54 protein-coding genes and 2 tRNA genes (2 of these 56 only partly in view) are annotated in these 55,707 nt (G+C 59.2%); 36 read left to right on the top strand and 20 right to left on the bottom strand.

Features of this window, described 5'->3' with window-relative positions; all coding sequences use genetic code 11:
• Positions 1–494, top strand: partial view of a hypothetical protein gene (locus ROI90_RS06275; RefSeq protein WP_315997477.1) — the 3' portion only. 313 nt of this gene lie to the left of the window's left edge; only the last 494 of its 807 coding nucleotides appear in the window; its start codon lies off the left edge, out of view; its stop codon occupies positions 492–494.
• A gap of 103 nt (positions 495–597) precedes the next feature.
• Here ROI90_RS06275 and ROI90_RS06270 read toward each other — a convergent pair whose 3' ends face one another.
• The 3 genes from ROI90_RS06270 to ROI90_RS06260 all read right to left on the bottom strand — a co-directional run bounded on the left by ROI90_RS06270 (position 598) and on the right by ROI90_RS06260 (position 2,141).
• Positions 598–1,296 carry a metallophosphoesterase family protein gene (locus ROI90_RS06270; RefSeq protein ID WP_315997476.1) on the bottom strand — a complete coding sequence of 233 codons (699 nt, stop codon included), beginning with the start codon at positions 1,294–1,296 and terminating at the stop codon, positions 598–600.
• A 76-nt stretch (positions 1,297–1,372) separates the two neighbouring features.
• A complete protein-coding gene (locus ROI90_RS06265) occupies positions 1,373–1,582 on the bottom strand; it encodes a hypothetical protein (RefSeq protein WP_315997475.1) in 210 nt (69 codons plus the stop codon).
• A gap of 58 nt (positions 1,583–1,640) precedes the next feature.
• On the bottom strand, positions 1,641–2,141 hold the full coding sequence (locus ROI90_RS06260) for a hypothetical protein (protein WP_315997474.1): 501 nt from the start codon (positions 2,139–2,141) through the stop codon (positions 1,641–1,643).
• Positions 2,142–2,250: 109 nt separating this feature from the next.
• On the opposite strand from ROI90_RS06260, the gene ROI90_RS06255 reads away from it, so the two are divergent.
• From ROI90_RS06255 to ROI90_RS06220, 8 genes are all read left to right on the top strand, one after another.
• Positions 2,251–2,808, top strand: a complete 558-nt coding sequence (locus ROI90_RS06255; RefSeq protein ID WP_315997473.1) for an NADAR family protein — start codon at positions 2,251–2,253, stop codon at positions 2,806–2,808.
• Between the two features lie 12 nt (positions 2,809–2,820).
• On the top strand, positions 2,821–3,078 hold the full coding sequence (locus ROI90_RS06250) for a 4a-hydroxytetrahydrobiopterin dehydratase (RefSeq protein ID WP_315997472.1): 258 nt from the start codon (positions 2,821–2,823) through the stop codon (positions 3,076–3,078).
• A 182-nt stretch (positions 3,079–3,260) separates the two neighbouring features.
• The gene (rsmI, locus tag ROI90_RS06245; protein ID WP_315997471.1) at positions 3,261–4,004 is read left to right on the top strand and encodes a 16S rRNA (cytidine(1402)-2'-O)-methyltransferase; all 744 of its coding nucleotides are present in this window, start codon (positions 3,261–3,263) and stop codon (positions 4,002–4,004) included.
• Positions 3,988–5,661 (top strand): apolipoprotein N-acyltransferase, encoded by a 1,674-nt coding sequence (gene lnt / locus ROI90_RS06240; RefSeq protein ID WP_315997470.1) that lies wholly within the window; start codon positions 3,988–3,990, stop codon positions 5,659–5,661. Before rsmI ends, lnt begins: the two co-directional genes overlap by 17 nt.
• Entirely contained in the window at positions 5,654–5,998 is a 345-nt protein-coding gene (locus tag ROI90_RS06235; RefSeq protein WP_315997469.1) for a hypothetical protein, read from the top strand. Before lnt ends, ROI90_RS06235 begins: the two co-directional genes overlap by 8 nt.
• Before the next feature lie 37 nt (positions 5,999–6,035).
• Positions 6,036–6,839, top strand: coding sequence for an inositol monophosphatase family protein (locus ROI90_RS06230; protein WP_315997468.1), 804 nt, complete (start codon positions 6,036–6,038; stop codon positions 6,837–6,839).
• A 157-nt stretch (positions 6,840–6,996) separates the two neighbouring features.
• Positions 6,997–7,197 carry a hypothetical protein gene (locus ROI90_RS06225; protein ID WP_315997467.1) on the top strand — a complete coding sequence of 67 codons (201 nt, stop codon included), beginning with the start codon at positions 6,997–6,999 and terminating at the stop codon, positions 7,195–7,197.
• A 133-nt stretch (positions 7,198–7,330) separates the two neighbouring features.
• Entirely contained in the window at positions 7,331–7,672 is a 342-nt protein-coding gene (locus ROI90_RS06220; protein ID WP_315997466.1) for a hypothetical protein, read from the top strand.
• Positions 7,673–7,805: 133 nt separating this feature from the next.
• Here ROI90_RS06220 and ROI90_RS06215 read toward each other — a convergent pair whose 3' ends face one another.
• The 5 genes from ROI90_RS06215 to radA all read right to left on the bottom strand — a co-directional run bounded on the left by ROI90_RS06215 (position 7,806) and on the right by radA (position 14,262).
• On the bottom strand, positions 7,806–8,783 hold the full coding sequence (locus tag ROI90_RS06215) for a hypothetical protein (protein ID WP_315997465.1): 978 nt from the start codon (positions 8,781–8,783) through the stop codon (positions 7,806–7,808).
• A 132-nt stretch (positions 8,784–8,915) separates the two neighbouring features.
• Positions 8,916–9,527 (bottom strand): helix-turn-helix domain-containing protein, encoded by a 612-nt coding sequence (locus ROI90_RS06210; protein WP_315997464.1) that lies wholly within the window; start codon positions 9,525–9,527, stop codon positions 8,916–8,918.
• A gap of 381 nt (positions 9,528–9,908) precedes the next feature.
• Positions 9,909–10,931 (bottom strand): SPASM domain-containing protein, encoded by a 1,023-nt coding sequence (locus tag ROI90_RS06205; RefSeq protein WP_315997463.1) that lies wholly within the window; start codon positions 10,929–10,931, stop codon positions 9,909–9,911.
• Positions 10,932–11,121: 190 nt separating this feature from the next.
• Positions 11,122–12,576 (bottom strand): TlpA family protein disulfide reductase, encoded by a 1,455-nt coding sequence (locus ROI90_RS06200; protein WP_315997462.1) that lies wholly within the window; start codon positions 12,574–12,576, stop codon positions 11,122–11,124.
• 294 nt (positions 12,577–12,870) lie between these two features.
• Positions 12,871–14,262 (bottom strand): DNA repair protein RadA, encoded by a 1,392-nt coding sequence (radA, locus tag ROI90_RS06195; protein WP_315997461.1) that lies wholly within the window; start codon positions 14,260–14,262, stop codon positions 12,871–12,873.
• A 509-nt stretch (positions 14,263–14,771) separates the two neighbouring features.
• Between radA and ROI90_RS06190 the strand changes: the two genes are divergently transcribed.
• The 5 genes from ROI90_RS06190 (at position 14,772) to ROI90_RS06170 (ending at position 22,004) form a co-directional block, all read left to right on the top strand.
• Positions 14,772–16,922: a lectin-like domain-containing protein gene (locus ROI90_RS06190; protein WP_315997460.1), complete on the top strand. Its 2,151-nt coding sequence runs from the start codon at positions 14,772–14,774 to the stop codon at positions 16,920–16,922.
• Between the two features lie 163 nt (positions 16,923–17,085).
• A complete protein-coding gene (locus tag ROI90_RS06185; protein ID WP_315997459.1) occupies positions 17,086–18,459 on the top strand; it encodes a sensor histidine kinase in 1,374 nt (457 codons plus the stop codon).
• 121 nt (positions 18,460–18,580) lie between these two features.
• A complete protein-coding gene (locus ROI90_RS06180) occupies positions 18,581–20,236 on the top strand; it encodes an FAD-dependent oxidoreductase (protein ID WP_315997458.1) in 1,656 nt (551 codons plus the stop codon).
• Between the two features lie 303 nt (positions 20,237–20,539).
• The gene (locus ROI90_RS06175; RefSeq protein ID WP_315997457.1) at positions 20,540–21,364 is read left to right on the top strand and encodes a metallophosphoesterase family protein; all 825 of its coding nucleotides are present in this window, start codon (positions 20,540–20,542) and stop codon (positions 21,362–21,364) included.
• Positions 21,365–21,368: 4 nt separating this feature from the next.
• On the top strand, positions 21,369–22,004 hold the full coding sequence (locus ROI90_RS06170) for a hypothetical protein (RefSeq protein ID WP_315997456.1): 636 nt from the start codon (positions 21,369–21,371) through the stop codon (positions 22,002–22,004).
• Positions 22,005–22,054: 50 nt separating this feature from the next.
• Here ROI90_RS06170 and ROI90_RS06165 read toward each other — a convergent pair whose 3' ends face one another.
• Positions 22,055–23,422, bottom strand: coding sequence for a lysophospholipid acyltransferase family protein (locus ROI90_RS06165; protein WP_315997455.1), 1,368 nt, complete (start codon positions 23,420–23,422; stop codon positions 22,055–22,057).
• A 180-nt stretch (positions 23,423–23,602) separates the two neighbouring features.
• On the opposite strand from ROI90_RS06165, the gene ROI90_RS06160 reads away from it, so the two are divergent.
• Complete coding sequence (locus ROI90_RS06160; protein ID WP_315997454.1) at positions 23,603–24,391, top strand: tetratricopeptide repeat protein; 789 nt, start codon at positions 23,603–23,605, stop codon at positions 24,389–24,391.
• Between the two features lie 156 nt (positions 24,392–24,547).
• Here ROI90_RS06160 and ROI90_RS06155 read toward each other — a convergent pair whose 3' ends face one another.
• From ROI90_RS06155 to ROI90_RS06140, 4 genes are all read right to left on the bottom strand, one after another.
• Positions 24,548–25,639: a chorismate mutase gene (locus ROI90_RS06155; RefSeq protein WP_315997453.1), complete on the bottom strand. Its 1,092-nt coding sequence runs from the start codon at positions 25,637–25,639 to the stop codon at positions 24,548–24,550.
• Between the two features lie 48 nt (positions 25,640–25,687).
• On the bottom strand, positions 25,688–26,533 hold the full coding sequence (locus ROI90_RS06150; RefSeq protein WP_315997452.1) for a prephenate dehydrogenase: 846 nt from the start codon (positions 26,531–26,533) through the stop codon (positions 25,688–25,690).
• 144 nt (positions 26,534–26,677) lie between these two features.
• Positions 26,678–27,850: a pyridoxal phosphate-dependent aminotransferase gene (locus tag ROI90_RS06145; RefSeq protein WP_315997451.1), complete on the bottom strand. Its 1,173-nt coding sequence runs from the start codon at positions 27,848–27,850 to the stop codon at positions 26,678–26,680.
• Positions 27,851–27,940: 90 nt separating this feature from the next.
• The gene (locus tag ROI90_RS06140; protein ID WP_315997450.1) at positions 27,941–28,810 is read right to left on the bottom strand and encodes a prephenate dehydratase; all 870 of its coding nucleotides are present in this window, start codon (positions 28,808–28,810) and stop codon (positions 27,941–27,943) included.
• Positions 28,811–29,328: 518 nt separating this feature from the next.
• Here ROI90_RS06140 and ROI90_RS06135 point away from each other — a divergent pair.
• Both ROI90_RS06135 and ROI90_RS06130 read left to right on the top strand, forming a co-directional pair.
• Positions 29,329–30,525 (top strand): tetratricopeptide repeat protein, encoded by a 1,197-nt coding sequence (locus ROI90_RS06135; protein WP_315997449.1) that lies wholly within the window; start codon positions 29,329–29,331, stop codon positions 30,523–30,525.
• A 150-nt stretch (positions 30,526–30,675) separates the two neighbouring features.
• Positions 30,676–31,455, top strand: a complete 780-nt coding sequence (locus tag ROI90_RS06130) for a porin family protein (RefSeq protein WP_315997448.1) — start codon at positions 30,676–30,678, stop codon at positions 31,453–31,455.
• A 334-nt stretch (positions 31,456–31,789) separates the two neighbouring features.
• Here ROI90_RS06130 and ROI90_RS06125 read toward each other — a convergent pair whose 3' ends face one another.
• Positions 31,790–33,709 (bottom strand): vWA domain-containing protein, encoded by a 1,920-nt coding sequence (locus ROI90_RS06125; protein WP_315997447.1) that lies wholly within the window; start codon positions 33,707–33,709, stop codon positions 31,790–31,792.
• 211 nt (positions 33,710–33,920) lie between these two features.
• On the opposite strand from ROI90_RS06125, the gene ROI90_RS06120 reads away from it, so the two are divergent.
• On the top strand, positions 33,921–34,538 hold the full coding sequence (locus tag ROI90_RS06120; protein ID WP_315997446.1) for an RNA polymerase sigma factor: 618 nt from the start codon (positions 33,921–33,923) through the stop codon (positions 34,536–34,538).
• On the top strand, positions 34,525–35,928 hold the full coding sequence (locus ROI90_RS06115) for a TonB family protein (RefSeq protein ID WP_315997445.1): 1,404 nt from the start codon (positions 34,525–34,527) through the stop codon (positions 35,926–35,928). The genes ROI90_RS06120 and ROI90_RS06115 overlap by 14 nt, the downstream gene beginning before the upstream one ends.
• A 198-nt stretch (positions 35,929–36,126) precedes the next feature.
• Here ROI90_RS06115 and ROI90_RS06110 read toward each other — a convergent pair whose 3' ends face one another.
• The gene (locus tag ROI90_RS06110) at positions 36,127–36,417 is read right to left on the bottom strand and encodes a hypothetical protein (protein WP_315997444.1); all 291 of its coding nucleotides are present in this window, start codon (positions 36,415–36,417) and stop codon (positions 36,127–36,129) included.
• Between the two features lie 193 nt (positions 36,418–36,610).
• Between ROI90_RS06110 and fumC the strand changes: the two genes are divergently transcribed.
• The 8 genes from fumC to ROI90_RS06070 all read left to right on the top strand — a co-directional run bounded on the left by fumC (position 36,611) and on the right by ROI90_RS06070 (position 42,580).
• A complete protein-coding gene (fumC, locus tag ROI90_RS06105; RefSeq protein ID WP_315997443.1) occupies positions 36,611–38,017 on the top strand; it encodes a class II fumarate hydratase in 1,407 nt (468 codons plus the stop codon).
• A 579-nt stretch (positions 38,018–38,596) separates the two neighbouring features.
• Entirely contained in the window at positions 38,597–38,743 is a 147-nt protein-coding gene (locus tag ROI90_RS06100) for a hypothetical protein (protein WP_315997442.1), read from the top strand.
• Positions 38,744–38,848: 105 nt separating this feature from the next.
• Complete coding sequence (locus tag ROI90_RS06095; protein WP_315997441.1) at positions 38,849–39,448, top strand: GNAT family N-acetyltransferase; 600 nt, start codon at positions 38,849–38,851, stop codon at positions 39,446–39,448.
• Positions 39,435–39,845 carry a diacylglycerol kinase family protein gene (locus ROI90_RS06090; RefSeq protein ID WP_315997440.1) on the top strand — a complete coding sequence of 137 codons (411 nt, stop codon included), beginning with the start codon at positions 39,435–39,437 and terminating at the stop codon, positions 39,843–39,845. Before ROI90_RS06095 ends, ROI90_RS06090 begins: the two co-directional genes overlap by 14 nt.
• 114 nt (positions 39,846–39,959) lie before the next feature.
• Positions 39,960–40,421, top strand: coding sequence for a DUF6970 domain-containing protein (locus ROI90_RS06085; protein WP_315997439.1), 462 nt, complete (start codon positions 39,960–39,962; stop codon positions 40,419–40,421).
• 129 nt (positions 40,422–40,550) lie between these two features.
• Positions 40,551–41,063 (top strand): DinB family protein, encoded by a 513-nt coding sequence (locus ROI90_RS06080; RefSeq protein ID WP_315997438.1) that lies wholly within the window; start codon positions 40,551–40,553, stop codon positions 41,061–41,063.
• A gap of 119 nt (positions 41,064–41,182) precedes the next feature.
• Complete coding sequence (locus tag ROI90_RS06075) at positions 41,183–41,800, top strand: thioredoxin family protein (RefSeq protein ID WP_315997437.1); 618 nt, start codon at positions 41,183–41,185, stop codon at positions 41,798–41,800.
• A gap of 81 nt (positions 41,801–41,881) precedes the next feature.
• Positions 41,882–42,580 carry a porin family protein gene (locus ROI90_RS06070; RefSeq protein WP_315997436.1) on the top strand — a complete coding sequence of 233 codons (699 nt, stop codon included), beginning with the start codon at positions 41,882–41,884 and terminating at the stop codon, positions 42,578–42,580.
• A gap of 85 nt (positions 42,581–42,665) precedes the next feature.
• On the opposite strand, the gene ROI90_RS06065 is transcribed toward ROI90_RS06070, so the two are convergent.
• Positions 42,666–43,145, bottom strand: coding sequence for a DUF4293 domain-containing protein (locus tag ROI90_RS06065; RefSeq protein ID WP_315997435.1), 480 nt, complete (start codon positions 43,143–43,145; stop codon positions 42,666–42,668).
• Positions 43,146–43,236: 91 nt separating this feature from the next.
• On the opposite strand from ROI90_RS06065, the gene ROI90_RS06060 reads away from it, so the two are divergent.
• The 5 genes from ROI90_RS06060 to ROI90_RS06040 all read left to right on the top strand — a co-directional run bounded on the left by ROI90_RS06060 (position 43,237) and on the right by ROI90_RS06040 (position 48,640).
• The gene (locus tag ROI90_RS06060; protein ID WP_315997434.1) at positions 43,237–44,436 is read left to right on the top strand and encodes a thiolase family protein; all 1,200 of its coding nucleotides are present in this window, start codon (positions 43,237–43,239) and stop codon (positions 44,434–44,436) included.
• A 112-nt stretch (positions 44,437–44,548) separates the two neighbouring features.
• Complete coding sequence (locus ROI90_RS06055) at positions 44,549–45,088, top strand: GNAT family N-acetyltransferase (protein ID WP_315997433.1); 540 nt, start codon at positions 44,549–44,551, stop codon at positions 45,086–45,088.
• Between the two features lie 104 nt (positions 45,089–45,192).
• A complete protein-coding gene (truA, locus tag ROI90_RS06050) occupies positions 45,193–45,984 on the top strand; it encodes a tRNA pseudouridine(38-40) synthase TruA (protein ID WP_315997432.1) in 792 nt (263 codons plus the stop codon).
• Positions 45,985–46,165: 181 nt separating this feature from the next.
• Positions 46,166–47,938 (top strand): ABC transporter ATP-binding protein, encoded by a 1,773-nt coding sequence (locus ROI90_RS06045; RefSeq protein WP_315997500.1) that lies wholly within the window; start codon positions 46,166–46,168, stop codon positions 47,936–47,938.
• 177 nt (positions 47,939–48,115) lie between these two features.
• A complete protein-coding gene (locus ROI90_RS06040; protein WP_315997431.1) occupies positions 48,116–48,640 on the top strand; it encodes a hypothetical protein in 525 nt (174 codons plus the stop codon).
• A gap of 88 nt (positions 48,641–48,728) precedes the next feature.
• On the opposite strand, the gene ROI90_RS06035 is transcribed toward ROI90_RS06040, so the two are convergent.
• The 3 genes from ROI90_RS06035 to ROI90_RS06025 all read right to left on the bottom strand — a co-directional run bounded on the left by ROI90_RS06035 (position 48,729) and on the right by ROI90_RS06025 (position 49,803).
• Complete coding sequence (locus ROI90_RS06035; protein ID WP_315997430.1) at positions 48,729–49,427, bottom strand: hypothetical protein; 699 nt, start codon at positions 49,425–49,427, stop codon at positions 48,729–48,731.
• Positions 49,428–49,569: 142 nt separating this feature from the next.
• Positions 49,570–49,643: transfer RNA gene (locus tag ROI90_RS06030), tRNA-Pro, on the bottom strand.
• 86 nt (positions 49,644–49,729) lie between these two features.
• Positions 49,730–49,803: transfer RNA gene (locus ROI90_RS06025), tRNA-Pro, on the bottom strand.
• Between the two features lie 300 nt (positions 49,804–50,103).
• Between ROI90_RS06025 and ROI90_RS06020 the strand changes: the two genes are divergently transcribed.
• Positions 50,104–50,493, top strand: a complete 390-nt coding sequence (locus tag ROI90_RS06020; protein WP_315997429.1) for a T9SS type A sorting domain-containing protein — start codon at positions 50,104–50,106, stop codon at positions 50,491–50,493.
• A 132-nt stretch (positions 50,494–50,625) separates the two neighbouring features.
• On the opposite strand, the gene ROI90_RS06015 is transcribed toward ROI90_RS06020, so the two are convergent.
• Positions 50,626–52,410: an ABC transporter ATP-binding protein gene (locus ROI90_RS06015; protein ID WP_315997428.1), complete on the bottom strand. Its 1,785-nt coding sequence runs from the start codon at positions 52,408–52,410 to the stop codon at positions 50,626–50,628.
• A 469-nt stretch (positions 52,411–52,879) separates the two neighbouring features.
• Here ROI90_RS06015 and ROI90_RS06010 point away from each other — a divergent pair, with 469 nt between their 5' ends.
• From ROI90_RS06010 to ROI90_RS06000, 3 genes are all read left to right on the top strand, one after another.
• Complete coding sequence (locus ROI90_RS06010) at positions 52,880–53,971, top strand: Glu/Leu/Phe/Val dehydrogenase dimerization domain-containing protein (protein ID WP_315997427.1); 1,092 nt, start codon at positions 52,880–52,882, stop codon at positions 53,969–53,971.
• A 118-nt stretch (positions 53,972–54,089) separates the two neighbouring features.
• Positions 54,090–55,274, top strand: a complete 1,185-nt coding sequence (gene nusB / locus ROI90_RS06005) for a transcription antitermination factor NusB (protein WP_315997426.1) — start codon at positions 54,090–54,092, stop codon at positions 55,272–55,274.
• A 241-nt stretch (positions 55,275–55,515) separates the two neighbouring features.
• Positions 55,516–55,707: the 5' portion of a YtxH domain-containing protein gene (locus tag ROI90_RS06000; RefSeq protein ID WP_125436073.1), read on the top strand. 120 nt of this gene lie beyond the right edge of the window; 192 of the gene's 312 nt are visible here — the first part of the coding sequence; the start codon lies at positions 55,516–55,518; its stop codon lies beyond the right edge, outside the window.

Below are 55,707 nucleotides of genomic sequence, written 5' to 3'. Positions count from 1 at the left end.
TAGCTATGCTGGCCGTTTGGTGGTTTCTGATGCGCCCGGCCACTCCCGACCTCGAAACGGCCTGGTCGCGCTATTACGTGCCCGAGGCTGGTCTTATGGATGAAGTAATTCAGGAGAGTCGTCGGCCTTTGCTGGCAGAGGCCATGCGCCAGTACCGTGACGGGCACTACACGCCGGCCTTATATACCTTACGGCGGGTGCCTACCAGCTCCCTGGGGCAGGATACCCTCACCTATTACAGCGGAATTTTTCTGCTCAGCCAGAATGAGCCGGAGCAAGTGCGGGCGGCCCAGCCGTTTCTGCGGCGGGTGGCCATGCAGTCGGGTTCCCGACTGGAGAAGCGGGCCCGCTACCACCTGGGCATGGCCTACTGGCGCAACCAGCAGATTACGGCCGCCCGCAACACGCTGCGCGCCGTAGCCAACGACGCCCGTAACCCTTACCAGGAAGCTGCCCGCCAGCTTCTGCGTTCCAATGCTCTGCCCCAGGAATAGGTGATGCGTAAGTCAAGGAGAAGAAGTAAAAAGTCAAAGTGCTGAAGTTGCCTTTATCGGGGCTTCGTCAGCACTTTGACTTTTTACTTCTTTTCCTAAGTTTTTACTTCACCCCAATCGGGTAGTCAGGTTCAATGTTGGGCTGCAGAATCAACTCCTCGGTATCCAAGTTGAAGGCGGCCAGGTGGCGCAATTCCGGATTGTGGCGGTACACGCAGCCAGTATCCAAGCCAATGGCGCCAGTGCGGGCTTTCACGCGCTCCTCCACCTCAGCGGTAGGCGTGGGTACGTGGCCGTGCACCAGTCGGCGGCCTTGCAGGCGGGAGGCGTCAAACACAAACTCTTTAATGTTGAGCATGCTGTGCCAGTCCTGGCGCATTTCGGTGGGCGGCAGCCGAAAGTTGAAACCGGCGTGTACCAGCACCCACCCCGGCACTTCCAGCTGATACGGCAACTCCTGCAGCCAGCGTAGGTAAGGAGTCGGAATATCCCCGAGCCTCTCTACACCAAAACTATTAAGCGTGAGTTGCCGGTCGGTAGTGGAAGCCCAGGTGAGGGCGGTGTTGGCCTGGGCGGCGTCCAGCAGCTCCTGGTCGTGGTTGCCGCGCAGGCAGATAACGCGGTAGCCCCATTGCGGCAGCTGCATCAGATAGTCAAGTACACCCCGACTATTAGGGCCTTTGTTCACGTAGTCGCCCAGCACGTACAGCTCATCCTGGGGGCTCAGCTTAAGTTTTTGCTCCACAAGGTGCTGGAACGACTGCAGGCAGCCGTGCAAATCGGTGGTTACGTAGCGGGCCATAGTGCGAAGGAGTGACCGGGTTACACAAAAAAGCACCTGCCCACGCAGGTGCTTTTTTGAAAAAATAGCAGGCTGATTAATAACCGGGCTTATTCAGTTCGGGCTTGTGCGGGTTGCGGTTAGGGTGGGTGAGGCCCGCATCCAGCGCATCCTGCTCCAACTGATCCTGCGTCTTTTCATCCAGAGAGCCAGCTGGTAAAGCATCCGCTTTCGGTGTGCCGATATCGGCTTTGCGTTCCTGCTTTTCCTGAGACTCCTGGTTTGCTTCGCTACTATGATGTGCCATGATGCTGAGTAGTAAGGTGAAAGAAGTTGACCGTGCGTATGGGTAACTGACTGGGCCGTTACTGAATGATGGCCGTATCGGAAGCGTCGGGGTCGGTGAGGTCAGCGTTGGTGCCTTGGCGGGCCAGGTCGGCGTTGGTGCCGGTTTTGGGTTCCATTTGGCCCATGCCTACCCGGGAGTCAGGGTTTTCCATTTCGTCGCGGCCGGAGCGGGCGTCGTCTAAGTCCAGCTCATCCACGGGGCGGCGGGCTTCCAGGTCCTGGTCATCGTCGGCGGGCAAATCCTGATTCGGGCGGTCAGGGCGGCCTTCGTCGGAGGTGCGCATGTTATCGGCGGGGTGCTCAATCTTGTCGGTGTCTTCGTTCACCGAAACGGCCGAAATGCCGGTGCCGCTGTCGGTGCCGTAGCCTTCCTTGCCTTCCCGGTTGCCGAAGCCCCCACGGGCCGCTTCGTTTTTGGGTGGGTCGCCGCCGGGCGTGATGTGGCCGGCTGCCATTTCCTGCTCAGTTGTATCGTCGTTGATGACGCGTACGGGACGGTCGTTAGGGTCAATAGCCATAGTAAAAGAGGTGTTGAGGTGGGCAGAGAGTACAGGGTAAGTGTACTGCGGTTCCCGTATTTGGGTTTAGCTTTGCCCGTATCCTGCTCAAATATTCGGCGCTATTATTATGTCTGCCAACGCATTACCTGCTATCCGCTCCGTCGATGACCTGCTACGCCATTTGGCAGCCGGGGAAACCGTGAAATACCTGTTCTTCTGGGGCCACACCAGCAAAGGCAGCCTCGGTAAAGAAGTGTTCAGCCAGTGGTACCCGGCCCCGTTCACCCTCGACGGCGACACCTACGTCACCGCTGAACACTATATGATGGCCGAAAAAGCCCGGCTGTTTCAGGATGAAGCCACCCGCCAGGCCATCCTGCAGGCTCCGCACCCCGATGCCGCTAAACGGCTGGGCCGCAAGGTGAAGGGCTTTGACGAGCCTACCTGGAACGCCGAGCGGTTTGGTGTTGTGGTGCGTGGCAACCTGGCCAAGTTCAGCCAGCACCCGGCATTGCGGGAGTTTCTGCTGGGTACCGGCAGCCGGGTATTGGTAGAGGCGAGTCCCGTTGACAGCATTTGGGGCATTGGCCTGTCCCAAGACCACCCGCAGGCCGCTAACCCTGCTGAGTGGCCCGGCCTCAACCTGCTGGGCTTCGCCCTGATGGAAGTACGCAGCAACCTGTAATTTCCCCCCACTATGTGGACCGAAACCGACAATGCCCTCACCCGCACCTTCCGCTTCCAGGATTTCAAAATGGCCTTCAGCTTCATGAGCGACGTGGCCGAGGAATCTGAATACCAGGAGCATCACCCCTGGTGGAGCAACGAGTACAACGTGGTCAGCTTCCGCCTGCGCACCCACGACGCCGGCAACCGCGTAACCGACAAAGACCATCAGCTGGCCGCCGCCATCGACAAACTGGCCGCCGACTATGGCGGGGAAGAGGTTAAATAGAACTTGGTAGAACTGCATTGATAGGTCGTCATTCCGAGCGAAGCCGAGGAATCTCGCGTGTTGATATTGTTATGCTAACTCTGACGTCAGCACGCGAGATTCCTCGGCTTCGCTCGGAATGACGTGTGGAGTATACTGACAACCGACAACCAGCAACTAACAACTCAACTACCTTTGCCTTTATGGCTGAACCCCAAGAAAAGACGTTGCTATACCTGGTGCCCACGCCCATCGGCAACCTGGAAGATATAACCTTGCGGGCCATTCGGGTGCTGGGCGAGGTGGATACCGTGCTGGCTGAGGACACCCGCACCAGCGGCCGGCTGCTGCTGCATCTGAACCTGAAAAAGCCCATGCTCAGCTACCACCTCCACAACGAGCATCAGCAAGTACAGCGCCTGCTGGAGCGGCTGGAGAAGGGCGAAACCATGGCCCTGGTATCGGATGCTGGCACGCCCGGAATTTCCGACCCTGGCTTTCTGTTGGTGCGGGAGTGCCTGGCCCGGGGCTTCAAGGTGGAGTGCCTGCCGGGCGCCACGGCCTTTGTGCCGGCCTTGCTGAAATCGGGGTTTGGGGCCGAACGGTTCACGTTTGAGGGGTTTCTTCCGGTAAAAAAGGGCCGCCAAACGCGCCTGCAGGAGCTGACCCAGGAGCACCGCACCATGATTTTCTACGAGTCGCCGCACCGCATTGTGAAAACGCTGGAGCAGTTGGCCGAGGTGCTGGGTCCCGAGCGGCCCGCTTCTGTGAGCCGGGAGCTGACCAAGCTGTTCGAGGAAACCGTAACTGCGCCCCTGACCGAGCTGGCCGCCAACTTTGCCGCCCGCGCTGCCATCAAAGGTGAAATAGTGCTGGTGGTGCAGGGCCGCAAGGAGGAGCGCCCCGCCAAAGAAGACCGATACAAGAACGATGACCGTGACGAATAACCCAGCTAAAGCACCTACTGTGGCTCCGGCCGCAACAACCCCGGCTTTCTGGCTACCCACTATGCTGGCGCTGCTGGGCGCTTTTCTGCTGTGGCTGGGGTGGCCGGTACACCCGGCCCCACTGGCGGCGGTGCTGCTGGTGGCCTGGGTGCCTTACTTGGCGCTGGAACACCTGCTCACCCAGCGCAGCGCGAGCGGCTGGAAAGTGTGGCGCTATAGCTACCTGCTGCTGTTGCTCTGGAACGTATTTACTACTTACTGGGTGAGCTACAGCACGTTGGGTGGCGGAATTACGGCCGTGGTGGCCAATGCCGCCCTTATGAGTTTGCCGCTTATCGCCTTCCGCCTCACCAAGAAGCACTTCGGCCCCAAGCTGGGCTACGCCTCGCTACCTATTTTCTGGATTGCCTTCGAACAGCTGCATTTGCATTGGTTTCTCACTTGGCCTTGGCTCACGCTGGGCAACGGCTTCGCCCAGGCCAACCAGTGGGTGCAGTGGTACGAGTACACCGGCTTTCTGGGCGGCTCCCTCTGGATGTGGGTGGTAAACCTGCTGGTATTCCGGGCTTGGTTTACCACTCAAGGCACTGCCCCCTGGCAGAAGCTGGGGCCACGGTGGGGCCACGCACTGCTGGCTGCCAGTTTGCCTATTCTGCTTTCGTACGCCATCGGCAGCCGTTACCAGGAAAAAGGGGAAACGGCGGAGGTGTTGGCCGTGCAGCCCAACATCGACCCCTACAACGAGAAGTTCGAGGGCGGCGCCAAGTTCGTATCCTATGATGAGCAGCTGACCCGCCTGCTGACCCTCACCGAGCAGAATCTCACGCCCAATACCAAACTGGTGCTTTGGCCCGAAACCTCCCTCGACGAAACCTACTTCGAGTCTACCTTCGAGGGCTACCCCAAAGTGCAGCGCCTGCGCGCCTGGCTAACCCGCCACCCCGGCCTGGAGCTCATTACCGGCCTTACCTCCGTGCAGCAGTACGGCCCCGACAAAGCCAAGGCTAGCCCCACCGCCCGCTTCCGGGAGGACTTAGGCTACTACGACATCTTCAACGCGGCCGTGCGCTTGCCAGGGCCGGCGCAGTTCTACCATAAAAGCCGGTTAGTACCGGGCGTAGAAGGGGTGCCGCCCTGGCTGAGCATGTTTGTCATTGACCTCGGTGGTACGGCCGGCGGCCTGGGCTCCCAGGAAGAACGCACCGTGTACCAAACCGCCACGCCGGCCCTCAAAGTAGCCCCCGTTATCTGCTACGAGTCGGTGTATGGTGACTTCGTGAACCAGTACGCCCAAAATGGGGCCACGCTCATCGGTATCATCACCAACGACGGGTGGTGGTCCGATTCGCCGGGGCACTTGCAGCACTTGCAGTATGCCACCCTGCGCGCCATCGAAACCCGCCGCGACGTGGCTCGCTCCGCCAATACCGGCATTTCTGGCTTCATCAACCAGAAAGGCGAAATAACGCAGCAAACCGGCTGGTGGGTGCCCGCCATAAGCCGCGCCACCGTCCACCTCAACACCGAGCTGACGTTCTATGTGCGGCACGGGGAGCTGCTGGGCCCCGCCTGTCAGGTGCTGGCGGTGCTGCTGCTGGTGCTGGTGGTGGTGCGGGCCGTGATGATGCGGAAAGCCAATGCAATGCCCAATGCGTAAGATTGCTCTGCTGGCGGTGCCGCAGCCCGCTCTGAAGCGCCTTATGCTTTACGAGGATGAGCACGGAGCCTACCTGTTCGGCTACAACACCCTGGAAGACGCTGGCTGCCTATGGGACGAGTGGTTTGAAACCGCCGCTGCCGCCGAAGCTGAAGCCCAGGCCCGTTACCACCTTGCTCCCGCTGCCTGGCAGACCATTACGGACCCGTTGCCGGAGTGCCAGCATGACTGGATTTCGCCAGTTCGCGTAGTAGGGCGTTCGGCCGGGCACCCGCAGTGGGGCAAGCTGGAAATTCTGACGGATGGGCAGTGGGAGCCTGTTCGTCTTACATCATAACCAAAGTCTGCCACGAAAGACAGACTCTTTTCAACTCATGGATTACAATCAAATCAGCTTTCAGCTGGCGGCCGTAACACGCCACGCGGGCCAGTTTATCCGCCAGGAGGCGGCCACGTTTAACCGCAGCCACATTGAGCTAAAAGGCGTGCACGACCTGGTGTCGTACGTGGACAAGGAAACCGAAAAGCTGCTGGTAGCCGGCTTGCGCGAGGTGCTGCCTGAGGCTGGCTTCATCACCGAAGAAGGTACGGAAGGAGCCGACCGGGCCGAGGAATACAACTGGATTATCGACCCGCTGGACGGTACTACCAACTTCGTGCACGGCCTGCCGGTGTACTGCGTGAGCGTGGGTCTGGTGAAGGGCAATGAGCTGGTAGCCGGCGTGGTGTACGAGGTAGTACGCGACGAGTGTTTCCGGGCGGCCAAGGGGGCCGGAGCATTCTGCAACGAGCTGCCCATCCACGTTTCCGACGTGCCTGACCTCAACAACAGCCTCATTGCCACCGGTTTCCCCTACACCAAATTCGAGTTGATGGACGATTACCTGCAGGTGCTGGGCTCGTTCATGCGCCGTTCCCACGGAGTGCGCCGCGTAGGCTCCGCCGCCGCCGACCTGGCTTACGTAGCTGCTGGCCGCTTCGAGGGCTTCTTCGAGTTCAACCTCAACTCCTACGATGTGGCCGCCGGTATTCTGCTGGTGCGTGAAGCCGGGGGCCGCGTAACGGAGTTCTTGCAGGACGGTGACCCGCTGTCGGGCAGGCAAGTGGTAGCCAGCAACGGCCTAGTGCACCAGGAAATGCAGGATACCATCCGCGAGTTCTGGAACGAGGCGGATTAGAGTAAACTTGTCGTCCTGAGTGCAGCGAAGGACCTTGTCACGTTGCGCGGTTTGCTTCAACGTGACAAGGTCCTTCGCTGCACTCAGGACGACAATAAAGTGGGGAGGCTGCTTTGCTAATAAACTTTCCAGCGCCCATCGTAGTTTTGTGAGCATCATGTGGATACAGTATCTCATCATTGCCCTACTGTTTGCCGGCGCGGCCTGGTACGTGGGCCGGATTTTCTGGCGGGCCTGGTTCTCCAAAGATCAAGCCGCCTGCGCCAAGGGGTGCGGCGGGGCCTGCTCTGTTATCGACGTAGATCGTCTGCAGCGCACTATTGAGCTGGCGGCGGCGCGTGAGGGCACTAGAAGCTAGCAGTATAATATTCTTGCCCTCGGATATAACCTGCCCCCGTACCGGCTACGTATAGCCCGGCACGGGGGCTTTTTCGTGGCCCCCGCATTTCTACTGACCGCATCCCCTCCTATTCCCTAAAACACCCCTCGCCATGCAGGATAAAGAAGAAGAACGCACCTTGGTAAACGTAGAGCGTCGACTCAATAAGGACGGCTTCACCGCTGATTTCCGCGTTACAGATGGCCGTTTGCACACCATGGATACTGGCCGGGACAAGAGCTACGGTCCTAACGAGGTAACCATCGTAGACTTTTACCGCTTTGAGGGTGAAAGCAACCCCGATGATATGTCCATCCTGTATGCTTTGCAAACCACTGACGGCGTGAAAGGTACTATTTCATCCGCCTTTGGTACCTACGGTGACTCCGACGCGCTGGAGTTTCTGAAGCAGGTAGAGGACTTGGGCAAAAACCTTGATAAGAAGCACAAATAGGCAGAAAATCCTGCTTAATCCACTAAGAGGGCGCGCCGAAATCTTTCGGCGCGCCCTCTTGGTTTTTACTCCATTCGCGCATCTGCTTCAAGGTTCCATACTTGTTGAGAGTGATTTTTGAAGCACCAACTTACTAGGGCTGCACTATTCCGAAGCGGCCACCCTGGGCATCGAGCAGCACAGTGTGCTGGGTGAAGGCCTCGTTGCCCAGCATGCCGCCCATGCCCGAAACCTGCATGAGGGCCCGCTGCCAAAAGCTCACATTATCGATGTACGTAACGGAATGCAGCGGCAGTGCCTGGGTGCCAATGTGCAGAGCGGCAGCCGAGGCTACGGTGTGAGCGTTGAGGGTTTTGCCCCAGGAGTTCACGCCCGATACGGTGGGTGTGGCGGCCGGAGTGGCCAGCTTTTCCCACTTGGCCTGGCTGGTGAGCAACGAGAATGCGCTGCTGCCCGAGTCGAACAGGTAGTTCTGCTGGTCGTTTTCCACGGTGGCCTGCACCAGTACGCGGCGGTTATCAAAGCTGAGCTTGGTGAACTGGGCCCGCTGGGTGAGGCTGTCGGGCAACTGGGAGTAGAGGCTGAAGCGCTGGCGGGGGAAGTCGATAACCAACGCCTGGTTCACCAGCACATCGGCCCCGAGTGAGCCAATGACGAACGGAGCAGTGCTGTCGGTGGGCAGGGTGGTGGCACCGTAGCGCAGCACCGGCGCCTTGGCTACCGACACCTGGGCGTTGCCCAACCCAAATCGTACGGCCCGGAGCGTATCGTGCTGGGGCAACAAAGCATTTTGGGTAGCGGGGTAGGCGGCCCGCAGGGCGGCCAGCGGGTTGGCGTAGAATACCGTGTACGGAGCGCCGGTATCAAACTGTAGGTAGCAGGTACGGCGGCACCCGGCCAGCTGCACCGGCACCAGCAGCACCGCGTGGGGCCGGGCCGGTGTAACCATAGAATCTCCCTGCCAGACGAAGGTAGAAGTAGCAGGCAGGCCGGATACAGTGAGCTGATTGGCCGGCGGAGCAAAAGCCTGACGAGCGTAGAAGTAGCCGCCAACGCCACTTGCTGCCAACAGCACAGCCAGAACGAGAAGAACTTTAAACAGGGTTTTCATAGCAGAGCAGGAACAGGTGATTGATATCACCAAAAGTGTGGGTTGTCTGCTCTCAGCCCTGCGTCATTCTTCCGTCATTTGCCCGCCATTGTGAATATGTTGCTGATTTTCAATATAATACGTAATTACGATTTACAACCGTGTCGGATAAATATTCAGGTTGCCCTTGCGCAGCTGCATACCATAGTAGCCTGTCATCAGCACGTTAAAGCCGTAGGTAAGCACCACCATTCCGATGTACAACGCGGGAAAAATGGCCCGGTGCGAACCGGCTAGCAGCATCTGGGCCACCAGCACCAGCATAAAGGCGAAGAAGCTGCCCACCTGCCACAGAATCTGAAAGCCCAAGACCCGCCGGCCTACCTCCGCTACGTGTGCCGTAGTGTGTCGGCGGCTCCGCCACAGTGCCCACGGTACGAGAATATTCAGTAGGGGGAGTACCAGAAAGCTCAGCGCACTCAGGTTGAGCAGCTGCAGAAAATCGGGGTCGGAGCGGAGGGTGGGAGGGGCAGCGGCCGGGGGTATGGGCGGGGCCGGAGCGGCCGGCTCGGGTTCCAGCCGGAAGGCTTCAAGGGGAACATCGAGGGCGGCAGCGAGGGCTTGCAGGGTATAGCCGCGCGGCTCGGTTTCGCCCTGCTCCACCCGCTGAATGGTGCGCAGACTCACCCCCGACTGCTCCGCTAATACCTCCTGCGACAAGCCTTTACTCTTGCGAATAGCCGTGATGCGCGTAGTCGAAAACATGGAATAGAAATAACGAATGGGGAGATGCCTACCAAGATAAGCGCTCCGCCGCATATCCGCTGCCAGAGTCTGCGAGGAGTAATAGCGGCTTCCGGAACGGTGTAGAGACGCATACTGGCGTCTCATCGTCCGGGCCGCGTGCCCGATTACCGAGATGCAAGTACGCGTCTCTACATAGTCGCTACATCGTTCGTGAAGCGGCTAAAAATGTTCATCGTTACTTAGGCCGTCATACAGAGCGCAGCGCAGCATCTCGCGTGCTGACGTTGAGTTACTACTATAACATCAGCACGCGAGATGCTGCGCTGCGCTTTGCATGACGGCTTTGGGCTCACTGCCTAGCTCGCTCATCCGCAATTTCATTACTGCACAGTTTCACCTCTACCCCCACACTTTAGTGCCCTCGGTGCAGTTGCGGCACATATCTATCTGGTCGCGGCCTTTGAGCAGAGCACTGCGGAAGTTGCGGTATTTGGTGCCGTGCCAGAGCTGGCGAAAGGTTTGGGTTTGCAGGTCGCCGAGGCGGTATTCCGCGTCCTTGTCGAAGCAGCAGGGCACCACCAGCCCGTCCCAGGTAATTACGCAGCTGTGCCACATCTTCCAGCAGTGGTTGAGCAGGCGGTTTTTGATGCTCCAGGTACCGTCCGGGTTGTTCTCGTAGCGGGAGTAGTAGTCGATGGTGGGGATGAGGGGGCTGCCGTTGTTGTAGTCGTAAATCTGGGCGGTTTTGAACCACACGTCATCCACGCCCAGCTCCCGGGCCAGCTGTTTAGCTTCCTCAATCTGGTGCTCATTGGGGCGCACCACCAAAAACTGAAATACCACTCGGGGCGTCTGGCTTTTCAGCTCCCGCCGCCACTTTATCAGGTTTTTGGTGCCTTCCAGCACCTTGTCCAGCTTGCCACCCACGCGGTACTGCTGGTACACATCCTGAGTGGTGCCGTCCAGGGAAATAATCAGCCGGTCGAGGCCCGATTCCACAGTGCGGCGGGCGTTATTGTCGTTAAGGTAGTGGGCGTTGGTGCTGGTAGCCGTGTAAATACCCTTGCGGCTGGCATACTGCACCAAATCCAGAAAATTGGGGTGCAGGTACGGTTCACCCTGGAAGTAAAAAATCAGGTACCAGAGCCGGGAGGCCACCTCATCAATGGTCTTTTTGAACAGCGCATCGGGCAGCATGCCGGTGGGCCGCGTGAAGCTGCGCAGGCCGCTGGGGCACTCCGGGCAGCGTAGGTTGCAGCTGGTAGTAGGCTCGAAGCTCAGGGCCACGGGCAGGCCCCAGTGGCGCGCCTTACCCGTGAGCTTGCTCAGGGCGTAGCCACCCACCACCTGCGCCCCGTTCCAGAGGCGGCCGGGAGTAGCTTTTGACAGGAAGTTGAGCGCGTCGGTGAGGAGGGAGGCCATGCGAAAGGTAAAGGTAAGCGGCTGTGCCTGTCATTCCGAGCGGATTGAAGACCCGGGGCCACTGGTTGATACCGTAAGGCACAACCTGCGTTGCCGGCTTTGCTTGAACACGAGCCGGCCCTACAACAAACAACAAGGCCTTTCGCCGCTTGACGAAAGGCCTTGTTTGAAAAATAAAGTACGAAACAGCCTACCGCCCCGCTGGCAGCGTGCTGCTGTAGGTATTGGCCTTCCCAAATGACTCCTTAATTTCATCCACGGCGGCGCGGCTGCTCAGGCGCTTGGGCTTGGTGTTGAGAAAGGTCCCATCCTCGGCCAGCAGAAAGTAGCTGGGTACGTCCTGCACGGCGTATGCGCGGGCCACGGCGGAGCGCATGCCGCCAGGCGTGCGCACGTGCATACCCGGCAGCTTCTTGCTGATTACCAACTGTTTCCAGGCGCCTTCGTTTTCATCCAGGGCAATATTCAGAAACACAATGTTCTTACCCTCAAACTTTTTGGCCAGCTCCGCCTCGTAGGGCAAGTCGCGCAGGGCCAGGCCGCTGGTGGTACGCCAGAAGTTCAGGTACACCAGCTTACCGGCAAACTGTTTCAGTGTCACCGTGTCGCCGGTGGTGGAAACCAGCCGGAAATTAGGAGCCGGTGAGCCGATGGCAAAGGCTTTGTGCGTTTCAAAATCCTGCTTCAGCACCGGGTAGTACTGGTTTTGCCCATCTACGGCGCGGAAATCCTCCAGCATAGCTGCCGACTGCTTCACGTGCCCGAACCGGAACGATTCCTTCAGCACCCGGCCCATTACAATGGGTTTGGCCGGACCGCTCAACTGGGTTTTGGCCATGTCGTAGCATACTTGGTAGAAATCGGGGTCGGAGCGCTGCTTACCGCTGGTGACGGCCAAGTGGTGGATGTAGTTGAGCAAAAACTCCTGGTACATCTCGCTCTGCACCGCCGTGGGGCTGTTAATCAGGGTTTTGTCGTCGAGGAAGCCGTAGTAGGTAGGCGACATTTTCAGCCGGCCTTCGGTGGCTACTACCTGCTCCCGCAAATCCTGGAAAGTTAATCGGTCGTTGGCGTAGCTGTAGTCAATTTCAGCCTTCACGTACTCCCTGAACGCTGGCGTCAGTCCTTCGGCCCCATCCTCCAGAAACTTGTTTTCCTCTTTGCGACGGTAATCCAGAAAGGAAAGGAAGGGCTGCTCGTAAAGCATGATATTGTCAGGGAGCACCTGAAACCCATCATTCTCCACAAACTTATCGTCCATTTCGGCCAGGAAGGTATTGGCCTCGGCGCCTTTACCCTTGTAGCGTACCGAAGTAGCCAAGTCGGAACCTTTGAAGCGCACTTCCAACTGGTTGCCGGGTTCCAGAAACATATCGGCCACGTCGTCGCCGTACACCAGGTCGGCGCGGGTGGGGCCATTTACCGTGAGGGCCAAGCGGAACTCGCCCTTGCTGTCGAGGCGGGCGTAGGTTATCTGCTCCTTTACATCCAGCGGATTCTCGCGTATTGATACGGCCACCGTGTCGGCGGTACGCCCGCTCACCTTGCCGGTGAGGATAACGGTGCCCTGCGCACGCCCCAGCAGCGGAGCGGCTAGCAATCCGGCCCAAACCAGGGCAGCAGTGAGAGTGAATCTTAGGGCCATTGGGTGGTTGTGGTTGCGGAGTTAGGAATCGGGCCTGGCGTACCTGAATGGGCGGTTTTTAGCTGTCCGATGCTAGGTAATTCGCGGTAAAAGTCAATTCCCTCTCCGAAGATACGAGAGAATGGCGGAGAAAGTCCAATCCAGAAGGCTAGTTTTTTCGTAACCCATTGGCCAATACCAAAGTTTTGAACGCGCTGAAAAACACGTAAGGCATATCCAGAATAAAAAACAGGATTAAAATAAGTAGAGCGGTACGCTAATGGTTTCTATTAGCGTACCGCTCTACCTGCCTTCTTACCCAAACAACCCGGTCAGAACTTCATCAAGCCGGCCCGAAGGATGCACCCGAATACCGTAGCGGGCTAAGTCAAGGCCCTTGCCGTTAAACTGCGAAATGTACATTTCCGCAAAGCCTAGCTTTTCAGCCTCGCCTAGGCGCTGGTCCAGGCGACTCACGGCGCGTATCTCCCCGCTCAGGCCCACCTCGGCCGCCAGGCAGATTTCGTTGCGAATCGGTACATCGTTCAGGGAGCTGACTACGGCGGCACACACGGCCAAATCCAATGCCGGGTCTTCCAGGCGCAGGCCGCCGGCAATGTTCAGAAACACGTCGTGCTGGCCCAGGCGCAGGCCGCTACGCTTTTCCAGCACCGCCAGCAGCATTTGCAGGCGCTTGGCATCGAAGCCGGTAGCGCTGCGCTGAGGCGTGCCGTAGGTGGAGGGCGTAACCAGGGCCTGCACCTCCACCAGCAGCGGCCGGTTGCCCTCCATGGTAGCTCCAATGGCAATGCCGCTGAGGCTCTCGGTGCGCTGGCTGAGCAGAATCTCGCTGGGGTTGCTTACCTGCCGCAGGCCCGCGCCCTGCATCTCGTAAATACCCAGCTCAGAAGTAGAGCCAAACCGGTTTTTGATGGTGCGCAGGATGCGGTAGGTCAGGTGCCGGTCGCCCTCAAACTGCAGTACGGTATCCACCATATGCTCCAGAATTTTGGGGCCGGCAATGGAGCCGTCTTTGGTAATGTGGCCGATGAGGAGCACCGGCACGCCGGTGTCCTTGGCGTACTTGAGCAGCTCGGTGGTGCACTCGCGCACCTGGCTCACGGAGCCCGGCCCCGCCTCCACGATGGTGCTGTGCAGGGTCTGGATAGAGTCGACCACCACCACATTAGGCTGGAGCTGGTCAATCTGCCGGAAGATGTTCTGGGTGTTGGTTTCGGTGAGGATGTAAAGGCCCGGGTGCTGGCGACCCAGACGCTCGGCCCGCATCTTGATCTGCTGCTCACTTTCCTCGCCCGATACGTACAGAATCCGCAACCCATTGAGCTGCATGGCAATCTGGAGCATCAGAGTGCTTTTGCCGATGCCTGGCTCCCCACCGATGAGCACCAAAGAGCCCGGTACCAGTCCGCCACCCAGCACCCGGTTCAGTTCCTGGTCGTGGGTGTTGAGGCGCGACTCCTCCTCATAGAGAATGTCGCCGAGGGGTTTGGGTTTGGCGGCTTTGGTGGCAGTACTGCCCACCGAAGTAGAGGCCTTCCAGGCGTTGGCGGCCGTGGCGGTGTCGGGCTTTTCTAGTACTTCCTCCACGTAGGTATTCCACTCCCCGCAACTGGGGCAGCGGCCAATCCACTTCACGGACTGCGCGCCGCAATTCTGGCAGAAATAGAGAGTTTTGACTTTTGCCATAGAAACAGACAATCGGAGCTAGGAGGAAAACTAAAGAATGCAGCGCGAGGCTAAAAAGTTTGGCAAGAAACAGGTTTTTCTGATTGCAAGCAGCCACGTTGCCAGTTGCTATTCACTGGGCATATTCTGCTTATACTGTGGAGCTAAGCGGAACGCAGGTTGGTACTCAATGCTAGTTGGAAGCCCAGCCGCAGGTTATACTTTATCAATATAATCCGGCAGATGGCTAGGAAGGTGCAAATCCAGTCTGTGTCTGAAGTTCCGCCGAAAAACCTGATTTCGGGCTCGAGAAGCAGTAGATAACTCGTTAATACTACCTAGCTGCGGTAGTTTAGATACAAAAAAGCGTCTTATTCTACGAATAGTAAATCGTAGACACTTCAGGCAAGCGAAGGAGAAGTTGTACTTATCAACTATTAGTGTTTATACATATATATCGTTGATACTTTTGTGCTCCTATTGTTTGCTTTCTGGCCTGTAGGCTGTCAGCTGATATTCAACCTGTTGCCATGTACTCTTCTAAACACACCTTACCCTGCATACCCAGTGGGCAGCCCGCCGTGGCTTTATCTTCTTGGTCTCGCCGTTTATTGTTGCTGGCGGGCCTAGCTGCCGGCTCTTCGGCGGTTATGCCGTATGAGGCGACGGCCCAAAGCCTGTACAAAACCAATGGGGTGGCGGCGGCCAGCACTACCTGTACCAACGGGTTTACCCTGACGCCGGAAACGGGCCAGATATCGGGCTCCGTGTGGCGGCTGCAGCAGGTTTCCCTGGCTAAGTCGTTCGTATTCAGCTTTTCGGTGTATCTCGGCACCCGGAATGATGGGGGCGACGGAATGGTGTTTGCGCTGCAGCGCAGTAATGTGGGCACCTCCGCCCTGGGTGGTGGCGGCCAGAACATGGGCATGGCGGCTGTTGCGCCCTCCGTGGTTGTGGAGTTTGATACGTATGACAATGGCACTGGTATTGGCGACATAGGTGCCGACCATATTTCTATTGTCAAGAATGGCGACTTTGGCAACCCCGTCACGTTTACTACGCCAGCGGGTGGTACAGCCCGGGCTATTCCGGCGGCGGTAGATGGTAATGGTGCAGCCCTCAACATTGAGAATGGGAGCTACTACCCAGTACAAGTAACCTGGAATGTGAAGACCAAAACCTTGCAGGTGTATTTCAACAACGCGCTGCGGGCTACCTATTCCGAGGACTTCGTTAGTACAATATTTAGTAATAACCCCTTGGTGTACTGGGGCTTTACTGCCTCAACCGGCGGGGCGTTCAACAAGATGGAAGCCTGCAGCCTGGCATTTGACTACGACCAGGATACCGACGGGCTGACCGACACTCAGGATGCCGACGACGACAACGACGGTATTGCCGATGCCGCAGAGTCTGGTAACGTAGATGCTACCGGCGACGCCGACGCCGACGGGGTACTGAACTACCTGGATGCGGACTTTGGTACGCTCAACGCCAAGGGGGTGGTCAGTAATCTGGATGCTGATGGGGATGGTATCATCAATCAGTTTGACCTGGACTCGGATGCTGATGGTATTCCGGATGTGGTGGAAGGCACCGACGGCAAGATGAGCAGCGGCTTCCGGGCCATGTACAGCGCGGCCAATGGGCAGTACACCCCCGCCGTTGACGCCCAGGGCCGCCCCCAAAATACCAGCTCCTCTACCACGCTGCCAGATACCGACGGCGACGGCAAACCGGATTACCTGGATACCAATGCCGACAACGACGCCGTGCCCGACTGGATGGAGGCTTTTGATGACAATAACAGCGGCTACTCCTCCGACGACCTGGTGACGCGCGCCGCCGCCTTCGTAGCGGCCGGCGGCAACAGCACGTTTTACCCTGCCACCGATGCCAACAACAACGGCTCCCGCGACTGGCTGGACGACAGCAACGCCAACGGTATTCCGAACTTCCTGGACAGCAGCAGCACGTACTACCACGACACGGATGGGGATGGGCTCGTGGATTTGCTGGACGCCTCCAACCAGGGCAAAGGCTACGCTGATGTAACCAGCTACCCCGACCGGAACAACAATACCATTCCGGATTACCGGGACGCTGCTGTAGTAACGCCGCTGCCGGTGGAGCTGGTGGCGTTCAGGGCGCGCAATGTGGGCGGTAAGGGCCTACTGACATGGGTAACGGCCTCGGAGCTAAACAATGCGTATTTCGTGGTGGAAGCCAGCACCGATGGGCAAACGTTTTTCGACCTGACCAAGACGCCCGGAGCCGGCACCAGTTCCCAGCACCACGAGTACCAATTCACGGATGCCAGCTTGGCCCGCTACGCTTCGGCCATGGTGTACTACCGCTTGCGTCAGGTAGATGCGAACGGACAAGCTCAACTCTCGGCGGTGCAGGTTGTAGCTGTGCGTGCCCACAACGGTACTATGCTAGCCTTGCCCACGCCGTTCAGCACGGAGCTTACCTTGCACTTGCCGGCCACTGTGGCGGGCCCAGCCTTCCTGGAAGTGTTAACGGCTACCGGCCAGCGTCAGCTAGCCCAGCAGATTCAGCTGCCCGTGGGCGGCACTACGGTGCGGGTACCGCAGGCGGCCAGCTGGCCGGCCGGCTTGTATGTAGTACGCATTGTTCAGGGGCAGCAGGTCTATACCGTTAAAGCAGTTCGGCAGTAGGCTTGAAGGCTTAACCCAATAACAGCCAGCCTTTTGCCGGGGCTGGCTGTTATTGGGTTAGGGCGGCACCGGTCCCGAAGAAAAGAGAAAAAGTAACTTGACTTCGCAACCAGCGGCCTTGAGTCGGTGGGTGCCCTCTACTCGTCAGTTAAGCATCTGCCCCATGCCCGCCCCTGATTTAACCCGCATTGCCACCTTCGCCGGGCTGCCCCCGGAAACCCTGACCTGGCTACTGGCCCAGGGTGAGCAGCGGTGCTTCGAACCCGGGGAAGTAGTGTCCCGGGTCGGTGATGAGGCTGAGTACATGATGGCCGTGCTGGCAGGTGGCATGCAGTTTTACGTGCTGCACAACGGCAACCGAGAGCCAGCCTTTCGGGTAGAGGCGGGGCATGTAAGCGGGGTGCTGCCGTATTCGCGCCTGCGCATCATTCGGGGGGAGAGCGTGGCCGTGGGTGAAACATGGCTGTATCTGCTGCACCGCAGCAAGTTTCCGGAACTGGAGCAAGTAAGCCCGGAGCTGGTGCAGCGCCTGGTGAGCCTGATGAGCGACCGGGCCCGCCAGGAAGCCCGCACCCAGGAGCGCGACGATAAGCTGCGGGCCCTGGGCAAGCTTTCGGCGGGGCTGGCGCACGAGCTCAACAACCCCGCCGCTGCCATCATGCGGGCGGCTGAGGGGTTGAGCCGCAACCTGCAGGCCCGGCCCACTCAGCTGCAGCAGCTGGTGCAGCACTGCCCCAGCCCCGAGGCCCTGGCCCAGTTGGTGCAACTAGCAGCCGCCATTACCCCGGCGGCGTTTACCTCGGCCCTGGACCGCGCCGATGCGGAGGATGAGTTGGCCGAATGGCTGGAGGAGCAGGCCGTGCCCGACGGCTACCAGCTGGCGGCCGGGCTGCTGGATGCCGGCCTTTCGCTGGCTCAGCTGGAGCCGGCCCTGGCAGCCTGGACCCCGCCGGCCCGCCCGGCGGCCCTGGCCTGGCTGGAAGGCCAGCTGACCGCTCTGCACTTGGTGCAGGATGTGCAGGAAGCCGGCTCCCGCATCACCACGCTGGTTACCAACGTAAAAACCTACAGCCACATGGACCGGGGCCAGGACTTCGCCCCGCTGGACGTGGTGGCGAGCCTGGAAAGTACCCTGAACATACTGGGCTTCGCGCTGCGCGGCAAAAACCTGCGCATTGTGAAAGAGTATGCGCCCGGGCTGCCGCCGGTGCGCGGGCAGGTAAGCAGCCTCAACCAAGTGTGGACCAACCTGCTGGACAACGCCATCGACGCCCTGCCCGAGGGCGGCGAAATCACCCTGCGCACCCGCCACGAGGACGAGTTCGTGCGGGTGTTCATCATCGACAACGGCCCCGGTATTCCGCCCGAGGTGCTGCCGCGCATCTTGGAGCCCTTCTTCACCACCAAGCCGGCCGGCGAGGGCACCGGCCTGGGCCTCGATATTGCCCTGCGCATTGTGGAGCAGCACGGCGGCCGGCTGGAAGTGCAGTCGGAGCCCGGCCACACGGAGTTTGGCGTGTGGCTGCCGGTGCGGTGAAATGGTGAAGTGGTGAAATGGTGAGTTTACCGCTTGTCAGAACAGAATTGCCCAAACCGCGCCAGCAGCAGCACCAAAACATAAACTCACCATTTCACCATTTCACAAATTCACCACCCCCATGAAAAAGCCCGTTCTGCTCTGCGTAGATGATGACCCCCAGGTGCTCAATGCCATTGACCGGGACCTGCGCCAGGAGTTCCGGCGCCAGTACCGGGTGGTGCGGGCGGGCTCGGGGGAGGAGGCCCTCAGCATTGTGCGGGAGCTGCACGAGCGGGACGAGCCGCTGGCCCTGGTACTGGCCGACCAGCGCATGCCCGACCTGGAAGGCGTGGAGGTGCTGGCCCGCACCCGGGAGCTGTTTCCGGATGCCAAACGGGTGCTGCTCACGGCCTACGCCGATACCGAAGCCGCCATCCGGGCCATTAACTCCGCCCGCCTCGACCACTACCTCATGAAGCCTTGGGACCCGCCCCAGCAGCTGCTCTACCCCACCCTCCACGATTTGCTCACGGCCTGGGAAGCGGCCTACAAGCCGCCTTACCGGGGCGTACGCCTCATCGGGTTTCAATGGTCGCCCCGCTCCCATGAGCTGAAGGACTTTCTGGCGGGCTACATGGTGGGGTATCAGTGGCTGGATTTTGAAACCGACGCCGAGGCCCAGGCTATTCTGGCTCGTAAAAACCTCACGGCCCACCAACTGCCGGTAGTGGTGCTGGAAGATGGAACCGCGCTGACCAACCCTTCACCAACAGAAGTGGCCACGCGTATTGGTCTGCTGGTGCAGGCTTCGCAGGAGCTCTATGATGTGGTGGTAATTGGGGGCGGGCCGGCTGGGCTGGCAGCCGGGGTATACGGCGCGTCAGAAGGCCTCAAAACCCTGGTGATTGAGCGCCAGACGCCCGGCGGACAGGCCGGCACCAGCTCCCGCATCGAGAATTACCTGGGCTTTCCTACGGGCCTGAGCGGCAGTGAGCTGGCCCACCGCGCCTGGACGCAGGCCGTGCGCCTGGGCGCCGAAATTCTGGCCCCCCAGGAAGTAACCAAACTCTGCGTGCAGGACGGCTACAAAGTGCTGACCCTCACCGACGGCAGCGAGGTAAAAACTCGGGCGGTAATCCTGACCACGGGCGTGAGCTACCGCACCCTGGAGGTACCCGGCATCGACCGCCTCAGTGGGGCCGGCGTGTACTACGGCGCGGCCCGCACCGAGGCCCGCTCCTGCCAGCAGCAGGATGTGTACATTGCGGGCGGCGGCAACTCGGCGGGGCAGGCGGCCATGTATTTGGCGGCCTACGCCCGGCGCGTGTTCATCCTCATTCGGGGCGAAAGCCTAGCCGCCAGCATGTCGGCTTACCTGATCGAGCAAATCGGCCAAACGGAGAACATTGAGCTCATGCCCTTTACGGAAGTAGCCGAAGTGTGCGGCCAGGACCACCTGGAGGAAGTGGTAGTACGTCGGCAGGGGCAGCTGGAGCGGCGGCCGGCCCGGGCCTTGTTCGTGTTCATTGGGGCCCGGCCCAGCACCGAGTGGGTGTGCGACACGGTGGTATGTGACGCCAAAGGCTTTGTGCTCACCGGCCGCGACCTGGTGACGGACCCGCGCTACGCTACTTCCTGGCAGCACCCCCGCCGGGAGCCTTACCTGCTGGAAACCTGCGTGCCCGGCATCTTCGCCGCCGGCGACAGCCGGGCCGGCGCTATGGCCCGCGTGGCCTCGGCGGTAGGGGAGGGCAGCATGGCCATCAAATTCGTGCATCAGTATCTGGATGAATAGGCAGCTGGCCTCTGATTTTTTACTGCCCGCTGCCGCTGAGGCCCGCGCCTGCGCCGTAGCGTTGAGCTTGCGGCTCAAACTTTTTCCTTGGAAACGCTCCACTTTCTGGGGGCAGTTGCGGAAATCAATTTTAGGGGCTGCTACCCTTTAAAGCGTGTTTACCACGGAAACTCCCCGGCGCCAACGTCCTCAACCAGGGCGGTAGCGTGGCGGCACACGCAAACTATCCGCCTACCTCGCTAGTATATAGCGCTGGGCCTATCCCGCCGGATGGGCCAGTTGTTGACTATAGTGCCGAGGCATATGCGCTCTTTTTTACCTACTACCCTGCGGGCATTGCTACCCGTGGCAGCCTCCTGGTTGCTGGCTGGCTGCGAAATGCTGGAATTCAGCCCCGGCGAGTCTCGTTCCCCAAAAAGTCAGCAAGACCTGACGGCCAAAAACCTGGCCCGCTTGGCCCAAACCACCGTGCCTGCTGGCGATACGCTGCGGTTTGTATTCACCGGCGACTCCCAGCGCTTCTACGATGAGGCCGAGGAGCTGGTAAAAAGTGTGAATCAGCAGCCAGATATTCAGTTTGTGCTGGTGGCCGGTGATATTTCTGACTTCGGGCTAGGCCGCGAAATGCGCTGGGTTGATGACCAACTGCGCAAGTTGCGCGTGCCTTACCTCACCGTCATCGGCAACCACGACCAAGTGGGCAACGGCCGGGCCGCCTACCAGGAAATATTTGGCCCCCTGAACTACTCCTTTGTGTACGGCGACACCAAGTTTGTACTCACCGATACCAACGGGCGCGAGTACAACTTTAACGGCCGCATTCCGGATGTGCCTTGGGTAAACAAGGAGTTGAGTGACAACTCCGTGCGCCGCCACGTTATCGTGTCGCACGTGCCCCCGCAGGATGGCGACTTTGATCCGGCGGTGCGGCAACCCTACCTGCAGGCCCTGCGCTCCGACCCGCGCCTGGTAATGGAAATGAACGGCCACCGCCACGGGGGCGGCATATCGGTACCCGAGGAGGATGGCATTACCTACGTGAATTCCCACGGGTTTGAGCGGCGGCGCTACATGGTGGTTACCGTATGGGGCGACAAGGAGTTTCGGGTGAAGGAGGTAACGTTTTAGAGTCATGCAACAGTATTTTACGCTAGCTGCACTGCTGACCTCCTTAGCCACGGTACCTGCCGCCGGCCAAACCACCGATACTGCCTCAACGGCTCCTGTAACCAGCACCCCACCTGCTGCCCGCCTGCCTTGGTACCGCCCCCGCCACCTGGTGCTGCAAACTGGTGGCGGGTTGGGCATGGTGGCCGCCGGAGCCGGCTACTCCATTAAGCACCGCCTGGATGTAGATGTGCTGGCCGGATTTGTACCGCAGAAGTACGGCGGCTCCACGCTGTCGATATTCTCAGCCAAGCTTCTGTACTCACCCTGGACGCTACCACTAAGCCAGCGGGTTTCCCTCAAACCATTGTCAGTAGGGGGATATTTCAGCTACACCCACGGCAACATCAACGACGAGAAGCCCGGCCAATACTACAAAGGCTACTACTGGTTTTCCACCAATAAGCGGGTGGGGCCGCTGCTGGGCAGCCGCCTAAGCTACGCCCTGCCAGCCACTGCCACCGGGCGCACCCGTAACCTCTCGGCCTACTATGAGCTGGGCTCCAACGACCTGTATCTTATCAGCTACGTGCAGAACATGAAGGGCCTTTCCCCCGCCGATATTCTGACGCTGAGCCTGGGCCTGAAGCTGGACATTTAGTGTTGTTAGTTGCTGGCTTTTTGTCGATAACTACAACTAACAACCAGCAACTACTTGGCCAGGTAAGCCGTGCGGGCCTCCCGCAATAGCCGAATCAGGTCGGTGCGCTGGCGTAGCAGGGCTTCCATGCGGGGCTGCTGCTGCCGGAACAGGCGCAGCACCCGCAGGCGGCGCAGGCGGCTGCGCAGGTTACCGGCGTAGCTCAGGGCGTAAAATCCACTGAGTGGCAAACTGATAAAGTAAAGCAACGCCCACAGCCAGCTGCCGGTAAAGTGGTGCACCAGCGCCGTTTGGCCCAGGTAAAATGCAGTGAAGGTTATCATGCCCACCACCAGCATAATGGGTGCAACAAATACTACATCCTGGGTTGCGCTCCGGGCCACCAGGGAGGGTAGTTTGTAAGGTAAGTAATTGTTGATAAGGCCATACAGGTAAACAGGAGCGCCTAATGCTAACCGAATGCCAGCTGCTATGGCCCGGCGCAGGCGCCCGCCGGCCGGACCGCGCGTTTCCAGAGCATCATCGGTGAGGCGCAGGTGGTGCAGTTCCTCGTGGTAGGCCTGCAGCTTCTCGCGGGCGTCGCCCAGGCGGCTGGCGTCAAGCTGCTCAAAGTAGCGCACCGCTTTCAGCAGCACCCGGCTAAGCTGGAAATTGTCGTAGAGGGTTTCCTCGTCGTCTTGGATGAGGTGCTGGCCGAAGGTGCGTTCCACCTGCGTTACTAACTCATCTTCCTCGTCGGTGCGGGTAATTACCAGGCGCTGCTCCATACGGCGGCGAATTTCGTTCGTTAAGGCATCGGCGGCGGCTTCGGGGTCCTGGCGGTACTGCTCGGCGTAGGCGGCCACGGCAATGGGCTCGGCCACATCCACAAACACATCGGAGCGAAACCGGCTGGGGTCGAAGTAGTTGATGCCCATGGGCAAAATGCGCAAGCCTAGGCGGAAATCGTGGCGGGCCTCGGCCCCCAGGGCAATGCGGGCCGCGCCGGTTTTCAGGGGCCGCAGCCGCCGCTCCTGCACGCTGGTGCCCTCCGGGAAAATCATGATGGTGCCGCCCTTGTCAAAATAGTCGTAGCAGCGCCCGAAGGCTTTCTCGTTCTGCGCTTCCAGCTGAGCTGTGGTCAGGGCCTCGGCCCCGGAGTCCACATCCTGGCGGCGGTAAATGGGAATGGAGTTGCCCGACTCCATAATGGCGCGCAGAATCGGGTTTTTGAAGAAGGTGCTTTTGGCCAGAAACGCAATGGGCTGGCGACGGTTCACGGCCGCCACCAGCGGGTCCATGAGGGTGTTGGGGTGGTTGCTGCAAATCAGCAGCGGGCCCGGCGGCTGCAGCCGCTCGGGGTGTCGAACTTCCAGCTTGCGAAAGAAAACGCGCAACGCCACCTGCACCAGGGGCTTCATGACCGTGTAAAAAAGCATACCCGTGGGAAAGGGTGAGAGTAGAGAACCGTATACTAAACCGTAGCCGCGAAGTTGCCCCGCTGGTTCAGGCTACAACCTTCGGATTTGCGGCTGGCATTGGCAAACCATAAGCCACCCGAATCAGACTTTTCACTGGCCCTCACAACGCCCAACAAAATCCTGCATCTTTGGCCGCTGATGGTGCGCCTGTTCTTCCTGCTTTTCTGTAGCCTGCTGGTGCTGCCGGCCCGGGCCCAAACTACGGCCGCCACGGCGGCAGCGGCCGAGGCTACGGCTCTGCGCCAGGCCCGGCAGCTGGTGCTGGAGCGCCGCTACGAGGCCGCCTGGCAGCTGCTCAGCGTCACGGACCCCACCAATGCCGTGCCGGCCGTGGTGCTGGAGAAAACCGACCTGGCCCTGAACTACTATGCTAACACCGAAAACCTGCGCCGCTTCGCTTTCCGCAACCTCAAGCTGCTGGACCTGAGCCTGGATAGTATCCGCCAGCTAGGCAATGACTCGGTGCGTTACACCTTCCCGGTGCGCAAAGTGCTGGAGCGCCTGCAAACCCGCTTCCCCGATAACTACAAAATCAGCCGGGCCCTCGGCAACTATTACTTTACCGTGCAGCAGTGCGACTGCGCCGAGCAGATGTTGGGCGAGGATGAGGTGTTTCGGCGCACCATTGCCCAGTACCAGGAAGCCCACGCCCACGGCCAGGGCGACTACCTCTCGTACTTTGCCTTGGGCTACGCTTACCAGCGGCTGGGCCGGTTTCAGGAGAGCCTGGCCCCATTTGAACGCGCCCTGCAGTTGCGGCCCACCTATGCCACGGCCCACCTCAACCTGGCTTTTGTGCTCTTGGAGCTTAAACAGTTCCAAAAAGCCCAGGAGCACGCCCGCCGCGCCCTGGAACTCTTCCCCGACGACCCGCACAAGGAAGATGCTGCCTTCCTGCTCAGCCAGATTGAGGAAAGGATGAAGTGACGTCGGAATAGGTGAGTGGCATAGCACGTAAAATAGGGCTGTCATCCTGAGCAGCGCGAAGGACCTTACCACGTTGAAACTACTTGTTCACATATGATAAGGTCCTTCGCGCTGCTCAGGATGACAGCTTAGCCAACCATCCGGCCATTCACCCGGCTACTTCTGATTCATCACGCGGTTTTGGCGGTTGATGGATTCCAGGTGCACGGCATCAAAGTACTTCATAATGAAGTCTTCGGTGAGGCCCAGCTTGTGGCCTTTCTGGATGCCGCGCTCCAGGATTTCGTTCCAGCGGCTAGCCTGCAGAATGGTGATGTTGTTTTCCTTCTTGTAGGTGCCAATGTTTTCGGCTACCTGCATGCGGCGACCCAGCAGGTGCAGAATCTCGTCGTCGAGCTGGTTGATTTGCTCACGCATTTGGGCCAGCTTGTTCAGGAACTCCTGCTGGTCAGTGGTTTCGTGGCGCCAGATCAGGCCGTCGAGCAGCTCGGCCAGGCGCTGGGGCGTCACCTGCTGCTTGGCGTCGCTCCAAGCGTTATCCGGGTCAATATGCGACTCCAGCATCAGCCCATCGAAGTCCAGGTCGATGCTTTTCTGGGCCACGGCGGCCAGGCCGGTGCGGTTGCCGCAAATGTGGCTTGGGTCGCAGATGATGGGCAGCTCGGGCAGGCGGCGCTTCATTTCGATGGGCAGGTGCCACATGGGGGCGTTGCGGAACTCGGTGTTGCCGTAGCTAGCAAAGCCCCGGTGAATCAGGCCCAGGTCCTTCACGCCCACTTTCGCCAGGCGCTCCACCGCGCCCAGCCACAGCTCCAGGTCGGGGTGCACGGGGTTTTTGATGAGCACCGGAATATCCACGCCCCGCAATGCATCGGCCAGAGCCTGCACCGAGAAAGGGTTTACCGTGGTGCGGGCCCCAATCCAGAGCACATCCACATCAAAGGCCAGGGCATCCTCTACGTGCTTGGGCGTAGCCACCTCCACGGTGGTGGGCAGGCCGGTGAGCTGCTTGGCCTTCTGCAGCCAGGGCAAACCTTTAGTTCCGATGCCCTCAAACATGCCCGGCTTGGTACGGGGCTTCCAGATGCCCGCCCGCAGCATATCCACCTTGCCGGTAGCGGCCAGCTGGGTGCAGGTGGCAATAAGCTGCTCTTCAGTTTCAGCGGAGCAGGGCCCCGAAATGATAAGGGGTTTTTTCTTCAGCAACGAGGTGGTAGCGGGTTGCTCAGCGGTAAGCGACTGACTCATGGTATGGTTGGGTTGTATGTTTTGCGTGGAGCGCTGTATAACAACAGCTTACTTCAGAATTTTCTTGATGAGGTTGGCCTGCTGAATCTGTTGATAAACAGCCGGGTAGTCTTCCTGATTCAACAGCTGGCGCAGGTGCTGGAGCTGGTGAATGTGCTCATCCAGTACATCCAGCACGTTTTCCCGGTTCTGGCGGAAGATGGGCACCCACATATCGGGCGAGCTTTTGGCCAGGCGTACCGTCGACTCAAAACCGCCACTGGCCAGGGCGAAGATCTGCTCGTCTTCCTTCTCCTTTTCCAGCACCGTGAGGGCCAGGGCAAAGGAGGTAATGTGGGAAATATGCGAAATGTAGGCCGTGTGCAAATCGTGGGCAGTGCCATCCATGTACACCAGCCGCATGGCCAGCCGCCCAAACACCGCCTCCACCCGGGCCACGGCATCCGGGGCGCTGCTTGGGGCATCACAGATGACCAGCGTCTTGTCCCGAAACAAGCCCGGCAGTGCCGCTGCCGGCCCCGAATACTCAGTACCCGCCATGGGGTGCACGGCCACAAAGCGACTCCGCTGCGGATGATTTTCTACCGCGCCCAGCAGTTGGGCTTTGGTCGAGCCTACGTCGATAACCGTTTGTCGCTCGGTGGCCGCGTCCAGCACCTGGGGCAGCACCGTGAGCATGGCGTCCATGGGCACCGCCACCACTACCAGATCGGCGCGGCGTACGGCCTCGGCCAGGTCCTGGGTGGGCTCATCAATGAGGCCAATGGCTACGGCTTCGCGCAGGTGCTCGGGGCTCCGGTCTACGCCAATGATGTGGTGAGCCAGGGCCGTTTCCTTAAGGCTAAGGGCCAGGGAGCCGCCAATCAAGCCTATTCCGATGATGGTAACAACCATGAGGGTGGAAGGGTGTGAGTTTAGGAGGGTAAGTGTCATCCTGAGCAGCGCGAAGGACCTTTTGCAGTCAGAGCAACTCGGTTTACTCTGCGGGCTAAAAACGGCCGAGCGACTCAGTTCTGGTAAGGTTCTTCGGCTACCGCCTCAGGATGATAGGCGGGGTAATGCTTCTTGAATTCGGGCCAGTGCTTGCTGCAGTACCTCGGTGGGCTGGCACAGGCTGATGCGGATGTAGCCGTTGCCGTTGCTGCCGAAGATGCCGCCCGGCGTCAGAAACACCCGGGCCTGCTTCAGAATAGCGTCGCTGAGGGCGTAGCCGTCCGCGTACGTGGCCGGTACCTGCGCCCACACAAACAGGCCTACCTGGTTGGCATCGAAGGGGCAGCCCAGCAGGTGCAGCAACTCAAATACCAGCTCCCGCCGGGCCCGGTAGTGGGCGTTCAGCTCCTCGTACCAGCTGGCATCCAGGTTCAGGGCTTCCACGGCGGCCAGCTGCACCGGCAGAAACATGCCGGAATCGAGGTTACTCTTGAAACGGAGCACATCCTGCAACACATCGGCCCGGCCGGCCAGCAGGCCCACCCGCCAGCCTGCCATGTTGTGCGACTTGCTCAGGGAGTTCAGCTCCAGGGCCACTTCCCGCGCGCCCGGCACTGCCAGCAGGCTTTGGGGCCGGGTTTGGTTCAGGATGAAGCTGTACGGATTATCATGCACCAGCAGGATGTTGTGGGCCCGGGCAAAGGCTACCAGTTGCTTGAAGAAACCAGCCGGTGGCGGGGTGCCGGTGGGCATGTGCGGGTAGTTCACCCACATCAGCTTCACCCGGCTCAGGTCGCGCCGGGCCAGGGCTTCCAGGTCGGGCAGCCAAGCGGTTTCGGCCGTCAGGTCGTAGTCGATGGGTGTGGCCCCGCTGAGGTGGGCGGCGGCGCGGTAGGCCGGGTAGCCGGGGTTCGGAATCAGCACCTCGTCGCCGGCCTCCAGCAGCGTCATGCTGATGTGGATAATGCCTTCCTTGGAGCCCAGCAGGGGCAACAGTTCCGTGTCGGGGTTTAGCTCCACGCCGTATTGCCGCTGGTACCAGTCGGCCATGGCCTGGCGTAGGGCTGGCACACCCTTGTAGCCCTGGTAGGCGTGGGTATTGGGCTGCTCGGCGGCGCGGGTGAGGGCTGCAATAACCTTGGGGTGAGGTGGCATATCGGGGCTGCCGATGCCGAGGTTAATCACCTGTGCACCGGCTTTGTTCAGGCCGTCAATTTCCCGCAGCTTCTGGGAGAAGTAGTATTCCTGAATGTGCTGAAGGCGGCTGGCAACTTGCATGATGGGGTGCTGATGATTGGTTGGTAGTGGTTAGCCGTTTCTTGATCCTGAGTCTTCTTGAAGAATTCTTTCAGGTAGAAACGCCGGTGTTTAGGCAAGCGTAAGCAGATTTTTTGCTGGCTCAGTATGAAGGATTTTACTGTCATCCAGCCCTTTGCTGTATGCTCCCAGTAGCTGCAGATTTTCGGTGAGCGGAGCCAGGGCGGCCAGGGTTTCCTCCAACTGGGCCGGGGCGTCAAACTCCAGGTCGGCGTGGAAGAAGTAGTGCCAGGTGCGGCCCGGCTGAGGGCACGACTGCAGCTTGCTCAGGTTCACGCCCTGCTCGGCTACGGCCGTCAGGATGCGGGCCAGGCTGCCGGTGGTGTGCGGGGCCTCGAAGTAGATGGACGCCTTGTTGGGCTGCTCCACCGGCTGCGCATCGTCAGGGCAAGCCACCACCAGAAACCGGGTGTAGTTGTTTTTCTCTGACTGGATATCGGCGGCCAGCACGTTCAGGTCGAACAGCTCGGCGGCCAGGTGCCCGGCTACGGCCGCCACGCCCGTGCGCAGCCCCTCCCGAATACGCTGGGCGCTCAGGGCGGTATCCTCGGTTTCTACCAGCTTCCAGTGCGGGTATTGGCTCAGATAATCAGTGCATTGCAGCAGGGCCATGGGGTGGGAATGCACCTCCCGAATATCCTCCAGCCGCTGCCCGGGCAAGGCCAGCAGCTGCTGCCCGATGTGCAGGTATACCTCGCCCACCACCCGCAGGCCGGCTTTGCGCAGCAGCGTATAGTTGGGCAGAATGCTGCCGGCAATGGAATTTTCGATGGCCATTACGGCGGCGTTGGCCTGGCCCTGGGCCACGGCCTGCACCAGCTCGGTAAAGGTGGCGCAGGGCAGTACCGCCACGCCCGCACCGAAATGCTGGTGGGCGGCTATCTGGTGGAAACTTCCGGCGAAACCTTGAATGGCAACCATGCGGTGAGGTGGTGAAATGGTGAGTTTGATTGGCGGGCAACAAAAAAGGGCCTCCGATGTGGGGCCCTGGGTTGCGGTGGTGTGAAGTGTGGTGCTTCACAACTGGCAAGCGGGCTCCGGCGGCTTCCGGTAAAAGAAGCCGTAGCTAAAGCCGTAATAATAGGATGCCTGCAGTGCCATAGGGCGAAAAACTAAGCGTAAAAAAAGCGCCTCCCGAGGTTGTCGAGAGGCGCTGAAGAGTTCGGGTTAGGAAGGCTACAGGGAGGCCGCTCGACTACGCGTGGGCGTAGTAGAAAGTATAGCTAAAAAAGAAGCGGACCGTGGGCTGAGCCATGAGTGTCAGAGGTTTTACTGGCGGCAAGGTGGGGCTCGTCAGTGGCAATTCCAAATAAAAAATGCAGAAATACCTCTAACAACTGTTCGTTTGTACGCAGAGTCAGCCGGAAAAACAGCATCTTTCAGTTCCTGTGTCTATCCCTCAGCTAGCCACGACAACTTACTATATAACCCGCTGATTGATGCGCTTTTATCTTACCCTAGTAGCTCTGGGCCTAGTAATTCATACTGGCCTAGCCCAAACTCCCACGGCAACGGCTCTGGCCCGCGCTGCCCAGCTCACGAAGGAGAAGAAATACGAATCGGCCTTTGAGGTGCTGGATAAAGCCGACCCCAAAAACCTGCAGCCGGAGATTCTACTGGCCAAGGAAAAACTAGTGCTGGAAAACTACCTCATGAGCATGGGCCATCAGGCCTTTGGCCTGCGCGACCTGGCTCCCGGCGAAACCGTGGAAAAGCTGCGCGGTAAGGAAGGTAACTACTCCATGCACATGCTGAACCTGCCGCTGGAACTCAACCGCCTGCAGCGCAAGTACCCCACCAACTACGCCCTCAGCAAAGGCCTCGGCGACTATTGGTACGCCGTGCTCTCATGCGGGTGTGGGGAGCAGGATAAGCCCGAGGAGCAGAAGCAGGATTTGGTGTTGCGCTACTACAACGCGGCCCACGCCCACGGCCTCGGCGACTATACTTCCTACTTCGGAGTGGGCTATGTGCAGCTCCTGCGCGACCAGTTTGCGCCCGCCACGGTGGCCTTTACGAAGTCCGTAGCCTTGAAGGCCGATTATCCCAACTCGCACTACAACCTTGCCTACGCCCTCTGGCTGCAGAAAAAATCGGCGGAGGGCGTTGCCCACGCCAAAGCTGCCTACGACCTGTATGCCGAGGAGCCGCGTCGCCGGGCCGATGCCGCCCGCATGCTGGGCATGTTGCAGGAGCAGCAGCAGAAACCTGTCGAAGCTAAAGCCGCCTATCAGCAAAGCCTGGCTCTGAACCCCCAGGATACTCCTGCTATGCTGGGGATGCTGCGGCTGGCGGTAGCGGCCCACTCACCGGAGGCCTCTAGCTGGGCCGCCAAACTCTACCAGCTCAATCCGGCCGACGACCAGATGTTCAGCGACATCATGGATATCTACCAGAACAATAACCAGTGGGCGGAGGCAGAGGCTTTTTTCAGCAGCCAGCTGCCCACTGCGCCCAAAGAAGCCGCTCCCCAGGGCCTGTTGCACTTCTACGTGGCCATTTTGAACATGCAGCTCAAGCGGCCCCAGCAGGCCCGGCCACACTTTCTGGAAGCCAGAAAGCAACTGGCCACGGTGATGAAGCCCGATAACCCGGCCATGCAACTCATCGAGAAAGGGTTGGCCGAGTCGAAGTAGGGGGTAGTAGCTGAGGTAGGGCCGGGCTTGGCAGGCGGCCCTACCTACTCCCGCAAAAAGTTGGCACGGTTTTGAAATACTACCTGTCAACTGGCTGCCCACCTAGCGCAAACGCGGCGGCCGGCTTCTCCTTCCAACACCTTTCCTGCCATGAATACGAAGCGACTTTTCGGCCGCCTGGCCGCTGCTAGCCTATTGTTTTCTGTTTTCTCCACCGCTGCCGAGGCCCAAGTGGTAACCCACCGCGTACCCAAATATACGGGCCCGGCCCAGGCCCGCGCGGTGCGCCCAGCACCTTCTTATTCGTCCTCCACGGCCACCGACGGCGTGAAGTTTGGGGTGCGGGCCGGCGTAAACGTGGCCGATGTGTCGGGCGACGCCGTGAATACTTTCAATGACCTGGCGGAGTACACCAACGGGGCCGTTACCCAGGAAATGAAGCCCGGTTTCCACGCTGGTCTGTACGCCACTTTGCCCTTGGGACCACGCTTCGCTATTGAGCCTGGTATTGGCTACTCCGAAAAGGGTACCGTACTCACCGGCCGTATTCCGCTGAAGCAGTTTGATTTCCTGAACGCCAAGGTAACCGCCACCGGCCGCCTGGCCTACCTGGATATTCCGGTGCTGGCCAAGGCCTACCTTACCGATGGTCTGTACGTGTATGCCGGTCCGCAGGCCTCGGTGCTGCTCTCGGGTAAGGCCCGCGTGCAGGCTGGCGCACTGGGTTTCAACGCCATCAACACTGATTTCGACGTGAAAAACCAGCTGCGCACCGTTGATTTTGGCGTGGTGGGTGGCCTGGGCTACCAGTTCCAGAACGGCCTGGGCCTGAGTGCCGGCTACGACTACGGCCTCTCATCCTTGGACAAAAACAATAACTTCGACGCTCAGAACCGCGTCATTAAAGCTTCCGTCAACTACTCCTTCTAAGGAAAGCGTAGGAACCCATAATGCAAACGGCCCCGCTGATAGCCAGCGGGGCCGTTTGCATTTTATATAGGGATAGTAGGGGAGCGGGATATGACACCCGTATCGGGATAATAAACCGAAGGCGGCCCGGCGGCGTGGTGGCGGCAGAGTCTGCAACCTCCCCCGCCCGCCGCTTGTGAGTGTAAGTGGACCGCCTCCGGAGAGAAAACCAGGACCGAAACGCCCAGTCTACCTGGGTAGTGTGCCGACCCGACACTGGTAGGAGCAACAAAGGCCACTGAATAGTTGCATGATATTGAAAATCTGATGGTTAATTTTTTTTCGGTGCCAGTGTTTACCGGGCTCCGTAGGCTTCGGGTCGCAAGCCTTCAGCCAGTTTCACCAGCCGTACCAGTTCGGCCCGGTAGCCGTCGGGGTCGAAGCGGCGGGCTCCCTCAGCTAGGCGGGTGGTGGTTTCGTAGGTAGCGGAGCCACGGTAGTCGCTCTGGCGCAGCAGCATGCCAAACTGGGCCACAGCCGCCGCAAAACGCAGATTCTCGCTGGCCTCCGCAATGGGCCGGGCCGCTCCGGCCAGTGGCACCGTGAGCACGCGGCTGGTTTGGCCCTGCGGTTCTTTGTAGCGGAACTTCACGGTGAGCAGCTCTGCCGACTCAGGCGCGGCCGTTGCGGGCTTGGTGGATTGATATTTCAGAGCGTCCACCGCGCCGGGGGCGCCCACGGGCACTACCTCGTACAGGGCCGTCACGGTATGGCCCGCGCCCAACTCGCCGGCGTCTTTGCGGTCATTATTGAAGTCCTCGGCGGCCAGCAGGCGGTTTTCGTAGCCTACCAGGCGGTACTCACGCACCCGCTGGGGATTGAACTCTACCTGCAGCTTCACATCCTTGGCCAGCGTAAACAAAGTGCCGCCGAATTGCTGCACCAGCACGCGCCGGGCCTCGTCCAGGTTATCGAGGTAAGCATAGTTGCCGTTGCCTTTGTCGGCCAGCAGCTCCATCTTCTTATCCTGGTAGTTGCCCTGGCCCACGCCCAGCACCGTCAGAAACACCCCGCTTTCCCGCTCCTGCACAATGAGGCGCTCCATGGCATCGTCGCTCTGCTCGCCCACATTGAAGTCCCCGTCGGTGCAGAGGATTACGCGGTTGTTGCCTTCCTTGTTGAAGTGCTGACGGGCCACCTGATAGGCCAGCCGCAGGCCCGCGCCCCCGGCCGTGGAACCGCCCGCCGCCAGGTTGTCAATGGCTTGTAAGATGGTGGCCCGCTCCGAGCCGGCGGTGGGCGGGAGCACCGTGCCGGCCGCGCCGGCGTATACCACCAGCGCCACTTTATCCTGGGGGCGCAGCTCTTTGGTGAGCAGGCGCAAACTCTGCTGCACCAGGCCCAGCCGGTCATCACCCTGCATGGAGCCCGATACATCTACCAGGAATACCAGGTTGGCGGGCGGCAGCTTCTCGGTGGCTACCTTGCGGGCTTGCAGCGCCACCTGTACCAGTTGGTGCGCGGGGTTCCAGGGGCATTGGGCCTGCTCGGTGATGACGCGGAAGGGTTCGGGGGCCGAGGTGGCGGGCTGGGGATAGTCGTACTGGAAGTAGTTGAGCATTTCCTCCACCCGCACGGCATCGGCGGGTGGCAGCTGGCCCTGTTGCAGGAAGCGGCGCACGTTGCTGTAGCTGGCCGCGTCCACATCAATGCTAAAGGTGCTAAGCGGTTCTTTGGCTACCTGCTGAAAGCCATTTTCCTGCACCCGGGCGTAAGTTTCACCGGAGGCGGGGACGGCCTGCGGGTACAGGTAGCCGGGGCTGACGGCTACGCCGGCCACCTGGCCGGAAAGCACGGCCTTGGCGTCGCGTCGCTTTTCATAGCTCCGGTTGCCGCGGATACGGATAGGGCCGCCTGTCACTACTACTTCACTAAGAACTTTTGCGTCAGGTAGCAGGGCAATATTGATAATGCTCTGCCCCGTCAGCTTCACCTCCTGAGTAGTGAAGCCGATGGCGGAGAAGATTAGTGTGCCAGCACCTTTCGGGATAGAAATGGAATACGTACCATCATGACTGGTGCTCACCCCCACGGTGGTGCCTTTCACCAGCACCGTCACGCCCGGCAGGCCCTGGCCATTGCTCTTTTCAAGTACGCGGCCTTGCACGGTGTAGCTGGCTGGCGCTTGGTGTTGGGTGGCAGTATTCTGGGCCAGGCAAATGCCGGGCGCGGCCAGCAGTCCGGCCGCTAGCAGGCCATACAGGAAGGGTTTCATCAGCAGAAAGAATAGCGGTGAGAAAAGCAGATCCGGCCAGGTTCTGCTTTTCAGATGCGGGCCCATTCAGGATTCCACACGCCACCCCAGAAAATTTTTCTGACCAGCCCTGCACCTTCTGCGCAACCAGGGAGTCCGCCTCCGCAGACCCATGGTACTTGCTCAGCAGCACGGACAGAAGAACCCGCAAATGCCGTAGCTTGCAGCAGCCATGTTTTTCCGCCGTTCCAGCCGCCCCACGCCCGCCGCTGAGCTATCCGATGAGGACCTGCTCCGGCGCTACTATGCCGGGGGCGACGTGGCTGACCTGGGCGTACTCTATGAGCGGCAGATGCCGGCGGTGCTGGCCATTTGCCGACGCTACCTCCGCGACGAGGAAGACGCCCAGGACGCGGTAATGCACCTCTTCGAGCAGCTGGTGAGTAAGTTGCGTCAGCACGAGGTGGAAAACTTTCCGCCCTGGCTGCACGCCACGGCCCGCAACCACTGCCTCATGGCGTTGCGGGCCCGGCAGCGGGCTGGGCCGGTCGTCGTGCATTTTTCTGATGAGGCCGGTATGGAATCGGTAGCGGCCCGGCATCTGACCGCCGACGACCCCGCCGAAGCCGAGCTGCACGAGCAGCACCTGCAGCAGCTGGAACACACCCTCGCCGAGCTGCCCCCCGGTCAGCGCCAGTGTTTGGAGCTGTTTTATCTGGAAAAGAAAAGCTACCGCGAAGTAGCCGCCCTCACCGGGTTCGACCTGAACGCCGTAAAAAGTCACCTTCAAAACGGGAAGCGCAACCTCCGCCGCCTGCTGCAAGCCTCCGCCTCCGATGCCTCGCCCTGATTCTACGTCCGCGTTTTCTGCCCCAGCTGGTGCCCACCTGCCCGTGGAGCTGCTGCGCCGGTACGTGGCCGGGGAACTGCCGCCCGCCGAGGAACAGCAGGTAGAGGCCCACGCGTTGGATTGCGCCGCATGCGCCGATATTCTCGAAGGCTTAGAGCTGCAACCCGCCGCCGCCCACGACGCCAGCGTGGCCGCGCTACGCCAACGCCTGCACACCCGCGTAGCCGAACTAACTGCTGAAGCGGCCCCTGACACCACCGTAATTCCGCTGTGGGCCTGGCGGCCGTTGGCGGCGGCGGCCGTACTGCTGCTGTCGTTGGGCGTGGTGGGCTGGCTGGCCATCAGTCGTTTCAACAACTCTCCGGATGTAGCCGCCCGACCAGCTGCGGAAACCACCACCCGCGAAACAGAAGTCCCCACCACAGTACGCCCCACTGGTGCGGCGGTAGCAACTGCTCCTGAGGTAGCGGCCGTACTGCCGGCTGCTCCAGCCTCCCCACTTCGGCAGCCAGTGGTGACGGCCCGTACCCGCCGCCCCGTACTGGTAGCCAGTGCGCAAGTGCTTGCAGATAAGCCGGCAGAATTGGCGGGCCTCGAACCTGGTGTAGACATTGCGCCCGTCGATGCTTCCGCAGATGCCTCTACTCAAGGTACTACGGCTGTTGAGCCAGCTGCCGCTATGTTGGCCGCAGAATCAGCGGAAAGCAAGCAGGCAATAGCCGCCGCACCGGAGCCAGTAGCCGCCAAGGCCAAAATGGCCCGAATGACTACTGCTCCGGCGGCAGCGCTGGCCGCTCCTGAGGCGATGCGCACCATCCAGGGCCGGGTGACGGATGCGGCGGGCGTGCCGCTGCCAGGAGCTACGGTACTGGTAACGGGCACCCAGAAGGGGGCCGTTACGAACTCCGATGGCAGCTTTTTGCTTACGGTCCCGGCGGCTACCGAACAGCTTTCAATTAGCTCTATCGGCTTCAAGGCTCAAACCCGCGTCCTGCGCCCCAGTGATTCCACCTTGGCGCTGGCCCTAACTTCCGACAGCAAGCAGCTCAGTGAGGTAGTGGTGCGGCGTGAGGCCCCGCCCATGCTGCCCAGCATTGCGGCCACGCCAGCCGGGGGCTACGGCAAGCTGCGCCAGTACTTGGCCGATAGCCTCGACTACCCCGAAAAGGCCCTCACGGACCGCCGCGAAGGCACCGTGCGGGTACAGTTCGTAGTAGGAGCCGACGGCAAGCTCAGCGACTTTAAAGTGGTGAAATCCGTGTCGCCGGAGTGCGACGAGGAGGCCCTGCGGCTGCTGAAGGAAGGCCCTAATTGGTTTCCCGCCGTGGAAAACAACCGCCGCTTAGCCCGCAAAGTCGTCGTCAACGTTCCCTTCAAAATAGAACGGTAAGCGGTGAAGTGGTGAATGGTCATTGCCAAGCGTAGCCTAAGCATTGACCGTTCATGCAGTTACCAACCTTATTCCATGCAAAAGCCCCTGACGCCAGAACCAGGCACCAGGGGCTTTCTGCTTTTTAGGGCTTTATATAGAAGCAGAAAGGATGGGTTGCTTCGGCTGCGCCTGCAATGACCATCCACAAATTCACCACTACCCGCTGTAACCGCCGCCGCTTTCGGGCTCGGTGGCGCTGCCGCCGGCTTTGTCGGGGGTAGGCAGCTCGGGTTGGGTGTTGACTTCTACCTGGCTGTAATCGGGGGCACCGTTGCCGGCCACGGGCACGGGCGTTTCACCGGAGTTGCCACTATTCGTCTGAGCCGAGGGTGGGGTGGGAGCCGTGTTTTCGTGGGAGGGCGGGGTGGTGGCGGCGCTCTGGTTGGTGGTGGGCGTAGCGGGCGAGGTAGACAGGGCGTCGGATTCGTCTTCGAAGGTCTTTTTCATGATCAGAATAGCTAAAGTGCGGAACCGGTAAAGCCGGCTGCCTGGGTGTACGCAGAGCTGCGTCCGATAGTCGAGCCCGCGGGCGGTAGAATTTTGGCGTTTCGGTAGGGGGCGGGGCGGCGTTGCGTACTTTTGCGGCGCGGCTTCGGCCGCGGCCCGTCACCTCATTCCCTTCTCACCCTACATCAGAAGCATGACTCAGTTCCGCACCGAGAAAGATACCATGGGCACCGTGCAGGTGCCGGCCGATGCCTACTACGGCGCCCAGACCCAGCGCAGCATCGACAACTTCCAGATTGCCCAGGACATCAACCGGATGCCCAAGGAAATCATCCGCGCCTTCGCCTACCTCAAGAAAGCCGCCGCCCTCACCAACCGCGACGCCGGCATCCTGGACGCCGACAAGGCCGAGCTGATTGGCCGCGTGTGCGACGAAATTCTGGAAGGCAAGCTGGACAAGGAGTTTCCTTTGGTGGTGTGGCAGACCGGCTCGGGCACCCAGAGCAACATGAACGTGAACGAGGTGGTGGCCTACCGCGGCCACGTGCTGCAGGGCGGCCAACTCTCGGATGAGAAGAAAGTATTGGCCCCCAACGACGACGTGAACAAGAGCCAAAGCTCCAACGACACGTTCCCGACGGCCATGCACATTGCGGCCTACAAAATTCTGGTGGAAACCACCATTCCCGGCATCGAAAAGCTGCGCGACACGCTCAAAAGTAAGAGCGAGCAGTTCATGCACATCGTAAAAATCGGCCGCACCCACCTCATGGATGCTACCCCGCTGACGGTAGGGCAGGAGTTTTCGGGCTACGTATCCCAGCTCGACCACGGCCTGCGCGCCATCAAGAACACGCTGGCCCACCTCTCGGAGCTGGCCCTGGGCGGCACCGCCGTGGGTACCGGCATCAATACGCCCGCCGGCTACTCCGAAAACGTGGCCAAGCACATTGCCGACCTCACCGGTTTGCCCTTCATCACCGCTGAAAACAAGTTTGAGGCCTTGGCTGCCCACGATGCTATTGTGGAAGCCCACGGTGCGTTGAAGACTGTCGCCGCTTCGCTGATGAAAATCGGCAACGATATCCGCCTGCTGGCTTCGGGCCCGCGCGCCGGTATTGGTGAGCTGCACATTCCTGACAACGAGCCCGGCTCCAGCATCATGCCCGGCAAGGTGAACCCCACCCAGTGCGAGGCCATGACGATGGTAGCGGCCCAGGTGATGGGTAACGACGTGGCCATCAACATCGGCGGTATGAACGGCCACTTCGAGCTGAACGTGTTCAAGCCCGTGATGATCTACAACTTCCTGCACTCGGCCCGCCTCATCGGCGACGTGTGCGTGTCGTTCAACGACAAATGCGCCGTGGGTATCGAGCCCCTGGAAGTGAACATCAAGAAGCACGTAGACAGCAGCCTAATGCTGGTAACGGCCCTCAACCCCCACATCGGCTACTACAAAGCCGCCGAAATTGCCCAGACGGCCCACAAAAACGGCTCGACCCTGAAGGAAACGGCCCTGCAGCTCGGCTACCTCACCGAGGAGCAGTTCAACGAGTGGCTGAAGCCCGAGGACATGGTGGGCGAGATTAAGAAGTAGTTGCTCTATGGCGGAGCTTATGATTTATAGCCATAAGCTCCGTCATAGATGACTTATTTAAGCTATGCACAATGTTTGATAAGGTTCTAACATACAGTTTTGTGCAACGCAACAAAAATGTTAGAGAAATCACGGGGAAAACGCATTTACATGTCGATATATTCAAGTTCTTTCTATCATCTCATACATCTAGACGTAAGTACATAGTAGAAGTGAAGAGGTATGCAGACCATCTGTATACTATTGATTTCTATGCAAAAGTGAGTAGTGTAAATAAGTATCGGCTTAAGACAAATCAGAATGTAGGGGGCAAGCTAGGTGCTACAGTCCTTGATATAATTGCTAAAGTGCTTATCGATGACGAAGAAGCTTGTTTCGGTATTCTAGCGGCTGCGCTTCTCGAAGAGGAAAGTCAAGACTCAACGAAGAGGTTTCAGCTTTATTCACGAGTATTGCGTAGAAAAGCGAACCTCCTTTCTTCGAGAAACGTATTTGCAGTACCAGCAATAAGCTGTATCTTCGTCCTTCCAAACGTCTCAGCACTAGATACAAACTGGTGTGAAGCCATCATAAATCGATATGAAGAAATCTTCCGAGAGACTTCCTAAGGAAACGAAAAAGGTATTTTCGACGCAGGAAGCGGTACCTGTCCCTGTTAAGAAAGGTAAACTGGAAATTCTGATGCTCCTGCCGGAAACCATTCCTGGATACACTTACTCGTTTTAATGTTTGCAGCATTTATTGCTGAAAAGCCGTCAGCCCATCAGAGGCTGACGGTTTTTTGTTTTTTCGGCATCTTTACGCCGTACTCCCCCAACTCACTCCGCCCGCATGGATTTCTCCCGGGATATTGTCCTTGAAAACAGCCGGGTGCTGCTGCGCCCCTTGCAGCTCACCGACTTTGAAGCCCTGCGGCCGGTGGCCGCCACCCCGGAGCTGTGGGCCTACACCCTCACCCGCGCCGACGACCCCATCAGCCTAGCTACTTACCTGACCGATGCCATGCAGGGCCGCCAGCAGCAGCGCCGCTACCCCTTCATAATCATTGATAAAGCTACTGGCCAAGCCGCTGGCAGCACTAGCTACTACAACGTGGATGTGGCCGATGCCAAACTCAGCATTGGCTATACCTGGGTCGGGGAGGAGTTTCAGCACAGTGGCCTGAACCGGGCGGCCAAACATGCTCTGCTCCGTTATGCCTTTGAGGGGCTGGGCTGTGAGCGGGTTGAGTTGGAAACCGATTCGCGCAACCATAAGTCGCAGCAGGCAATGCGCCGCATGGGGGCCACCGAGGAGGGCACCCTGCGCAGCCACCGCCGTACCCAGGGCGGTATCCGCCGCGACACGATGATTTTCAGCATTATCCGGCCTGAGTGGGCTCACCTGCGCCAGACGGTTTTCCAACAGTTTGAAGCCCGTGCCGGAGTCTAAGCCGCCTATACCGCGCCGGTTTCCGGCCCTGTTGCGCAAGCGCGCGGCCAGTTTCGGCTATGCTTTCCGGGGCGTGGGGGCGGCACTGCGCACGGAAGTACACCTGTGGTTTCATGCGGCGGCTACGGGGGTAGTGGCAGGCCTGGGGCTGTATTTCGGGCTGGAGCGGTGGGAGTGGGCCGCCGTGGTCTTGGCCGTGGGGGCCGTATGGTGCGCCGAGCTGGTGAATACGGCCATTGAGGCAGTAGTCAACCTGGTGTCGCCGGACTACCACCCGCTGGCGGGCCGGGCCAAGGATGTAGCGGCCGGGGCCGTGCTGGTAATGGCGCTGGCGGCGCTGGCGGTTGGGCTGCTTGTTTTCGGGCCGCGCCTGTGGGCGCTGGGGGGTATCGGGTAGCCCAAGTGGTGCTGAACTATGGGCCGCTAACTGCGTAACGCAGGTTTGTGTGCATCTTTGCCGCCCCGTGCGGCTGCGCAAGCTCTTCTTCCCTGCCTACCTCACCCTTGCCTTATGCGCATTTCCCTACTTCTGGCCGCCGCTGCTTTCCTGACTACTACTGCCTGCCAGCGCACCGTGGCCGTTACCACCCCCACCGACGCCCCCCAGACCGGACTGGCCGGCAGCGTATCCACACCTGCCCCCACCAGCGCCAACACCATTGAGCCTGCGCCCAATAACGCGCCGGCCTTTGACACGCAGAAGCGGCCCAAGTGGCTGGAAGACCGGATTCAAGCGCACCTGAAGGAGAAGAAGGCCAACCCGCCCGTGCACATCTACAGCTACCAGTATAATGGGGCCACGGTGTACTTTGAAACCAGCCCCTGCTGCGACCAGTACACCAACCTCTATGCCGCCGACGGCCAGGTACTCTGTCACCCCGATGGGGGCCTGACCGGGCGGGGCGACGGTAAGTGCGCCGACTTCTCTAAAAACCGAACTGAGGAAAAGCTGGTTTGGCAGGACCCCCGATAGAAAAAAGTGCTGAATGTGAAAAATGAAATCAACGGGAGCGGCCTCCGCTGCAACTGCACCGGCTTATCGTAGCTCTTTCTTTTTTCCACGTTCAGCGCACTCCGCATATTTCTCACATTCCTAATTCAGATGATTAATACCATCGAAAAGCTGGGGGCCTACTCTGTGTGGGCTAACGCCACCCTGCTGCGCCACCTCGACGGCCTTGTGGCCGAGGGTGCCACCTTGCCCCAGGGCGCACTCCGCATTTTCAGCCACGCACTCAACGCCCAAGCTATTTGGCTGGGGCGCCTCACCAGCACGCCCAGCCCCGTGAAAGTGTGGCAGGAGCATGATTTGGCCGGCCTGCACCACTGGCACGAGCAAACGTCGGAGCGGTTCCACCAGTACGGCGTGGAGGCCACCACCACCAACCAAGCCGAGCTGGACCGCCTGATTACCTACACCAACTCCATTGGGGAAGGCTACACCAGCCAGGTGTCCGATATCCTGACCCACGTACCGGTGCACGGTAACTACCACCGGGCCCAAGTAGCCAAAGAGCTGCGCGCCGCCGGCCTGGAGCCCATCAACACGGACTTTATTACGTACTGCCGGGAATTGTCGGCCAAGGCTGAAATGGCCGACGTGCCCAGCCTCTAGGCAAGCCTACGGGAGCTTAGTTGAAAACCCTTTTGGTGGAGCTTCGGCCAACCGAAAGGGTTTTTCGTTTGTTGAAGATACCAGCCATTCACTCCACCTTTTCTGCGCAACCCTCCCGCATGAACCCTGCCGCCCAGCCACCCGTTATCAGCCCCGAGCGCCTTGCCACTGCCTACTCTTATGCCGCATACCGTCAGGTAATTGATGAATTGATGGCAGCAGGTAAAACCACCGGCGAAACCCAGTCGGAAGCCCTGACGGCTTACGCCCGCCTCAATATTCAACGCATGGAGCGGCTAGATAAGAAGGTGGAGCTAACCCCGGAGCTGCAGGAGGCGGTGGATAAGCTCACGCGCAACTACGAGTGGGTTATTCTCACGGAAGGCTGGTGCGGCGACGCGGCCCAGCTGGTACCGGTGCTGGAGAAAATAGCCGCTGCCAGCCACGGCCGCCTGCGCACCCACTATCTGTTGCGCGACGAAAACCTGGAGTTGATGGACCGGTACCTGACCAACGGCAGCCGCTCCATTCCCAAACTCCTCATCCTGCACGCCAATACCCTCACGGAAGCCACCCACTGGGGGCCCCGCCCCAACGAGGCCCAAAACCTGCTGCTGGAGTTAAAAGCCGCCGGGGCCACTCACGAGGAGTACGCCGAAAAAATTCACGGCTGGTACGCCAAAGATAAAACCCTGAGCACCCAACAGGAGCTGCTGCACATTGTGCGGGCGCTGTAGGCATTTCGTGCAGAAAAGGTGGGCGCTACTGTGTAGTTTTGAAGTGAGCCTGTAAGGAGCCGGCTCATTCTCTTCGTGTGTATGCGCCCATTTTTATTCTGTAGTACAGCTCTTTTAGTAGTTAGTAACCTCACGGTGCAGGCCCAAACATCGGAGCCGGTGGCCGCACCTACTGTAGTCAAATCTTATTGGGGCTTCCAGGGTGGCTACAGCAACCATCATTTATCGGGTTCAGAAGTAGACTTGTTCTTTAATCAGCCGTTTTATTCCCCCGATCCAAAAGAAAACCGGCCGGCTGAAGCGGCTACAGTGGGGCTAGTGATGCGTCAGCGACTATACAAAGTGCTATGGCTGCAGGAAGAATTGAATTACGTTCGGAAGGGTGGACAGATGGGTGGTGGTGCCTTAAGTGACCAGTCCCCAGTTAGTATCCATTATCTGCAAATTCCGCTGCTTCTGCACGTACAGGGGCCAGATGCCGGACCATTAGCTGTATTTTTGCAGGGCGGAGCCGTCTTAAATGTTGCGCTCAATAAGCGGGAAATAAACTCGGCATATTACTATCCCGGCAACACGTACACGGATAATACCCTGATTCCGGGGCTAGCAGTCGGTGGCGGTATTGCCTGGCAGCATTCAAAGCACCGGATGTTCAGCCTGACTGCCCGCTACTCCCCGGATTTACGGGATTTTTTCGTTCGATACTTTCTGAAAGACTACACCCTACGTCACCAGGGATTCACCGTTACTGGCGGTGTTTTATTTGGGTCGAAGCAGTAAAAAGCAACAGACTAAAAAGCAGCGGCCGAACTTGGATATAGTTCGGCCGCTGCTTTTTAGTCTGTTGCTATCCAGCAGAATTAGCTTACCGCAAACGGTCGGCGCTGCGCACCAGCTTCTCATCCTGGCGGATAAAGCGGGAGGCCAGCAGGTTCAGCAGCAGACAGAGCGTGGCAATGTAGAAGCCCGCCTCGAAGGTGCCGGGAATCTTAATATTGAGCATCCGCTCCCCAATACCGGAGTAGTAGAAAGCCGCTCCAATGGTAGCCGTAATCAGCAGGATGTTGAGCATGCCCAGCTTGAGCTGGTTGAAACGGTTGCGGAACTGAAAGATTTCCAGCAGCGCCACGGCGGCTGAGGCTACGGCCAGGGCCGCAATGGGCCAGGGGTTAGCCGTAGGCACCGACATACCCGCGTCGGCGTGCTCGTAGCCTAAATGCGTGGCCGTGAGTACCACGGTTTGCTGGCTGGCGGGGTCGGTTTTGCTCCACAAGGGCAGGAAGAGGAGGCTCAGCATGCCCAGGGCCAGCAACAGCAGGAATACGCTTTGGATTCTTTGTATCATCTTTGTGTTTTGACAGTTCGATTACTAGATCAGCCCCCTGACAGGGCCGGCAAAAGTAGCCAACTACGACCGGAATAACGCATTTAACCCGATGCCAACTGCATACATTGTGGACGCCGTCCGCACCCCCATTGGTAAATTTGGCGGCGAGCTGAGCAGCGTCCGCCCCGATGATATGGCCGCCCACGTGCTCCGGGAGCTGCTGCGCCGTAACCCTTCCCTGGATAAAGCCGCCATTGAGGACGTAATTATTGGGGCCGCCAACCAAGCCGGCGAGGACAACCGCAACGTGGCCCGCATGGCGGCGCTGCTGGCCGGTTTGCCCCTCACCGTGCCCGGCAACACCGTCAACCGTCTCTGCGCCTCCGGCCTGCAAAGCATCATGGATGCTTCCCGGGCCATTCGGGCCGGAGAAGGCGACGTGTATCTGGCCGGCGGGGCCGAAAGCATGACGCGTGCCCCTTTCGTGATGGCCAAATCGGCCACTGCCTTCGCCCGCGACTTCACCGCCCACGATACTACCCTGGGCTGGCGCTTCGTGAACCCCAAGCTCTCCAAGCTGCACCACCCCTACGCCATGGGCGAAACGGCTGAGAATGTGGCCCGTCGCTACGGCATCACCCGCGAGGAGCAGGATCAGTTTGCCTTCGAGTCGCAGCGCAAGTACCAGCGGGCCTTCGAGAAAGGCCGGTTCCGCAAGGAAATCGTGCCGGTATTCATTCCGCAGCCCAAAGGCAACACTGCCCTGTTCGACCAGGACGAGCCGCCCCGCCTCTCCAGCCTCGAAAAGCTGGCCTCTTTGAAACCGGCTTTCCAGGTAGATGGTACCGTAACGGCCGGCAACTCGGCTGGCATCAACGACGGTGCTGCCGCGCTGCTGTTGGTGAGCGAGGAGGCCCTCACGCGCTACAACCTGAAGCCCATGGCCCGGGTGGTGGCCTCGGCCGTAGCCGGCGTCGACCCCGCCTTTATGGGCATTGGTCCGGTGCCCGCCACGCAGAAAGTGCTGCAGCGTGCCGGCCTCACCCTGCAGGATATGGACCTGATTGAGCTGAACGAGGCTTTTGCCGCCCAGAGCATTGCCTGCATGCGCGACCTGGACCTGGACCCCGCCAAGGTGAACGTGAATGGCGGTTCCATTGCCATTGGGCACCCGCTGGGGGCCAGCGGCTCGCGCATCACGGCCACGCTGCTCCACGAAATGCAGCGCCGCGAAGGTGTGCGCTACGGCTTAGCCACCATGTGCGTAGGCGTAGGCCAGGGGGCCGCCGTGATTTACGAAAAGCTGTAGGTTGGGAATAATGTGGTGAGAATGTGAAAAATGAGAAGAATGTGGGACGCTCAAAGCCACACCTCATTTTTTGCATTCTGCACATTCCTGCCATATTTCTCACATTCGCTCCATGGCCGACTCGTTGCTGACTCCTACGCTTGCCCTGCCAGTTGAAGGAGCCCGGCTGCGGCCTTGGCGCTTTTCGGATGCCGCTACCCTGGCCCGCCATGCCAACGATGAGCGGGTGGCCCGCAACCTGCGCGACACGTTTCCTTATCCGTACACTGCCCAGGATGCGGAGTTCTTCCTCAGCCTGGTAGCCGACAGTCAGCGCGACTTATTTCTGGCTATTGAAGTAGATGGTGAGGCGGCGGGCGGTATCGGCATCCATTTTCAAGCTGACGTAAGCCGCCGTTCCGCCGAAATCGGATACTGGCTTACGCCTGCCTGCTGGGGCCGGGGCATTGTTACGGCCGCCGTACGCACCCTGAGCAGCTACGTGCTGGCCAACTTTGATGTGTGCCGGCTCTACGCAGCCATCTTCGCCACTAATCCCGCCTCCGGCCGGGTGCTGGAAAAGGCCGGCTACGAGCTGGAAGCCCGTATGCGTCGCAGCATCGTGAAAGACGGTCAGATGCTAGACTCCCTGCTGTACGCGCTGGTAGTGTAAGTTGGTAGTTGTCAGTTGCTGGTTATCAGTTCTTAATAATTACTAACTGATAACTGACAACCAGAAACTAACAACCAGCAACTGACAACGAACAACTAAACGCCATGCGCTACTTTCTTCACCTGGCCTACGACGGTTCCGCTTTCCACGGCTGGCAGATTCAGCCGGGCGTGATTACCGTGCAGCAGGAGCTGGACCGCTGCCTCTCGCAGGTGCTGCGGCAGCCGGTGTACTGCCTGGGCAGCGGCCGCACCGATTCGGGCGTGCACGCCAGCCACCAGGTAGCCCATTTCGATGCCGACCTGCCCCCGGGCCTCGATGAGGCTACGCTGCTCTACCGCCTCAACCGCGCGTTGCCGCCCGGCATCCGCTGCCAGGTACTACACCCGGTGCTGCCCGAGGCCCACGCCCGCTTCAGCGCCAAGGCCCGCACCTACGAGTACCACGTGCGCCTCACGCCCGACCCGTTTGCCGCCAGCTTCAGCCTCTACCTCGACCGGGCCCCCGATGTAGCGGCCATGAATGAGGCCGCGGCCATGCTGCTAGGGACCCACGATTTTACCACCTTTTCCAAGGTGAAAGGGGCCGAGAAACACTACAACTGCACCTGTTTTGAGGCGGGCTGGCACCAGGAGCCGGGCGGACTGGTGTTCCGCATCCGGGCCAACCGCTTTGTGCGGGGTATGGTGCGGCTGGTGGTAGGCACGCTCCTGAGCGTGGGCCGGGGCAAAATGAGCCCGCAGGAGTTCGGGGAAGTATTCCGCAGCCTCAACCGGGTGCACGCCGGCGGGGCTGCCCTGGCCAACGGCCTGTTCCTCTGCCGCGTCGAATATCCGGCTGAAATTCTGGGCGATGCAGCGTTGCCTACCGGTTTGCCGTACTTCTCCAAGGCGTAGTACCCCGGTCCGGCGGCGGCAAGCCGTCGGGCCGGTTGTTGTAAGCTGACGTTGCCCGGTCGTCGTGCTAGTGAACCAGACGACAACTGGTCCGACGGCTTGCAGCAGCCGGACCGGTACCCCCATCTAACTCATTGCCGTGCCTGCCGGTTACCTTCAGCCCCCCACCCAACAACCCGAAATGGAGCAAGCAACTACCGCCACTAAAAGCGGCAATATTTTCGATTGGCAGGTGCTGAGCCGCTTAGTAGCCTATGTGCGGCCTTACCAGCGCGTCTTTTACTTTCTGATTTTCCTGACCATTGCCACGGCCGTGCTGGGAACGTTGCGGCCTTTCCTCATCCAGCAGATGGTGGACGTGACCATTGAGGAGGGCGACTGGCAGGGGCTCAACCGTATGTTCGGGCTGCTGCTGGTGCTGCTGGTAGCCCACGCCATTGTCAGCTACCTGCAAACCTACTTCGGAGGCTGGCTGGGCCAGTACATCGTGCGCGACATTCGGGTGGACCTCTACAAGCACATCCTCGACCTACGCCTCAAGTTCTTCGACAAGACACCCATCGGTCAGCTCGTGACCCGCAACATCTCCGACGTGGAAACCCTTTCCGACGTGTTCAGCGAAGGGCTGGCGGCCATGATTGGCGACATTCTGCAGTTGGTGTTCATCGTATCGTTCATGTTCTACATTGATTGGCGGCTGACGCTTATCAGCTTGTCGGTGATTCCGCCCCTGCTGTTCAGCACTTACGTGTTTAAGGAGAAGGTGAAGAAATCATTCCAGGAGGTGCGCACGGCCGTGGCCAGCCTCAACTCCTTCGTGCAGGAGCACCTGACGGGCATGAACGTGGTGCAGATTTTCAACAACGAAGAGCGGGAGCTGCGCAAGTTCAAGGCCATCAACCAGGAGCACACCCGCGCCAATATCCGCTCGGTGCTTTATTACAGCATCTATTTCCCGGTGGCCGAGGTGCTGGCCGCCGCCGGCGTAGGCCTGCTGGTGTGGTACGCCGCCCAGGGCCAGATTGAGGGCACCATCTCGAAGGGCGCGCTCATTGCCTTCATCATGTACAACGCCCTGTTCTTCCGCCCCATCCGCCAGATTGCCGACCGGTTCAACACCCTGCAGCTGGGCTTGGTGAGCACCGAGCGTCTGCTCAAGCTGTTGGATAGCAAGGAACTCATTGCCGACAACGGCACCTACGCCCCCGCCGATTTGCGCGGCGACGTGGATTTCGAGCATGTGTGGTTTGCTTACAACGACGAGGAATGGGTGCTGCGCGACGTGGATTTCTCGGTGAAGGCTGGCCAAACGTTTGCCTTCGTGGGGGCCACCGGAGCCGGCAAAACCAGCATCATCAACCTGCTCAGCCGCTTCTACGAAATCAACAAAGGCACCATCCGCATCGACGGCCACGACCTGCGCGAGTACGACCTCAAGGACCTGCGCCGCCATATTGGGGTAGTACTCCAAGACGTGTTTCTGTTCGCCGGCGCTATCCGCGACAACATCACCTTGGGCAAGCAGGATATTACCGACGAGCAGATCTGGGCCGCGGCCGATTTGGTAGGGGCCCGCCGCTTTATTGAGCGTCTGCCCGGCGGCCTCGATTATCAGGTGATGGAGCGCGGGGCGACGCTGTCGGTAGGCCAGCGCCAGCTCATCAGCTTCGTGCGGGCTATGGTGTATCAGCCACGCATCATTATTCTGGATGAAGCCACGTCATCGGTGGACAGTGAAACTGAGGAGCTTATTCAGCAGGCCATCGAAAAGCTGATGCAGGGCCGCACCAGCCTGGTTATTGCCCACCGCCTGAGTACCATCCAGAAAGCCGACCGGATTATCGTACTCGACCGGGGCGAAATTCAGGAGGCTGGCACCCACGAGGAGCTGCTACGCCACCAGGGTTTCTACGCCAACCTCTACCAGATGCAGTACAAGGACGTGCTGCAATAGGTCGGGTAGAATAGAACGTTATGCAGAGGCGCAGCCGAAGCATCTCGCGTGCTGATGTTGCAATATCATCCCAACGACAGCACGCGAGATTCCTCGACAAGCTCGGAATGACGTTCTGTTGTTTCTTTGCACCCCTGAAGCGGCAACTCCTTTCCGCTTCCTCACTTTTCGCACAGAATGAACAAGATTTTTCTTGCTTTGGCATTGCTGCTGACGGTAGGCTTTTCGGTAGCCTACTGGAAAATGGGCGGCTTTAAAGCGGCCGTCGTCACTCAGGAAACTACTGCTCAACCCTATTTTGTCGCCGGCCGCTACTACGAGGGTCCAGCCCAGGACGAAGCTTTCGGCGACCTGACCCGCGAGGCGTATAATCTGCGTAAAGCCGGCAAGCTGCGTGGCGACTTCAGCAACATCTTCTACAACAGCCCCGAAAGCTCCCGTGACTCGGCCCGCGTGTTCGTAGGGGTGCTCGTGGCCGATACTACCTCCCAGCAATTGCCCACCGGCTACCAGTACCGCACCTTCCCGGCGGGCCAGCGCGTACTGCACGCCCGCATCCAGGCCAGCTACCTGCTAGCCCCCGATAAGCTCTACAGTGGTGTGAAAGACGCCGCCGAAGCCCAGAAACTCACCTTGCAACACGTGTACCTGGAGCACTTCCCAGAGCAGGGCGAGCCGGAAGTACTGGCCGTAGTGCAGTAGGACTGTAGTGCAGAGCACCAGAAGGCCCGCTCCGATGCGCATCGGAGCGGGCCTTCTGGTGCTCTGCACTACAGTAAGAAACGCGACCTTAGCGGCCCAGGTAGTAAGACGCCCCCAGACTCAATTGGTTAAGCCCAAACCCCGCACCAAAGCTGGAAGAGGTAGCTTTCGACTCTGCCTGGGTTCTGGTCGCATTTGTTTTGGAAGTGCTCCGGCCGTAGCCAATGCCGCCAAATGACAGCTCCAGACCCAATTTATCTATCGGGAAGAAGACCAGCGTAGGGGTAATGCCAATTCCGAATCCGTTGCTTCGCCCATTGTTGTTCTGCTGGGCTGGCCCTGTGGTTACCGTTTTGCTTTTACTTGTGTTGTAGTTAACGCTCAGGTGACCGAACACGCCGAATGTAGTGGTCGGCATGTAGTAGTAGCGCAGGAAAGGAGCTACACTAAACGTATTGTTCCGGGATGTTTGCTCGTACACCTCAGGGTTGCTACTCGAAGAATAACTGTAATACGGTGTTGTGGTCTTTTGCGAAGTGTACCCGATGGAAATACCTGCGGCTAGGTTATCAGCTATGAATACGCCCGCCTGAGGGCTCACATTAAAAGAGCGGTTGGTTTGCTCGTAGTCGCGCTGAGCTACCGGAACCGATGAGTTGTTCCAGGTGGTAGTGGAGTGGTTGTAGCCTACACTGCCGCCCAGCAGCTTAGTACCCTGTGCAATTTGTGCCTCTGCCGATAAGGCCAGGAAGCTGAGCCCTATGGCCAGCGCGAAAGAACGATACATGGGATGAAATAGAAAAGGTGATAAAAAAAGTGTCACTGAACGGAACTTTTTTGAGCATAAATCGCACCAAAGAATAGCGGATAAGCAAAAAGCCCACTAAACCGAAGTTTAATGGGCTTTTTATAGGGAGAGAATACTGAAGTCGGGGTGGCAGGATTCGAACCTACGGCCTCGTCGTCCCGAACGACGCGCGCTACCGGGCTGCGCTACACCCCGAAAATAAATCAAGTACTCGTACTATTCTGCCGAAAAAAGCCTCCGGGTGGGGTTCCCAGAGGCTTTTCGATCAGATAACTCTTCGGTCGGAGTGGCAGGATTCGAACCTACGACCTCCAGCACCCCATGCTGGCGCGATACCAGGCTACGCTACACCCCGAGGAATTGTGATGCAAATATACGGTGCCGTATAACTGCCATGCAAGCCGGAAAGCGGTTTTTTTCGAATCAGCCCAGTTGAATATCTTTCAAAAAGCCCGCAAATTTGGGCTACTGGCTTCAGTAACTGAGAATTGACCTGAGCAGGCAGGAGTGGGTAAACGACAAGAAAAAATCATCTGGCTCGTTTCTTGCCCAAGGAATTTTGCGGCAAATTCCACTGTTCCTCCTCCGATACAGCAGCAGAGTTTAGTATCTTTGGTTTGCCGTATCGTTCACTTACTTGCCTTTTGGAACGCGTATGAAAACTTCTACAATTCTGGGTTGTCTGTTGGTGGTGTTGCTTTGTAGCGGTGCGGCCCGGGCGCAGACCGCAGCAGTGGCGCAGGCCTCAGCTGCCCCCACCCTGATTACCGATAAAATGGCGGACCCTACGCCGAATACCAACGCCCTGAAGGTGCGCCTGGAAACCAATCCCCTCACCAAGCGTCTCACGGTGCGCACCGACGCCACTGGCCCTACCAGAGTGGAGGTAAACGGTACGGATGGCCGCCCTGTGCTCACCCGTGACCTGATTTCGGGAGATGCTGCGGCCGTACTGGACGTGAGCAACCTGCCAGCCGGGACGTACATTGTGCAGTGCACGGCCGGTGAGCGGCGCGGCCTGAAGCGGGTGATGCTCGGTCAGTAAGTGCCAATCCTTGGTTATAGCACAACACAAAGAAGCCCCACACCTAGCATGTGTGGGGCTTCTTTGTTTAAGCACGGCCCAGTGCCGGACCTAACAACCCTGTGAATAAGCTTTAGACAGGTGTAATACAGATCAGGCTTCCTCGCTCTGCAACTGCCGCTCGTAGAGGGCCCGGTATAAGCCGTCCGCGTCTTGTATCAACACCTCGTGCGTTCCGTGCTGCACAATCTGACCGTCGTCGAGCACCAGAATTTCGTCGGCCAGTTTCACGCTGCTTACGCGGTGACTGATGATAAGGCTGGTGCGGTTATGCATGATGCGCTGTAAGGCTCCCAGAATAGCATTTTCAGTGTTGGTATCCACGGCCGAGAGGGCGTCGTCGAGGATCAGGATTTTGGGTTCTTTTACCAGCGCCCGGGCAATGCTGACGCGTTGCTTCTGCCCCCCCGACAGGGTAATGCCCCGCTCACCCACTTTGGTATCAAACCCCTCAGGAAAGCGCAGAATGTTCTCGTATACGTTGGCATCCTTGGCCGCCTGCAGCATGCGGGCTTCATCAGGCGCATCGAGGCCAAAGTTGATGTTGTTGCGGATGCTGTCAGAGAACAGGAATACGTCCTGGGGCACGTAGCCAATCTGGCTTCGCAGGGTGCGCAACGATAGGTCACGCACGTCCTGACCATCTACCCGGATGCTGCCCTCCGTTACATCGTAGAGACGGGAGAGGAGGGCGGCCACGGTAGTTTTGCCCGAGCCGGTGTTGCCAATGACGGCCAGCGTCTGGCCCGGCCGGATACGGAACGACACGTCGCGCAGAGCCTGAATGCCGGTATCGGGGTAGGTGAAGGAAACATGGTCGAATACGATGTCGCCTTTGATGTCCAGCTCCAGGTTCTGGCGCGACACGATATCCGTCTGCTGGTGCATGAACTCGTTGATGCGGGCCTGGGAGGCTTCGGCGCGCTGCACCAAGGAGCTGGTCCAGCCCAAAGCCGTGACGGGCCAGGTGAGCAGGTTCACGTAAATCAGAAACTCGGCAATGCTGCCCGTAGTAATAGTGCCCCGGATAACCTCCTGCCCGCCTACCCACACGGTGATGATGGTACTCAGGCCAATCAGGAAGAGGATAAGGGGAAAGAACAGAGAGTTGACAAAGTTCAGACTCAGGCTTTTCTGCTTGTATTCCTCCGAAGCCGCCGCAAACTGCTGCCTGGAATCCTCTTCCCGCACAAACGACTTAATAACCCGAATGCCCGAAAACGCCTCCTGTACGAAGGTGGTCATGCCGGCCAGGGAGCGTTGAATCTCGTCGGATTTCCGCTCAATCAGGTTGTTTACGTAGAAGATGCTCACGCTCAGGATGGGCAGCGGCAGCAGCGTGTAGATGGTCAGCTTCACGTTCACCATAAACATGAGCGGCACAATGAGCACAAACAGGATAACCAGCTGCATGAAGTACATGAGCGCCGGCCCGATGTACATGCGCACCCGCCCCACGTCCTCCGAAATCCGCGACATTAAATCCCCGGTGCTGTGGCGGCGGTAGAAGCTCAAGGGCAGGCTCTGGTAGTGCTGGTAGATTTCGTTTTTCTGGTCGTTTTCCACGTGCCGGCTCATCACGATGAGCGTTTGGCGCATGAAGAACAGGAAGATGCCCCGCAGTAGGGCCATTACCAGAATCAGGATGCCGTAGAGCAGCACGTTGCGCCCGAACAGCTCGTACACTTGGCTTTGGGCTTGGGTGCCGGCGTACAGGTGATAAAGGTCAATTCCTTCCCCCACCAAATCAAAGGCGTAGCGCACAATCTGGGCCGGAAAAATAGCCAGCAGGGTGCTCAGGGCCACAAACAGCACGCCCCCGAGGAAGTGCCACTTGTAGCGGAATAAGTATTTATTGGTAGCGGAAAGTGCGCGCACGGTAAAAGCAGAAAGGTAAGAGACGCAGCCAGTAGGGTTAGGGTTGTTAGGCAAGAGGCCGCCATCAACCGTTGCACTTCCTGTGAGAAGCAGAACAGTTCACAGGTATTCATTGCCATATTTTCAACGGGGCTGAATAAAAACTAGCAGGTTGGGTAATAGAAAGTTAAAAGACTGCTAAACGGTTTCAGTAAGCCGAAAATGCGGGTGGTAACAACTTAGCAGCCAAATGTCTAAACCACCGGAAAGACGGCAGGTGAATGGCCAAAATTGAAAAAACGGCGTACTTTTGCACCCGCATTGCGGATAGCTCCGGGATGGAGAACCGGGTTGCGGGTTTCATTGAACGAGGGGGAAACAGCCACGAGGCGTTGTCATTCGTTTAATGAAACGCACAGCCGCCACTCTCCTCCTGCGTTACCCAAAGGTACAATAACCACCCCACCCACCTCTTTTCCACCCCATTCTTATGGTAGAAACGAACGTACTGACCGAAACGTCGGTCTTCGGGCAAATTGCCGAGCATCAGCACGAGCAGGTAGTATTCTGCCACGACCACGAAACTGGTTTGAAGGCTATTATCGGCATTCATAACACGGTGCTGGGGCCGGCCCTGGGCGGTACCCGCATGTGGCACTACACCTCGGAGGCCGAAGCCCTGAACGACGTGCTGCGCCTGAGTCGGGGCATGACCTATAAGGCGGCCATTTCGGGCCTGAACCTGGGTGGGGGCAAGGCCGTCATCATTGGCGACGCCAAAACTATGAAGACGGAGGCCCTGCTGCGCAAGTTCGGCCGCTTCGTGCAGAACCTGAACGGCAAGTACATCACGGCCGAGGATGTGAACATGACCACCAAGGACATGGAGTACATCCGGATGGAAACCAAGCACGTTTCGGGCCTGCCCGAGAGCATGGGCGGCTCCGGCGACCCGTCGCCGGTAACGGCCTACGGTACTTACATGGGCATGAAAGCCGCCGCTAAAAAGGCATTCGGTTCCGACTCATTGGCCGGCAAGCGCGTGGCCGTGCAGGGTGTGGGCCACGTGGGTACCTACCTGATGGAATACCTGCAGAAGGAAGGCGCGCAAATCGTGCTCTGCGACTACTACGAAGACCGGGCCCTGGAAGCCGCCAGCCGCTTCAACGCCCGCATGGTGGGCCTGGATGAAATATACGACCAGGATGTGGACATCTACTCGCCCTGCGCCCTGGGTGCCACCCTCAACGACGACACGATTGGCCGCCTGAAAGCCCGCGTTGTGGCCGGCTGCGCCAACAACCAGCTGGCCGACGAGAACGTGCACGGCCCCGAGCTGGTGCAGCGCGGCATCATCTACGCCCCCGACTTCCTCATCAACGCCGGTGGCCTCATCAATGTGTGCTCCGAAGTACAAGGCGGCAACCGTCAGTCGGTGATGACCCAGACGGAGCGCATCTACGATATTACCACCCAGGTGCTCAACAAAGCCGAGCAGGAAGGCAGCCACCCCCAGGCCGCCGCCACCCGCCAGGCGGAGGAGCGCATTGCCGCCATCGGCAAGGTTAAATCAACTTACTAAACGGTGAATTTGTGAAGTTGTGAAATGGTGAATTTGATGTACTACGCCCTTGAGGGCATGTGAGCATCTAAAGCTGTCATTTCACAACTTCACAATTTCACAACTTCACCTCCCCAGAATGCTCAACCGTCGCACGCTCCGCATCAAGGTCATGCAAGCCCTGTATGCCTATCATCAGGCTGTCGGGTCCGATTTTCTACTCGCCATTGACCGGATTGCGGATGCCTTCGCGCCCGATTTGAACTCGCCGGAGCCCCAGGACCGCAAGCTGTTGCAGGGCCAGCGCAAAATGGCCGAGCTCATTTTCAAGGAGTGGCACAAATCCGGCGAAGAGCCGGAAGCCACCGACGATACCGACGTAAACGACGCGGTGAAGGACGCCATCAAGTACTACCAGAAAGCCACGGCCAAGGATGCCACCTACTACGCCGGTCAGATGGTGTACGCGGCCGAAAGCATTCATAACCAGTACATTCACCTGCTCAATATCCCGGAGGCGCTGCTGCAGGTAATTGAGGAGGAGCGGGTGCGCGACTCCCGCCGCCTCACGGCCGCCAAGGAGCCCCTGCTGGATGCCACGCGCCTGCTGGAAAACAAGGCCATCGAGAAGCTCATCAACAACCTGCAGCTACAGGACCTCACCATCCGGCGCTCCATGCGCTGGCACGGTGAGGACGAGCTGGACGCCCTGCGTACCGCCTGGCGCAACGAGATGAAGCAAGATCCGGAGCTGCTGAGCTATTTGGCTGCTCCTGCTGGCAACTACCAGGAAGACCAGGAAATCCTCAAGCACCTCTACAAAACCTACGTGTTCAAGGGTGAGAGCCTGCCGGCCTACATCGAGGAAGACGACCTGAACTGGGAGGAAAACCGCGCCGTGGTGAAAAATCTGGTGGTAAAAACGGTGAAGATGCTGGATGAGGCTGCCGATGAGAATCTGGTGCTCATGTCCCTGTCGGCCAACTGGCAGGAAGACAAGGAGTTTGCCGAGAGCCTCTACCAGCAAACCCTGGCCGACGACGAGAAGTACGAGAAGCTGATTGCCGAATCGGTGCAGAACTGGGACGTAGAGCGCGTGGCCCTCACCGACAAGATTCTGCTGAAGATGGCCCTCTGCGAGATGCACCTGTTCCGGGCCATTCCGGTGAAGGTGACCATCAACGAGTACATCGAAATCAGCAAGATGTACTCCACGCCCAAGAGCAAGCAGTTCGTGAACGGTATCTTGGATAAGCTGGCCCAGGACCTAACGGCCAGCGGAGCCATCCGTAAATCGGGACGGGGGCTGCTAGACAACCAGTAAAAGGTAGCTAGAACTAGTTCCTCTCCTCAGATGAGGAGGGGTTAGGGGTGGTTGAAGAGCTAGAAATTAGAGCTAGTTATCCGTGCAGACGTGCGGATCAACCACCCCTAGCCCCTCCTCATCTGAGGAGGGGAATTAGCTCTGGTAACTAGGCTATATCTTCCGGCGCTTTTTTACGTAGTATTGGGCACTCCCAATTCTCACGTCATCATCCACCTGTACTCACTTCTAACTAAGAAATATGGGTAGCAAAACCACCACCGGCATTCTGTGCTTCGCCGGCGGCGCCCTCACCGGGGCCGTAATCGGACTTCTGTACGCGCCTGAAAAAGGCCGCGAAACCCGCAGCTGGCTGAGCTATCAGCTGGAGAAATACCGCGAAACCCTGGCCGACCTCACCGAGAACCTGGTGACCAGCCGCACCGACCAGGGC

The organism is Hymenobacter endophyticus, assembly GCF_032464715.1.
Lineage (GTDB): Bacteria > Bacteroidota > Bacteroidia > Cytophagales > Hymenobacteraceae > Hymenobacter > Hymenobacter endophyticus.
This window is presented reverse-complemented; position numbering and strand designations above follow the sequence as displayed.

Excerpts from the sequence above, each read along its gene's own strand:
- ROI90_RS06270 (WP_315997476.1), bottom strand. The coding sequence starts at position 1,296 with ATGGCCCGCTACGTAACCACCGATTTGCACGGCTGCCTGCAGTCGTTC.
- ROI90_RS06265 (WP_315997475.1), bottom strand. The coding sequence starts at position 1,582 with ATGGCACATCATAGTAGCGAAGCAAACCAGGAGTCTCAGGAAAAGCAG.
- ROI90_RS06260 (WP_315997474.1), bottom strand. The coding sequence starts at position 2,141 with ATGGCTATTGACCCTAACGACCGTCCCGTACGCGTCATCAACGACGAT.
- ROI90_RS06255 (WP_315997473.1), top strand. The coding sequence starts at position 2,251 with ATGTCTGCCAACGCATTACCTGCTATCCGCTCCGTCGATGACCTGCTA.
- ROI90_RS06250 (WP_315997472.1), top strand. The coding sequence starts at position 2,821 with ATGTGGACCGAAACCGACAATGCCCTCACCCGCACCTTCCGCTTCCAG.
- rsmI (WP_315997471.1), top strand. The coding sequence starts at position 3,261 with ATGGCTGAACCCCAAGAAAAGACGTTGCTATACCTGGTGCCCACGCCC.
- lnt (WP_315997470.1), top strand. The coding sequence starts at position 3,988 with ATGACCGTGACGAATAACCCAGCTAAAGCACCTACTGTGGCTCCGGCC.
- ROI90_RS06235 (WP_315997469.1), top strand. The coding sequence starts at position 5,654 with ATGCGTAAGATTGCTCTGCTGGCGGTGCCGCAGCCCGCTCTGAAGCGC.
- ROI90_RS06230 (WP_315997468.1), top strand. The coding sequence starts at position 6,036 with ATGGATTACAATCAAATCAGCTTTCAGCTGGCGGCCGTAACACGCCAC.
- ROI90_RS06225 (WP_315997467.1), top strand. The coding sequence starts at position 6,997 with ATGTGGATACAGTATCTCATCATTGCCCTACTGTTTGCCGGCGCGGCC.
- ROI90_RS06220 (WP_315997466.1), top strand. The coding sequence starts at position 7,331 with ATGCAGGATAAAGAAGAAGAACGCACCTTGGTAAACGTAGAGCGTCGA.
- ROI90_RS06215 (WP_315997465.1), bottom strand. The coding sequence starts at position 8,783 with ATGAAAACCCTGTTTAAAGTTCTTCTCGTTCTGGCTGTGCTGTTGGCA.
- ROI90_RS06210 (WP_315997464.1), bottom strand. The coding sequence starts at position 9,527 with ATGTTTTCGACTACGCGCATCACGGCTATTCGCAAGAGTAAAGGCTTG.
- ROI90_RS06205 (WP_315997463.1), bottom strand. The coding sequence starts at position 10,931 with ATGGCCTCCCTCCTCACCGACGCGCTCAACTTCCTGTCAAAAGCTACT.
- ROI90_RS06200 (WP_315997462.1), bottom strand. The coding sequence starts at position 12,576 with ATGGCCCTAAGATTCACTCTCACTGCTGCCCTGGTTTGGGCCGGATTG.
- radA (WP_315997461.1), bottom strand. The coding sequence starts at position 14,262 with ATGGCAAAAGTCAAAACTCTCTATTTCTGCCAGAATTGCGGCGCGCAG.
- ROI90_RS06190 (WP_315997460.1), top strand. The coding sequence starts at position 14,772 with ATGTACTCTTCTAAACACACCTTACCCTGCATACCCAGTGGGCAGCCC.
- ROI90_RS06185 (WP_315997459.1), top strand. The coding sequence starts at position 17,086 with ATGCCCGCCCCTGATTTAACCCGCATTGCCACCTTCGCCGGGCTGCCC.
- ROI90_RS06180 (WP_315997458.1), top strand. The coding sequence starts at position 18,581 with ATGAAAAAGCCCGTTCTGCTCTGCGTAGATGATGACCCCCAGGTGCTC.
- ROI90_RS06175 (WP_315997457.1), top strand. The coding sequence starts at position 20,540 with ATGCGCTCTTTTTTACCTACTACCCTGCGGGCATTGCTACCCGTGGCA.
- ROI90_RS06170 (WP_315997456.1), top strand. The coding sequence starts at position 21,369 with ATGCAACAGTATTTTACGCTAGCTGCACTGCTGACCTCCTTAGCCACG.
- ROI90_RS06165 (WP_315997455.1), bottom strand. The coding sequence starts at position 23,422 with ATGCTTTTTTACACGGTCATGAAGCCCCTGGTGCAGGTGGCGTTGCGC.
- ROI90_RS06160 (WP_315997454.1), top strand. The coding sequence starts at position 23,603 with ATGGTGCGCCTGTTCTTCCTGCTTTTCTGTAGCCTGCTGGTGCTGCCG.
- ROI90_RS06155 (WP_315997453.1), bottom strand. The coding sequence starts at position 25,639 with ATGAGTCAGTCGCTTACCGCTGAGCAACCCGCTACCACCTCGTTGCTG.
- ROI90_RS06150 (WP_315997452.1), bottom strand. The coding sequence starts at position 26,533 with ATGGTTGTTACCATCATCGGAATAGGCTTGATTGGCGGCTCCCTGGCC.
- ROI90_RS06145 (WP_315997451.1), bottom strand. The coding sequence starts at position 27,850 with ATGCAAGTTGCCAGCCGCCTTCAGCACATTCAGGAATACTACTTCTCC.
- ROI90_RS06140 (WP_315997450.1), bottom strand. The coding sequence starts at position 28,810 with ATGGTTGCCATTCAAGGTTTCGCCGGAAGTTTCCACCAGATAGCCGCC.
- ROI90_RS06135 (WP_315997449.1), top strand. The coding sequence starts at position 29,329 with ATGCGCTTTTATCTTACCCTAGTAGCTCTGGGCCTAGTAATTCATACT.
- ROI90_RS06130 (WP_315997448.1), top strand. The coding sequence starts at position 30,676 with ATGAATACGAAGCGACTTTTCGGCCGCCTGGCCGCTGCTAGCCTATTG.
- ROI90_RS06125 (WP_315997447.1), bottom strand. The coding sequence starts at position 33,709 with ATGAAACCCTTCCTGTATGGCCTGCTAGCGGCCGGACTGCTGGCCGCG.
- ROI90_RS06120 (WP_315997446.1), top strand. The coding sequence starts at position 33,921 with ATGTTTTTCCGCCGTTCCAGCCGCCCCACGCCCGCCGCTGAGCTATCC.
- ROI90_RS06115 (WP_315997445.1), top strand. The coding sequence starts at position 34,525 with ATGCCTCGCCCTGATTCTACGTCCGCGTTTTCTGCCCCAGCTGGTGCC.
- ROI90_RS06110 (WP_315997444.1), bottom strand. The coding sequence starts at position 36,417 with ATGAAAAAGACCTTCGAAGACGAATCCGACGCCCTGTCTACCTCGCCC.
- fumC (WP_315997443.1), top strand. The coding sequence starts at position 36,611 with ATGACTCAGTTCCGCACCGAGAAAGATACCATGGGCACCGTGCAGGTG.
- ROI90_RS06100 (WP_315997442.1), top strand. The coding sequence starts at position 38,597 with ATGAAGAAATCTTCCGAGAGACTTCCTAAGGAAACGAAAAAGGTATTT.
- ROI90_RS06095 (WP_315997441.1), top strand. The coding sequence starts at position 38,849 with ATGGATTTCTCCCGGGATATTGTCCTTGAAAACAGCCGGGTGCTGCTG.
- ROI90_RS06085 (WP_315997439.1), top strand. The coding sequence starts at position 39,960 with ATGCGCATTTCCCTACTTCTGGCCGCCGCTGCTTTCCTGACTACTACT.
- ROI90_RS06080 (WP_315997438.1), top strand. The coding sequence starts at position 40,551 with ATGATTAATACCATCGAAAAGCTGGGGGCCTACTCTGTGTGGGCTAAC.
- ROI90_RS06075 (WP_315997437.1), top strand. The coding sequence starts at position 41,183 with ATGAACCCTGCCGCCCAGCCACCCGTTATCAGCCCCGAGCGCCTTGCC.
- ROI90_RS06070 (WP_315997436.1), top strand. The coding sequence starts at position 41,882 with ATGCGCCCATTTTTATTCTGTAGTACAGCTCTTTTAGTAGTTAGTAAC.
- ROI90_RS06065 (WP_315997435.1), bottom strand. The coding sequence starts at position 43,145 with ATGATACAAAGAATCCAAAGCGTATTCCTGCTGTTGCTGGCCCTGGGC.
- ROI90_RS06060 (WP_315997434.1), top strand. The coding sequence starts at position 43,237 with ATGCCAACTGCATACATTGTGGACGCCGTCCGCACCCCCATTGGTAAA.
- ROI90_RS06055 (WP_315997433.1), top strand. The coding sequence starts at position 44,549 with ATGGCCGACTCGTTGCTGACTCCTACGCTTGCCCTGCCAGTTGAAGGA.
- truA (WP_315997432.1), top strand. The coding sequence starts at position 45,193 with ATGCGCTACTTTCTTCACCTGGCCTACGACGGTTCCGCTTTCCACGGC.
- ROI90_RS06045 (WP_315997500.1), top strand. The coding sequence starts at position 46,166 with ATGGAGCAAGCAACTACCGCCACTAAAAGCGGCAATATTTTCGATTGG.
- ROI90_RS06040 (WP_315997431.1), top strand. The coding sequence starts at position 48,116 with ATGAACAAGATTTTTCTTGCTTTGGCATTGCTGCTGACGGTAGGCTTT.
- ROI90_RS06035 (WP_315997430.1), bottom strand. The coding sequence starts at position 49,427 with ATGTATCGTTCTTTCGCGCTGGCCATAGGGCTCAGCTTCCTGGCCTTA.
- ROI90_RS06020 (WP_315997429.1), top strand. The coding sequence starts at position 50,104 with ATGAAAACTTCTACAATTCTGGGTTGTCTGTTGGTGGTGTTGCTTTGT.
- ROI90_RS06010 (WP_315997427.1), top strand. The coding sequence starts at position 52,880 with ATGGTAGAAACGAACGTACTGACCGAAACGTCGGTCTTCGGGCAAATT.
- nusB (WP_315997426.1), top strand. The coding sequence starts at position 54,090 with ATGCTCAACCGTCGCACGCTCCGCATCAAGGTCATGCAAGCCCTGTAT.